The following is a 56,536-nucleotide window of genomic DNA, read 5'->3' as shown; positions in this document are numbered from 1 at the left end:
TTTGCCGGGCCGCGGCTGCGCGCTGCGGCTGATTTGTTCGGGCTGGCGCTGCTGACCGGGTTTACCGCTCTTGTTGCGATGATGGCCTGGGATCTGGTGGCCGATACGCTTGAATACAATTCGCGGTCGATCACGCCGCTCAAGGTGCCGCTGGCAATCCCGCAGATCCCCTGGCTGATCGGCTGGCTGTTCGCCGTCTTCAGCGGTGTTCTGCTGCTGATTGGCGCCATTGCCCGGCTCCGGCGTGACGGGAGCGAGGCCAGCAGCCGTCTGATCGGTATCAAGTCGACCAGGGAAACAATCGAAGATGAAGCGGGGATCCGGACATGATGGGTGTCATCGGCGCGCTGCTGCTGCTTCTGGTTCTGTTGTCCGTTCCGGTCGCTGCGGCGTTGGGGATCCTGGGACTGTCGGCAAACTGGTTCTATTCACCCATGCCGCTGCACCGGGCGCTGGGCGACATGGTCTGGCAGAATGGTTCGGACTTTCTGCTCGTTGCCATTCCGCTGTTTGTCCTGCTGGGCGAAATCCTGCTGCGCGCGGGCATTGCCACACAGATGTATGACGGCATGGCGAAATGGCTCAACCGGCTCCCCGGCGGGTTGATGCATGCCAATATCGGTTCCTCGGCGCTGTTTGCGGCGACCTCCGGCTCCAGTGTGGCCACATCGGCGACCATCGGCACCGTTGCACTGCCACAGATCGAAAAGCGCGCCTACAATGAACGGCTGTTCCTGGGCTCGATCGCGGCTGGCGGAACGCTTGGTATTCTCATTCCGCCGTCGATCAACCTGATCCTCTACGGGCTGTTGACCGACACCAGCGTGCCCGAGCTCTATCTGGCGGGTTTCATCCCGGGCGTGGTGCTGGCGCTGGTCTTCATGGTGACGATCGCGCTGTTCTGCCTGGCGCGCCCGGCCTGGGGTGGTGAGACCATTCACTATTCCTGGCGTGAGCGGGTGGCGGCATTGCCGGGTCTGCTGCCGCCGATGCTGATCTTCCTGGTGGTGGTCGGCTCGATCTATGCCGGACTGGCAACCCCCACGGAAGCTGCAGCCCTTGGCGTGGTTGCCTCGATCGGGCTTGCGGCCTGGTACGGCAAATTGTCGATCGCCATGCTGCGCGATGCGGTGGAGGGAACCATGCGGACCACGGCGATGATCATGCTGATCATCCTGGCGGCGGTGTTTCTCAACTTCGTGCTGTCGACGTTGGGGATCACCCAGGCGCTGGTCGAGGCGATCACCGGCATGGGGCTCACACCCTTGTCAACGCTGCTGCTGATCATCTGCTTCTATGTGATCCTCGGATGTTTCATGGAAACGCTGTCGATGCTGCTGACCACAGCGCCGCTGGTGACGCCGATCGTGGTGGCGCTCGGCTATGATCCGGTGTGGTTCGGGGTGCTGCTGATGGTGCTGCTCGAAACCGCCCTGATCACACCGCCGGTGGGTCTCAACCTCTATGTGGTGCAGGGCATCCGCGAGCGGGGGTCGATGAATGACGTCATGGTCGGGGCGATGCCCTTTGTGGTGGCGATGTTTGCCATGGTGGCGATCCTGATCGCGTTTCCGCAGCTGGCGCTCTGGCTCCCGAGCCTGTTCTACTGAGCCGAGAGCCGCGGCGGCAGGGATTCCATGCCGCCGCGGTGTTGCATCAGGAGGGGTCTTGCGCCTGTGCCGCCAGCACTTCGGCAATCAGCGGGTTGGGGAACTTGCGCTTGATGGTGACGGCGGAGAACACCTCGAGGATCTCGTCGAGCCGCGCCAGCTCGATCAGCCTGCCTGATGCGAGTTCGTCCTGCACGACAATCGGCGGGATCACCGCGACGCCGGCGTCGGCGCGCACCAGCAGGCGCAACATCGCCATGTCATCTGCTTCCGCCGCAATTCGGGGCAAAATTCCCAGCCGTTCGACCAGAGCATCGAAGCTGGCGCGCACCGCCGATTCAGGTGTCGGCAGGATCAGCGGGTGGGCGCGAAGCAGGTCTTCGACGCTGCCGTCGGTCTGGCGCGCGGGCGAGCCGATCAGGCTGACGGGCTGTTCGGCCAGGCGCTGGACGAGATAGGGGCTGGCAGCATCGCGCGCGGGCACCAGGTTGGTCAGCACGATATCAAGCGAGAGAGCCTCAAGCCCGCGCAAAAGGTTCTCCTGCGAGCCCGAGCGCAGCACGATCTCGACATCGTCTCGGCCGATGATCGGGTCGAGAAAGGCGATCTGGAAATTGCGCGAGAGGGTTGCCAGCGCACCGATCCTGAGCGCCTGACGCTTGCCGCCCGCCATTTTCAACGTGGCCGAAAGGTCCTCGGCGGTCCGGAATATCTCTTCAGCATGATCAAGCGCAATTCGTCCCGCTTCGGTCAGCACCAGATTGCGTCCACTGCGCTCGAAAAGCTCGTGGCCGAGCGACATCTCCAAAGCCTTGATCTGTGTGGAAACGGCCGATTGCGAAATGTTGAGCGCACGCGCAGCCCCCGTCAGCGTTCCGTCACGGGCAACGGCACGGAAGAGGCGGAGATGGTGCAGGTTGAGAATGGACATGGTTCTGTTTTATAGAACGCATTTTGACAAAGCATCAATTGAATCTTTGCTGGGTCAGCCTCTGTGCGCTGATCGAGATTGTTGCGGTGGGCTTGGTGTTCTGGGGTTGGCTGAAGGACTCTGCCGAGCTTTCCGGTCTACTCCCAGGTGCCTGCACTCATGGGAGATTTAGGGGCCCCGTCCGGATTTGTGGAACGATACTCCCGCGGAGATACGCCGAACCTCTCCCTGAAAATGCGTGAGAAATGCTGCAGATTGTTCAGGCCCCAGCGCATGGCGATGGCGCTTATGGTCCAGCCGGCGAATTGCGGATTGCGCAGATCCGAGGCGATGCCGGCCAGGCGCAATTGCCGGATCTTGGAGGCGACCGACGTGCCTTCTGCCTGGAACACTTCACTCAGGCGGCGCACGGAAACCGACAGGGCCGCTGCAATCTCGGCCCGATCCAGATACGGATCGCCAATGCGCTGTGCAATGATGGTGTCGGCCTGGTGGATCAGTCGGTGCTCCGTTGCGGTTCGAACCGCCTCTGCGCCATGCAATGTCGTAAGCCCCGTGGCGCAAAGATCGATGATGCTGTCTTCAAGGCAATGGCGGGTGGCAGGATTGACTGCCGACTGGGCCTGAACCAGGCGAAACACGCTGTCACGAACCAGACCGCCGATCTCCGATTTCCCGCGAACGGTCATGCCGGTGAGAAGGTCGGCATTGGGCAGCCGTTGCAACAGGTCGTGGCGCGGGATCTGCACCACCAATTGCCTGAAGCCGTCGGGCAGCGAAAGATCATAGGGGTCGATGGAGCTGTAAAGCGCGAAGTCTCCAAGGCCGAGTTCGGCGATCCGCCCGCATTGCTGAATAAGGCCGTGCCGTTCAAGCTGGATGCTGAGCAGGAACCATTCGTCGGTCGCCTTTGCGATGTCGCGCCGCCGGCGGCGAACCAATTGCTGGCTGCCAGAGACAATGGACGTCGATACGCGCGGCATGCGGTTGAGCTGGATCTCTCCGGTAAAGTCGGTGCTGTTGTCGGACATGCATTCGAGCTGAACATAGGTGTCACAGACAGCTTCGCGCCAGTACGCAAACCTGTCGCGTTGATGCACGCTCGCCGTGCTCAGGTGGATGCCGGCTTCGATCAGTGCAGCCTCCATTGTCTTGTCTTTAGGATTGACCATTCCGGGCGAAAATCAAGCGGTTTTTCGGAGCTGCCCGGAATCGCAAGTTCATGCGCCCAATCTGCAAAGCATCCCGATCCCGTCAGTGGCAGGGTGATCCGAACATCATTCACAACAAGGGAACACACACATGTCAGGATCATTCAAGGTGGCCGCTGTGCAGGCCGCTCCGGCCTTTCTCAATCTGGATGCGGGCATCGACAAGGCGGTTGGGCTGATCGAACAGGCCGCGGCTGCGGGCGCGAAGCTGATTGCTTTTCCGGAAACCTGGCTGCCCGGTTATCCGTGGTGGATCTGGCTCGACGCGCCGGCGGTGACCATGCCCTATGTCATCCCTTACAATCGCAACTCGGTCGTGCGCGGCAGCGCTGAGGACAAGCGCCTTGCCAAGGCCGCTCGCGACAACAACATCCAGGTGGTCATGGGCCTGTCCGAGAAGCACGACGGCACGCTCTATCTCGCCCAGTGGCACTACGGCGCCGATGGCGAGATCATCTCGCGGCGGCGCAAGCTCAAGCCGACCCATGTCGAGCGCACGGTGTTCGGCGAAGGCGACGGCTCCGACATGGTGGTCAAGCAGACCGATCTCGGCCGGGTCGGGGCGCTGTGTTGCTGGGAGCATCTGCAGCCGCTCAACAAATACGCCATGTATTCGCAGAACGAGCAGATCCATATCGGCTCCTGGCCGAGCTTCAGCCTCTACCGCGGTGGCGCCTACGCGCTCGGGCCGGAACTCAACACCTCCGCCAGCCAGATGTACGCGGCAGAAGGTCAATGCTTCGTTCTCGCGGCTTGCGCGACGGTGAGCCAGGAGATGGTCGACATGCTCTGCGACAACCCGATGAAGCAGCAGTTCCTGACCACCGGCGGCGGCTTTGCGCGCATCTTCGGTCCTGACGGCGCGCCGATGGGCAATGTGCTCGACGAGCATGAGGAAGGGCTGGTGATCGCCGAGATCGATCTCGACATGATCTCGGTTGCCAAGGCGGCGGGCGATCCATGTGGTCATTATTCGCGCCCCGACGTGTTCAGGCTGATGTTCAACCAGAAACCGAGTCCCGTGGTGATGGCGTTCGACAATGAGGCGGCGCGTGACATCGCCGAGGCCGCCGAGGGCCAGCTCGGCGTGGTTCAGCAGGCCGTTGCCGAGTGAGCATCAACCCCTGTCTGCCTTGGCCGCGCCATGTGGCCCGTTCATGCGGGCAGGGGCCGTGTCCCCGTCAGAAGGATTGTTTCAAATGCTGACAAGTGACGAATTCTACACAGATGCACAGCGCGCATTGCAGTTCAGGCATGACAGCGTCAGGCTTGCAGATGTCGTGGTCAAGTCGATCGTCCGCGACGAGATCGAGCCGCCGCACGTCCCCTTCATCGAGAGCCGGGATTTCTTCTTTCTTTCCACCGTCAGTGCCAGCGGCGAACCCACGGTCAGCTACAAGGGCGGTGCGCCGGGGCTGGTCAAGGTGCTCGATTCCCGGACGCTTGTCTTTCCCAATTATGACGGCAACAGCATGTTCAAGTCGATGGGCAACATTTCAGAATCCGCCAAGGTGGGGCTCTTGTTCATCGACATGGAAACGCCGAACCGGGTGCGGGTGCAGGGCAATGCCACGCTGTCGACGGACGATCCGGACCTTGCCTCTTATCCCGGTGCCAACATGCTGGTGCGGGTGGATGTGACCGCCTGTTTTCTCAATTGCGCGCGCTACATTCACAAGCACAAGCGGGTGGCGCCGAGCCCCTATGTTCCGGACGAGAGGGGCGAACAGCCGTTCCCGAGCTGGAAACGGATCGATCTGGTGCAGGATGCCTTGCCCGCCAGGGATGCGGGAAGGGCCGAGGCGGAAGGCGGGATCATCACGTTCGAAGGCTATGTCGAGAAACTGATGGACGGCTCATCCTGAAGCGCGAGCCGCAACGGCAAGGCCATTCTGCCAATTCTGTGCCGGACGCCAACGAATTGACCGCGATTGGCGGCCTTGGGTATGCCTCACTGCAGGTGCTTGGCCGGCACACCCGGTTGCTCACCCTTGGGGATCTTGGGACCTTGCGGGATCATCAGACTTGCAACGGCACGGAAGAGGCGGAGTTGGTGCAGGTTGAGGATGAATATTGTTCCATAATATAGAACGAATTTTCCTAAAATATCAATTTTTCTTTTGATTTGCCGGTCTCTAGAAACGCTCCGAACCCAACCTGTCGGAGAAGAGCCATGGTTTCTGCCCTTTCACTGTCCTTTCTTGCGCCGATCGTCCTTTTGGCGGCTGCAGCATTTGCAGTGGCCAATCCGGGCCGTCGTCCTGGCGGTCTGCCCAGATTGTCGGAGGCCGCAGCGCTTGCCGCGCTCGCGCTGACCGGCGGCGGAATGCTGCAGTTCATCCTGGCAGGTCCGGCGCAGCTCTCTCTCCTTTATGGTCCGGCGGTGCTTTCGCTCAAGACCGATCTGGTCAGCGCAACCATGGCGCTGCTGGTCGGCTTCATCGCCTGGATCGTGATGCGCTACAGCCGCAGCTACCTTGATGGCGAAGCGCAGGAAGGGGCCTTTCACGGGCTGATGCTGGCAACGCTCGCCGCCGTGCTGATCTTCGTTCAGTCAGCAAGCCTGTGGACCCTGCTGATTGCGACCGTTTGCATCGGGCTGGGGCTCAAGCAATTGCTGCTGTTCTATCCGGAGCGACCGGAAGCACAGCGGGCGGCGACCAAATTCGCGCTGGTCTGGCACATGGGCGACATCCTGCTGGTCGCGGCCGCCGGGCTTCTGGTGACGAGCTTCGGCACGGCGGATATCGCGGGTCTTGCGGCGCTGGCGGGCGAAACCGGGCTTGGCACCGCCGGGCACGTGGCCATCGCACTGGTGGTGCTCGCGGCTGCGCTGAAGACAGCAACATTCCCGGTTCATGGCTGGCTCACCGAGGTGATGGAAGCGCCCACGCCGGTTTCCGCGCTGCTTCATGCCGGCATCATCAATTCCGGCGGTGTGCTGCTGATCACGCTCTCAGGCCTGGTTCAATACAGCCCCGGTGCGATGGCGGCGCTGGTCATGCTGGGCGGGTTTACCGCACTGTTCGGGGCCGCAGTGATGCTGACCCAAAGTGCGGTCAAGACTGCACTCGCCTGGTCGACGGTTTCGCAGATGGGCTTCATGCTGCTCCAATGCGGGCTGGGGCTGTGGGCGCTGGCGCTGCTGCACATTCTGGCACACTCGCTCTACAAGGCGCACGCCTTTCTGTCCTCGGGCGGCGCGGTGCGGGCGGTAGCTGGCCTGCGGCGGCCCGGGCCGGTCGCGGTGCCGAGCCTTGGCGCGGTGCTCAAATCCTTTGCGGTGGCGATTGTGCTCTATGTTCTGATCGCGGTGTTGTTCGCAGCCGTGCTGGGGCCAAAGACTGCGCAGACCCTGGCGCTTGGCGCGATCCTGATCTTCGGCGTCGCCTATCTGGTGGCGCAGGGGCTGGCCGACATGGCGCCCTGGGAGCTGACCAAGCGCACGGTTCTGACCTCGGTTGCCACAGCGATTGCCTATTTCGCCTTCCAGGCCGTGGCACAGCATGTGTGGGGCGGCGCGCTGCCCGCGGCTCCGGTGCCCGGGCAACTGGAATGGGCGCTGATCGTGCTGGCGGTCGCCTCCTTCGGCCTGGTTGCCTTCGCGCAGGCGCTGTTTCCGCTCTGGGCGCATCATCCCGCCACCTCCGGCTTGCGGGTTCATCTCGCCAATGGCCTTTACCTCAACGCCCTTCTGGACCGCGCAATCGGCGGCTTCAGCACGGCAAGATCCAACTGACATGATGGAGACCGAGATGTTTCACACACAGTCCCAGATTGGTCCGGCGCGGCTGATGGAAATCCTCAAATCAGCTGAAGGCGCAGCGCGGGCCATTCCACCGGCCTTTCCGCTGGAAGCCACGGTCGCGGTCAATCCGTTCCTTGGCCAGACCGGCGAGGATCTGGCCACCGCTGCGGCGCGGCTTGAGCGCGTCGCCGGTGTCAGCATTCTTCAGAAGCGGTCTGACTATGCTGGCAAAATCCGCGATGGCCGGATCAGCGACGAGGATCTGGCAGACGCGCTCTCCGCCTCTGCCTACCGGCAGAAACCCGCAACCATCGAAGCCTTGAAGGCATTCGCAGCGGCGTCGGATACGGAGCATGAGAGCCTGCCATTGCCGACGGTGGCGGACCTTGCGGCAAAGGTCACCGGCATCGATTGGCCTTCGGTGATTGAAAAGACCTTCGGGCTTTGGGCTGCGGGGCAGTTCGACCGGGGGCAGGCGCTGTGGTCACCGGCTCCCGGGGCGGAGGCCTTTGCAGCCTGGCGGGCTTGGGCGATGCATGATCTGACGCCTGAAATCGCGGGGCTTTCGGGCTTCTGTGCCCATGTCGCCCAGGCCCCCGACACCACCGAGCGGGCCATCCTGCGCGCGGCCGATGCGCTTGGCCTGAGTGACGCGGCAGCAGAAACGGTGTTTCACCGGCTCTACATGGATCTTGGTGGCTGGTCGCAGCATGCACGCTGGTTGCTCTGGCAGGCTGAGCTTGCGGGCAAGAGTGACCAGACACTTGCCGACATGCTGGCTATCCGGCTGACCTGGGAGGAGGCGCTGCTCGCCCATGTTCCCGGCATTGCCGACATATGGCAGGAAACCGTTGCCGCTCATGCTGCCCCCGTTGCCCCATCGCAAAACCAGATTGCCCTTGCCATCCTGCAGGATGCGGCCGATCGCGGCCATCAGCGTCGCCTGATTGCCGATCTCGATGGAGCCTCCGAGATCAAACCCCGGCCGGCTCTTCAGGCGGCGTTCTGCATCGACGTCCGCTCCGAGGTGTTCCGGCGGGCGCTGGAGAGCGTCGACGCCCGCATCGAAACCATCGGTTTCGCCGGGTTCTTCGGTCTGCCGATCGCCCACAAGGCGCATGGATCGGATGTGGTCGAAGCGCATCTTCCGGTGCTCTTGAACCCGGAAATGGAAACAACCGGCTATGCGGGCGCCGCGGCGGAAGAGAAGGTGCGGATTGCGGCGCGGACCATGCGGGCATGGGGCCGGTTCCGGCAGGCCGCCGTCTCGTCCTTTGCCTTTGTCGAGGCTGCCGGTCCGCTCTATGGCTGGAAGCTGGTGCGCGATGCGCTGGGGAAGGGCGGAAATCCAACGAAACCTGACCCGCTTCCGCAGGTCGTGGGCGGGATGACCGCCGAGGCCAAGGCCGATACCGCTGCGGCGGTGCTCAAGGCCATGAGCCTGACCGAAGATCACGGCCGGATCGTGCTTCTGCTCGGCCATGGCGGGCAGGCCGCCAACAATCCGCATGACAGCGCCTATCATTGCGGCGCCTGCGGCGGCTACACCGGTGAAGTGTCGGCACGGGTGCTCGCCGTTCTGCTCAACGATCCCGAAACCCGCGCTGGGCTTTCCGGTCGCGGCGTGAATGTGCCTGAGGACACGCTGTTTGTCGCAGGCCTTCACAACACCACCACCGACGCCATCACCATCTATGATGACGGCCTGCCGCAGCAACGCGCGGGCGAACTCCGGACAGTGCGCGATTGGTTGGGGGCGGCGGCCGGGATCGCGCGGGCCGAGCGGGCGGTGAAGCTGCCCGGTTCAAAGCCCGAAACCGTCGCTGCCCGGGCACTCAACTGGGCCGAAGTGCGGCCTGAATGGGGTCTGGCCGGCTGCGCTGCCTTCATCGCTGCACCGCGCACTGCGACCGCAGGCAAGGATCTCGGCGGGCGAGCCTTCCTGCACAGCTATGACTGGCGCGCGGATGATGGTTTCGGCACGCTTGAGCTGATCATCACTGCGCCGGTGGTGGTGGCGAGCTGGATCAGCCTGCAATATTACGGCTCTTCGGTGGCGCCCGAGGTATTCGGCGGCGGCAACAAGCTCATTCACAATGTGGTCGGCGGCATCGGCGTGATCGAGGGCAACAGCGGGCGGCTCAGGCCGGGGCTGCCCTGGCAGACCTTGCATGACGGTGAAAAGCTGATGCACGAGCCGCTGCGGCTTTCGGTGATGATCGAGGCCCCACGCGAAGCCATTCTCGACGTGCTCGAGCGGCACCCCGGTGTCCGGGCGTTGTTTGACAATGGCTGGCTGCATCTGTTTGCGCTCAAGGACGGCAAGGTCGACGGGCGCTATCTGCCGGGCCTCGCATGGACTGCAGAAGGGCCCGCGGACCTGGCTGCGTGAGGTTTGCCTGAAACGCCTCTCCCAAATGCAACATCGCCCCCGGCAGGCAGGAGCATGCCGGAGGCGATCATGGTGCTGAAACACCTTAGCTGCAATTTTCAGTGGGTGAGGGCGGTCAGGCGGCCTGCATCGGCTCGACTTCTTCGCCCTTGACCGATTTGTCGACGGCCTCGAATGCCCATTTCTTGATCTGTTCCTCAAGCTCGATATTGCGCTGGCGCAAGGCTTCGATTTCGCCGTCAACCTTCTCGCGCTCGGCCTGGTGGATGGCGTCGAGCTGGGCTTCAAGTTCCTCGTTTCGGGCTTTGAGCGACTCGAGGTCCTGGCCTGAGAAGGAATCCAACCGGTTCTGCAACGCCAGGATCTGGGACGTAGCCTTGGACCGAAACTCCTGAAGCGCTGCGATCTCGGCGATGTCGACTGAGCCTTCGGCCGATGTCTTCGGGCTGAGAAACAGAGCGGCTATCGAAAGAAGGGCGAACACTGGAACGATTGCAACGGCAAATCCCTTGATGGTGTGATGCAGGCCCATCTGGCCAACATCATACATCGATGCGAAAAACACCGCCGCGAGAAGGATTGCGAACACGGCGAGGAGCTTCGAGACCAGGCCCATGATGCCCGGGCTTTTCTTGGGTGCGTCGTCCTTGTCCTTGTCTTTTTTCTTTGCAGCCACAGCCAAACTCCTTACGCGAACTCTCAACAGTGCCCGTCGTCCGATCAGCGCTGCAAATCCCGTTATCAAGATCGATGCACGGTTTTTCGGCTGATGCCGTCTGGGTTGTTTTATGAGACATGCCGGGACCAGATCTGATCAAACCAGCCGTTGTGGGCACGCGTCATGCTCTCCCCGGAAGGAAGCCCACACCCGAATGTTGCACATTCAGCCTTAAGGAATGGTGAAATCGGAGATCAAATTTCTGCTGCAACAGGTGTTCAAAGGCAAAAGCCCGGAGTCTGTTCGACAAGATAAAGATCAACAGAAAAATGGTGGGCGCGACAGGGATTGAACCTGTGACCCCTGCCGTGTGAAGGCAGTGCTCTCCCGCTGAGCTACGCGCCCGATGCTGCACCCGGAAAAGGCCGGGGCGAACGGTGTCGGCGGTATAAGCGGTGCGGCGGGCTGGCGTCAAGCGGCAGTTTCGGACTAGTCGCGGTTTTTGCGGCGAGGTGCCTTGAAGCTCACCCGACCGGGCGTGCATCCTCGACAAGCTGCTTGATGAGCGCCGGTTCAAGCTTGTCAAAGTGGCTGATCACAACGTCGGGGTTGAAGGTTTCGACCGGTTTGTCGGAATAGCCGAACGGCACGCCGATGGCGGGAATCCGGGCATTTTGCGCCGCCAGAATGTCGTTGATGCTGTCGCCGATCATGACAGCATTTCCAACGCTGCCGCCGGCCTTCTCGATGGTGCCCAGGATATGGTCGCCATGCGGTTTCTTCACGGCAAAGGTGTCGCCGCCGGTGATCGCGGCAAAGCGCGAAGTCAGATCCAGACGGTCGAGCAGACGCCGCGCCAGGGCTTCAGTCTTGTTGGTGCAGACGGCAAGCTGCATCCCCGCGGCCTCGAGGCGGTCAAGCGCTGCAACCAGGCCGGGATAGGGCTGCGATTGGCCCGGCATGTTGTTGGCGTAATGCACAAGAAAGGCGTCAAAGGCGGTGTGGAGCTGTTCGGGCGAGGCGGGATGCCCATGCAGGGACCAGGCCCGCTCGATCATGGCGAGAGCCCCCTGACCGACGAGCCAGGTGATGTCCTCGAACGCGACATGGGCGTGGCCGCTCAAATCCATCACATGATTAAGGCTTGCAATGAGGTCCGGTGCGGTGTCGATCAGCGTTCCGTCGAGATCGAAAATGACAAGCGTTTCGGTCATGCAAGGTCCTGCTGGGGTTGTGGCCGGGTGGAATCGGGCGCAAGCCATACCAGCCAGCAGGTGCAGGGGCAATTCGAGCTTCACGCAGCCGCCTCCGCCGCCACGGGCGCTGCAGGTGCGGATTTACCGTGGAACAGGCGCATTCAAGCGGCCGGCGCGGGCTTTGCCTGCCGCGCCTTACATGCTAACAGGCGGTCCGGTATCAACAACGATGGCAGGCAGGCATGGATGCCCGGCAACTCAAGATTCAGGCGGCAAAGGCGGCTCTCGACCATGTCGAGGACGGAATGCGGCTTGGAATCGGCACTGGTTCAACCGCGGACGAGTTCGTCCGGTTGCTGGCGGAAAAGGTGGCCGACGGCTTCAAGGTCCATGGCGTGCCGACATCGGAGCGGACCGCGCGGCTGTGTGTCGAGCTTGGCGTGCCGCTCTATTCGCTCGACGACATGCCCGAACTGGATCTCACCATCGACGGCGCTGACGAGATTGACGGGGCGCTGACGCTGGTCAAAGGCGGCGGCGGGGCGTTGTTGCGCGAAAAGATCGTTGCGTCTGCCTCGGCCAGAATGATCGTCATTGCCGACGAATCCAAGCTGGTCGATACGCTTGGGCAGTTTCCGCTGCCCATCGAAGTGGCCAAGTTCGGCATGGTGGCGACCCACTATGCCGTGGAACGGCTGGCGTCACGGCTGGGCCTGAGCGGTACGATCGAGCAGCGCGCCGACAAGGATGGGCCCTATCTCACCGATGGTGACCATTTTATCCTCGACGCATCTTTTGGCCGCATTCCGGATGCAGAAGCCATCGCAAACGGGCTCGCTGCAATTCCCGGCGTGGTCGAACACGGATTGTTTCTCAACATGGCAAGCGCCGCGATCATCGCCTCACCAGGCGGCGCGCGGACCTTGCTTGCAACAGACCCTTAACAGGAGTGAAATCGAACATGTCTATTCACACCGGCCTAAAGCGTTTCGGCGCCGGGTTGATCGTCGGATCAAGCCTGGTCTTTGCTGGCAGTCTGGCTCAGGCGCAGGAGATCAGCGAGTCGCATCTGGCCGCTGCGCGCGCCGCAATCACTGCCATTCAGTCGACCGACCAGTTTGATGCCATCATTCCCACCGCGGCGGAACGGCTCAAGGTCTCGCTCATTCGCGCCAATGGCGACCTTCAGGAGATCATCAGCGCCACGGTTGACGAAGAGGCGCTGAAGATTGTCCCCAGGCGTGGCGATCTGGAGCGGGAAGCTGCGCAGATCTACGCCAAGGCTTTTTCCGAAGAAGAGCTCACGGCAATTACCGACTTCTACACCTCGCCTGCCGGTCAGAAATTGATCGAGAATGGTCCGCTGGTGACCCGCGAGTTGATCAAATCTGCCGAAATCTGGTCGTCCGGTGTTTCCCGTGACCTGTCGCAGAACGTCAACAAGGCGTTGCAGGAAAAAATCGGTGCGCGGCCAAAGGTCGGCGTCGAAGAGTAAGCCTGTTCGCCGCCGCGCAATTTGCTTGCGCGGCTATCACAAATCCGTGCGAGACGGTGAAATTGAAGCCCGGGGTCGAACTCGGGCTTTTATTTTGGCCTTCATTGGCTAAAACCTCTTGCTGTCGGCCGCCGGATCGTGCGCGACACACCCGAATGGCGGTTTTCCCGCCGATAATGTTTTGAAGGATCGCCAGCCATGAGCAATTTTGACTATGACCTGTTTGTCATCGGTGGCGGTTCGGGTGGCGTGCGTGCGGCCAGGCTGGCGGCGGGGCTTGGAAAGAAGGTGGCGATTGCCGAGGAGTACCGTTTTGGCGGCACCTGCGTGATCCGCGGCTGCGTGCCCAAGAAACTGTTCGTCTATGCCTCGCAGTTTTCCGAGCATTTCGAAGACGCCTGCGGCTATGGTTGGCAGGTCGGCGAGAGCAGCTTCGACTGGAAAACGCTGATCGCCAACAAGGATCAGGAAATTGACCGGCTGGAGGGGCTTTACCGCCGCGGGCTTGAGACGGCCGGGGCGGAGATCATCAGCTCGCGCGCCGAGTTGACCGGCCCCAATTCGGTTCTGATCAAGGCGACCGGACAGGTGGTCAGCGCCGAGCGGATCCTGATTGCCGTGGGCGGCAGCGCCAACCCGCATGTTGCACTTCCGGGCCACGAGCTTTGCATCACTTCCAACGAGGCGTTTCACCTTGAGGAGCTGCCCAAGGCCATCGTGATTGCCGGCGGTGGCTACATCGCGGCCGAATTCGCCAATATCTTTCACGGTCTGGGCGTTGAGACCACGCTGATCTATCGCGGCCAGGAGATCCTTTCGCGCTTTGACCAAGACATGCGCCGCGGTCTGCACAAGGCGATGGAGGAAAAGGGCATCCGAATCCTTCTGCACGAGGTTTTCGAAAAGATCGAGCGCGGGCCCGATGGCCGTCTCATCGCCCATACCTCGGCCGGCAAGGCCCTGGCCGTCGATCAGGTGATGCTGGCGCTTGGCCGCGATCCCAATACCCGGGGCCTCGGACTTGAAGCCGCCGGCGTCAAGACAGGCCACAAGGGCGAGGTCCTGATTGACGAATTCTCCCGCACCAATGTTGAAAGCATCTATGCGGTCGGCGATGTTACCGACCGCGTGCAGCTCACGCCGGTGGCAATTCACGAGGCGATGTGCCTGATCGACACGATCTACCGTGACCGCCCAACCTCTCCGGACCATGACATGATCGCCACTTCGGTGTTCTCGCAGCCCGAAATCGGCACTGTGGGCCTGTCGGAAGAGGCAGCGGCCAAGGAATATGACGAACTGGAAATCTACCGCGCCGAATTTCGTCCGATGAAGGCGACGCTTTCGGGGAGGCCGGAAAAGACCATCATGAAGCTGGTGGTCAATGCGAGCGACCGCAAGGTGGTGGGTGCGCATATTCTTGGTCATGATGCGGGCGAGCTGGCGCAGATCCTCGGTATCGTGCTCAAGGCCGGTTGCACCAAGGATGATTTCGATCGCACCATGGCTGTTCACCCCACCGCATCCGAAGAGCTGGTGACGATGTATCAGCCAACCTATCGGGTAAAGGGCGGCGAGCGGGTGTGAGCCACACTTCACGAATGTGACTGTTGGTCAGACATCAAACCCGCAAGCGCCAGTTCCGCTGTCCGTCAGTTCATCCCATCTGCTGATATTTTATGCTTAAAAGAAGATGGTGATAGTCATTTGACCACTAATTGTGCGTCGGACCCGGGCCGTCGGCTCGGGACCATTTTTGTTTCCGGGCGCGCAGATGATGATGTTCACACATCACCACGCAGGGAAATCGGGCCCTGAGCGCATATGAGCGCACCCTAAACCACAAGCAATGGCATGCCGCCGGGCCTTGGCAGCGAAGGATTTCGTCAGGCCGGGGCGGATTGCGCCGCTTGTGAAACGGGCGGCGCATTCATGCTTCGCGGTGGGCGCAATGAGACTGGCACGCATCTTGTATGACATTTCATGGTTCTACAGACGTGGCTGCTTCAGATGTGGCCGGTGGGTCGAACCGGGTTGGAGGAGAATTTCACCAGGTGCCGGCATCCGTGCACCGCTTCAGAAGTGACCTCCGAACACTGAGGTCGGCTTTGTGAAGGCTTCACAGAAAGGAACTCACAATGAAAAAAGCACTGCTTGCGATAACCGCCATCGCGGCGATTGGCTTTGCCTCCAGCGCGCTTGCCGAAACCAAGCTGACGATTGCCAATTGGCTTCCGCCCACCCATCCCCTGTTTTCGGAAGTCATTGTGAAAATGGCCGAGAACATCACCGCGGCGACCGGGGGGGAAGTCACAACATCCATTCTGCCGGCGCCGCTCGGGCCGCCGCCAGCGCAGTTCGACATCGCCGCCAATGGCGTGGCCGATATCACGTTCGGGGTTCAGGGCTACAATGCGGGACGCTTCAAGACGACCAATCTTGCCGAGCTGCCGTTTCTGGGTGACAGCGCCGAAGCGATCTCGGTTGCCTACTGGAACACCTACGACAAGATGCTCAAGGTTGCCGGGGAATATGACAACGTCAAGGTCCTGGCCGTGTTCACCCACGGCCCGGGCCAGATCTTCCTGAAACAGGGCGACGTTGCATCCCCCGACGTGCTCAAGGGGCAGAAGCTTCGCGTCGGCGGTGGCTTCGTTCACAAGGTTGCGACCATTCTCGGGGCTGTTCCCGTCGAAGGGCCTTCGTCCAAGGCTTATGAGCTTCTGAGCCAGGGTGTTGCCGACGGCATTCTGTTTCCCTTCGAATCGGTCAATGCCTTCAAGCTCGTTCCCGAACTCAGCGAAGCCGTCACGGTTCCGGGAGGACTTTACAACACATCCTTCTTCATCGTCATGAACAAGGCCAAGTGGGAAAGCCTGACACCTGAACAGCAGGGCGAAATCGACAGTGTGACAGGCGAGGCGCTTGCACGCCTGGCAGGCCAGATGTGGGACCGCGCCGATGCCAAGGGGCGCGAGGCCGTGGAGGGCAAGATTGCTGTTTCGGCTGCAACCGAAGAGCAGCTTGCGGCATGGCGTGAAGCCTTGCAGCCAGCCGTGGACGCACAGATTGCCGAAGTGTCCACTTCAGGCATTGACGGCAAGGCGGCGCAGGCGCTGTTCCTGTCGGAACTGGCGGCAGCTTCAAAATGAAGCTGCCCACCGATACCAGCGCAAAAACCTCTTCGTCGCCGCTTCAACACGGCTTCGGGTTGAAGTGGGCGCGAAGGGGCATCGTTTTCCTCGGCGGCATCATGCTGTTGGTGATGATGGCCATGACGATCATTGATGTCATTGGCCGCTATGTCTTCAACAGCCCTCTGGGCGGCGCAGGTGAACTGACGGAATTGCTTCTGGTCTCGGTGATTTTCATGGGCCTTCCGGCGGTGACGCTGGAAAGGGAACATGTAACCGTTGACCTGCTCACCGCTCGGATGCCGTCATGGCTCGAGCGGTGGCGGGTTCTTGCAATCGGTATTGTGAGCGCCGTGACTCTGGTGGTCATCGGATGGCAACTGGGGATTCATGCGGGCCGGATCGGGGCATACGGGGATGTGACGACGACGCTTCGCATTCCGATTTCTCCGATCGCTTATTTTTGCTCCGTCTGCACATTCGTCAGCGCGATCGCCGCACTGTTTGTTTCGGTAGAGCCGCTGTTCCAGCGCTCGAGCAAGGGGTAGGCCCATGGAACACTGGCCTGTCGGCATAGCCTTTCTGCTTGTCCTGCTCTTTTCCGGCCTTCCGATCGCATTCGCCATGACGATAACCGGTTTGCTTGGTGTGGCGTCGATCATCGGCATCGGGCCGGCGATGTCCTTGCTCGGCACCGTGTTCTTTGACTATGGGCGGGACTATTCCCTGTCCGTCCTGCCGCTTTTCCTGATCATGGGATATTTCGTCGTCCAGTCGGGCATCGCTGCAGAGCTGTACAATGCAGCCTATGCCTGGCTCAGACACCGCAAGGGCGGGCTGGCGACGGCGACGGTGATTGCCTGTGGTGCGTTTTCTTCCGTGTGCGGCTCGTCGATGGCCACGGCCGCGACCATGGCGCGGATCTCGCTGCCTTCCATGCGCCGCTTCGGATATCCCGATCATCTGGCGATGGCATCGATCGCGGCAGGCGGGACGCTGGGAATTCTCATCCCGCCTTCCGTCATCCTGGTGTTTTACGGAATCATGACCCAGCAGGACATCGGCAAGCTCTTTCTTGCCGGCATTATCCCCGGCATTGTCGGTGTCATCGGCTATGCACTCGCCGTGCGGATTTCCCTCATCTGGTTCAAGGGAGAACTGCCGACCGAAGACAAGCTCCCGCTGATCGACAGGATACGGGCGCTGAAAGGCTCGGCGGGCGCCCTGTTTCTCTTCGCATTTGTCATGGGGGGAATCTATCTGGGTGTCTTCACCCCGACGGAAAGCGCAGGCATGGGAGCCGGCGGCGCTCTTCTGCTCACAGTCATGCTGGGCAAATTCAGCCTGAAGGGTCTTTTCGAGGTGCTTTTCGATACAATGAAAACATCGGCGATGATGTTCTTCATCCTGTTTGGCGCGCTGACATTCACCAATTACGTCAACATGTCCGGCATGACGCAGGACATCCAGACCTTCATGGGCTTTTTTGGCGACAGCCGCCTGAGCCTGATCCTGGTCATCCTGGTGATCTATCTGTTGCTGGGCTGCATTCTCGAAAGCCTGTCGATGATCATGCTCACGGTGCCGGTGTTTTACCCGATAGCCGCAGCCCACGGCATCGACCTGATATGGTTCGGCATCTTCATCGTGATGGTGACCGAAGTGAGCCTGATCACACCCCCGGTCGGCATGAACGCCTTCGTGCTCAAATCCGTGGTGCCCGATGTGCCCTTGAACACGATATTCAAGGGGCTTTGGCCTTTCATCTTCATGGACATGCTCAGGATCGGACTGTTGATCATGGTGCCGGGCATGGCTTTGTTGCTGACCTAATGCATGTCGCACTCAATTGGATTCAATTGAGTGATAACGTACATGCATCAAATCAAAGTGTTAGAGCGACCTTTATGCGTCCAATTGGACGCACGGCGCTCTAGCGTGCAGCAACCGGCGCCGCTGGCAAGGCAATGACAGCATGGTTGCCGCATTGACGAAACCGCCAAATACCGGTTGTCTCAGGGACCGCGCAATCAGGGAAACCCAATGACAACCCGGCAATTCACGATTGGCCTGGAGCGCCCGGCACGGGGCGTGCAACTGGTTGGCTATTTTGGCTATGGTTCGCTGGTCAACCGCGCAACGCTGCGTCCGGGCATTGTCGGTGCGCACCGGGCGCGGCTCACGGGCTGGCGGCGCACCTGGCGGCCCAGGCCTGACATGGGGCCGACGCCCGGAGTGAGTCTTCCGGACGGGGTGATGCCGGCACTCTTGACCGCTGAGCCGGCGGCAGGCCAGGCGATCGACGGGTTGCTGGTCATCGATCTGGCGGAAAATCTGGGTCACGTTGATGAACGCGAGTTCCGCTATCACCGCCGCGACATCTCGCTTGCCGATCTCGAACTGCCCGATCCTGCGGTGATGGAGCTGCGTGAGCCGCAGATTGCCCTTCATGTCTATGAAGCGCGCAGCGAACCGCCTCCGGTCGAGGCCCCGTCGCATATCCTGCGGTCTTATCTCGACGCGGTGATGCAGGGGTTTTTCAACGAGTTCGGGCTGGAAGGGCTGCACCGGTTCGTCGCTGAAACCGACGCATTTCACACCCCCATTCACGAGGATCGGCATGCGCCGGTCTATCCACGGGCGGTCAGTCTGTCGCATGCGGAAGCCGAATTGTTCGACACGGTGCTCAAATCCGGCACCCGCGCCTGATCCCGGGGTTTGGGGCAGGCGGCAACTGATTCGCGTTGCCGGGTTTGCAGCCGGTCAATCTAGCGCTATAAGCCCCGTGAAATTGAGCAATCCGCGGGCATGTTGCCTGCAAGAACCGCCGGGCATGAGAGTCCGGCCAACACGGTGAACGACAATGGCACAGAACTGGACCCCTTCAAGCTGGCGCAACAAACCGATCCAGCAGGTCCCGGATTATCCGGATGCAGCGGCGCTTGATGCGACCGAGGCTCGGCTTGCCAAGTTTCCGCCGCTTGTTTTTGCGGGTGAGGCCCGCCGGTTGACCTCGGCGCTTGCCGACGTCGCCGAAGGCAGGGGCTTTCTGCTTCAGGGTGGGGATTGTGCCGAGGCTTTCGCCGAACACGAGGCCGACAACATCCGCGATTTCTTCCGCGTGTTCCTGCAGATGGCCGTGGTGCTGACCTTTGGCGCCCAGCAGCCGGTGGTCAAGATCGGCCGCATCGCCGGCCAGTTCGCCAAGCCGCGCTCGTCCAACATCGAGAAGAAGGACGGCATCGAGCTGCCGAGCTACCGTGGCGACATCATCAACGGCATCGAGTTCAACGAAGAGGCGCGGATCCCCAATCCGGAGCGGCAGATCATGGCCTACCGGCAGTCGGCGGCGACGCTCAACCTGCTGCGCGCCTTCGCCCAGGGCGGTTATGCCAATCTCGACAATGTGCATCAGTGGATGCTCGGCTTCGTCAAGGACAGCCCGCAGGCCGAGCGCTATCGGGCGCTGGCCGACCGGATCTCCGAGACCATGGATTTCATGAAGGCCATCGGCATCACCGCCGACAATCACTCCAATTTGCGCGAAACCGATTTCTTCACCAGCCATGAAGCGCTGCTGCTTGGCTACGAGCAGGCGATGACGCGCAATGATTCGACCTCGGGCGATTATTACGCCACGTCCGGTCACATGATCTGGATTGGTGACCGCACCCGTCAGACCGATCATGCCCATGTCGAGTTCTGCCGCGGCATCAAGAACCCGATCGGCCTGAAATGCGGCCCGTCGCTTGATCCCGACGAGCTGCTGACGCTGATCGACATTCTCAACCCTGCCAACGAGGCGGGCCGGTTGACGCTGATTGCCCGCTTCGGACATGACAAGGTGGCCGATCACCTGCCCAAGCTGATCCGCGCCGTCGAGCGCGAGGGCCGCAAGGTGGTGTGGTCATGCGATCCGATGCATGGCAACACGATCACGCTCAACAGCTACAAGACGCGTCCGTTCGAGCGCATCCTGTCGGAGGTGGACAGCTTCTTCCAGATCCACCGCGCCGAGGGCACCCATCCCGGCGGCATCCACATCGAGATGACCGGCAAGAACGTCACCGAATGCACCGGCGGCGCCCGCGCACTGTCGGGCGAGGACCTGCAGGACCGCTACCACACCCATTGCGACCCGCGTCTCAACGCCGACCAGGCGCTCGAACTCGCCTTCCTCGTGGCCGAACGCATGAAGGGCGGCCGCGACGAGCAGAAGCAGGTTGTGAACGGGTAATTGCGATGAATTCGGCCAATCCTACGAACCAAGAAAGATTGGCCGAACTCCGCCACGCAATCGACGCGGGCCTCGTGTCGGGGGACACCGGTCCTCTGGATATGGACGCGTTTCTTGCGGAGCTGCGGCAAGCTCAGGGTAGAGTGCCAACCCCACCACCGTCATCCCGGACCTGATCCGGGATCCAGCCACCGCGCGTCGGCGCGGTGAGGGACTCCTGACAGAGCAACAATTTCCCGAAGTTAAACGGTCTTCCGGCTCGCGGACGCTTGCCCGCTGGATACCGGATCGGGTATGATGGTGTGCGAAGGGGAAGCCGATCCCATTTCCTCCCATTGAATGCCGTTCTGACTTGTCGTGACCAGCCTGCGAAAGGTAACAAACGGTGCGCTTCCGGGAGGAGAGGTGAGCAACGCGAACTTTAGTTGTCTGCGTTAGCTATCAAAATCCTTAGCCCCGATTTCCATCATCCTCTCGACAAGAGCGTTATAGCGGTCTGCTGGCAGGCCTAGCGTATTGTTTCCGTTGTGTAATTTGATGATAATGTACGGGTTCCAAAGCTGGACGTAGTGGAGACTTCCGGAAACGCCCGGCTTAGTAATGAGGAAATTAAGTTCTTCGAGTTTACGAACACGCTCCTTCCATGTGGAAACACCGCGCAAACCGGAAAACCCTGACGCAAAGGCGATATCTGCCTGTTTGCTTAGAATGACGAACCCATCATCATTGCTTCTGCACCAAAGCTCCAAGTACGTGGTGGAGACCGGTTTGCCCTTACCGGAGAGGCTATCCATTATTGCGCCCAGCAACGGCATGGTTCGTGGGATTGTGGTGAATCCTTTAGCCGTCTTGCGGTCCCAAGTGTGAGCTTTCTGTAACTCACCAAAGACCTGCTTTCTAATCTCAGCCTGTTTTTCTTCGATCTTTTTGCTGATAGTCTTCGGTGAAGCAGCCATGTTATTATCCTTTTTTAAATGGAGGCACTACGGGTTTGGACCCCGTAGCAATGGTTCGGCAGTTTGCCAGCTACGAGTTTGGACCCCGTAGCTGGCGTGTCGCGGTTTGGACGCGCGACCGACTATGTGGACTACGGGGTTTGGACCCGCCGTAGCTCATTCCGCAAGAAGGGTGGAGGTTCTAGCGGCAGTTATGCGGCGACGACTTTGGACGTTGTCGCTTGTGTTTTTCAATATAGAAACAAAATTCAATAAAATCAATAACTTAGTTATCGTCTCATGGGATTTGAATCGGCGTATATCGGCAATTTGATCCAGTATCGTTGCACATATAACGTCAAGTCAATCTCTCATGAACGTTGCGGTCGGGCAAATATATTAGGATTTTGAGTAGTTTATTTCGATTTATTGGTGCTCGTGGGTGCTCCGGTTATCCAATGTGCTCCGATGTGCTCATCGGTGCTCAATAGGAGAGTCTGAGAGGATACCAGCATCAAACCTATCAGTGTACAGCTGGTACCCGCGTATGACGCCCGTCAGGGGTAGCATTTGTCAGTAGCACAGCAACCCCCGCCCGTGCTTTGATCGTGTCCAACCGGAATCACCCCCCTCGGAGCCCCCATGTCAGACGACCAAATCCGCACCGGCCACTGCAATTGCGGCGCCGTCCGTTTCCGCACCACCGGACCGCTTCGGGAGGTCGTCGCCTGCCATTGCTCGCAGTGCCGGCGGCAGTCGGGGCTTTATTTCGCCGCCACCAATGTGGGTGACGAGAACATCGAGATCGAGGGGGCGGACAACATCACCTGGTATCAGGCGTCGGATTTCGCCCGGCGCGGATTCTGTTCGACCTGCGGTTCGGCGCTGTTCTGGAAGCACCAGTCCGATCCGTTCATCTCGGTGCTGGCGGGCAGTTTTGACGAACCGTCGGGGCTGAAAATGACCAAGCACATCTTCTGCGCCGACAAGGGCGATTTTTACGAGATCTCCGACGGATTGCCGCAATATGAGAAGGGCTCGGCGGGGTTGCTGGTGGCGGAATGAGTGTCTTTTTCCTCTACCCTTGTGGGAGAGGAAGAAAAATCATGGTCTTGGTGCGAAGCGCCAAGTCATAGATTTTTCAGGTGAGGGGGAAGTTTCCGGTGTCGAACCAGCCCCCCTCTCTTGGAATTTCTAGCACTTAGCTGTTGCTAAGCTGCTGAAATTCGCATTCTCCCCCACCAAGGGGGAGAGGGTGTGTGCCGCGCCATCGCACAGAAAACGCTCCCGTTTTATCCCCACCCTCCGCCGCCATGCCATCATCTTCGCACTCCCGCTGCCGGATGGATCGCGAACGTGTCGGACCAGGCGGGAGGAAGGCCTTTTGCGGATCTGGCGTAACGTGCGGCAGTTTGCGAAAGGAGGCGGACACCATCGGAGCTCCGCTGGCGGGCGGTCCTTGATTGAGGAGCGTGCAAAGCCAGCCACCGGGCCGGGTTTCGCGTCATGCCAGCCTCACGGCTGGATATGGGCAGAAACACCGGTGCGGGCCTGTGGCGGACATGAGCGGCTCAGTTTGGCCGGTCAGGGTCCGTGCCGGACTCCGAAAAAACCATTCCCGTGGCCTGTCCAGGCTGCGGCCGGAGCAATCCGGGCGGGGGTGAAATCCCGGGAATGCGAGGTTTCGCCTGTCGGATGCGGACATCATCCGGCGAGCTTCGGGCCGCGCGCGGGTTGCGCCACCCATTATCTTCACAGTTTCAGAAGGCAAAGCCCACGGGCGGCCCTCCGGACACTGACGGCCTCATTCTCCCGATTGGAGCGCATCCAAGCGGGTCTTTCGGCATGGCCAGAAGTTTTCGTTCGTAAATGATGAACGCTGAGTGGCGGAAACAGCGTCTTTCTTGAACGAAGGCCGGGGCCTATAGTCTCGGCAAGGAGATCGACGATGACCCAATCCACCGCACTTCCCGCCCTGTTCATCTCGCACGGGTCGCCTGACACGGTGATTGCCGACACAAAAGCGGCCAAATGGATGAAGCAGCTTGCCGACGGCTTGCCACGGCCGCGCGCCATTGTTGTTGCCAGTGCGCATTTTGAAGTCTCGGGTAAGGTTGCCGTTTCCGCCGACGTCGATCCTGAAACCATCCACGATTTTGGCGGCTTCGCGCCTGAACTCTATGCGATGCACTATCCCGCGCCGGGGGAGCCGGATCTTGCGCGCCGGATTGTCAGCGATCTCGCAGCGGCCGGCTTTGATGCCCGCGCTGTCGAGTCTCGCGGCTTTGACCATGGTGTCTGGGTGCCGCTCAAGCTTATCTATCCCGATGCCGATATTCCGGTGGTGTCGCTGTCGGTCGATCCGCGCCAAGGCCCGGAGCATCACTACCGGTTGGGCGCGGCGCTGGCAGGTCTTAGTGCTGAGGGCGTGCTGGTGATAGGGTCGGGATCTTTCACCCACAATCTTGGTGTGGCCTTGCCCGCATTGAGGGCAGGGCAGCGTGAACTCGATGTGCCCGATTGGGTCGAGGCCTTCACCAGTTGGATGAATGCCAGGCTTGCAGCCAATGATGTGGCGGCGCTGATCGATTACCGGGCGCAAGCGCCGTTTGCGGTTGAGAATCATCCCACCGACGAGCACTTGTTGCCGCTCTACGTCGCACTTGGTGCGGCAGGGCCCGGTGGCGAGGCCGGGCTGATCCATGACAGCTCGGATTTCGGTGTGCTGGCAATGACCATGTGGCGGTTCTCCCCCGCGCCGGCCATGGCCCCAGCGATGAGCGAGGCTTGACCGGCTTAACGCCGCCTTCAGGATTTAGCGGTTAGACGTCGCGAATGAACACTTCCTTTCGCCGTCTGGCCATGCTCTCAACCCTTGGTCTTGTTTCCCTGCCGCTTTCGGGCTGCGGGACCTATATGGTGGCAAAAACCGTCACCGGCGCGGGCTCCGTTGTGGTCGGCGGGGCTGTGGGCGCCGTCAAGCTGACCGGCAAGGCTGCCGGGGCTGTTGTCGGGGTCGGGCGTGACAATGATGATGACTGATGGTGGCTGACGCCAGCACTGGTCGCCGGATGAATTGCGCAAAGCCCCTGAGGCAAAATCGATGATTTCCATGCGCTTCAATCCGGGTTAAGACCGAAGCCATGACGATCACAGCTCCCACATCCGCCACTGATACTCTCCGTATTGCCGTTGCGCAGTTGAACCCCACCGTGGGCGATGTTGCCGGCAATCTTGCCAAGGCACGCGAAGCGCGGGCCGATGCGCATCGGCATGGCGCGGACATTGTGCTGTTTACCGAGTTGTTCATCGTGGGTTACCCGCCCGAGGATCTGGTTCTCAAGCCGGCCTTGATCCGCAGTTGCCTCAAGGCGGTCAACGAGCTTGCCGCCGACACCGCCGATGGCGGCCCCGCTGTGATCATCGGCTATCCGCGCTCGGACGATGGCAAGCGGCACAATTCGGTTGCCGTGCTGGATGGCGGCAAGCTGGTGACCAGCCGCGACAAGGTGGATCTGCCCAATTACGGCGAGTTCGACGAAAAGCGGGTGTTTGATGTGGGCGAGATGCCCGGGCCCGTTGCGATCCGCGGCGTGCGTCTGGGCATTCCCATCTGTGAGGACATCTGGGGCGATCTCGGCGTCTGCGAAACCTTGGCCGAAAGCGGTGCGGAGATCCTGCTGGTGCCCAATGGCTCGCCCTATTATCGCGGCAAGGTCGATGTCCGTCATCAGGTGGTGCTTCGCCAGGTCATCGAAAGCGGGCTGCCGATGGTCTTTGCCAACCAGGTCGGCGGACAGGACGAACTGGTGTTCGACGGCGCCAGCTTTGCCATGAATGCCGACAAGAGTCTCGGCTTCCAGATGAGCCAGTTTGAGGAAACGGTCTCGATCGTCACCTTCAAGCGCCAGGACGATGGAACATGGCGTTGCAAACCCGGGCCGATGTCGGTGGTCCCGGAGGGCGAGGAGGCCGATTACCGCGCCTGCATGCTGGGCCTGCGCGATTACGTCAACAAGAACGGCTTCCGCAATGTCGTGCTGGGACTGTCCGGCGGCATCGATTCCGCTCTTTGCGCCGCGCTTGCGGTTGATGCGCTGGGCGAGGAGCGCGTGCGCACCGTCATGCTGCCCTACCGCTATACGTCCGAAAGCTCGTTCACCGACGCCGAGGCCTGCGCCCGGGCGCTGGGCTGTCATTACGATACGGTGGCGATCGAGGAGCCGGTGCAGGGCTTCCTGTCAGCGCTTGGCGAGATGTTCGAGGGCACCGACGAGGGTATCACCGAGGAGAACCTGCAGAGCCGGGCGCGCGGCGTCATCCTGATGGCGATTTCCAACAAGTTCGGCTCGATGGTGGTGACCACCGGCAACAAGAGCGAAATGTCGGTCGGCTATGCCACGCTCTATGGCGACATGAATGGCGGCTTCAACCCGATCAAGGATCTCTACAAGCTGCAGGTCTATGCGCTGTCGCGCTGGCGCAACGCACACGTGCCGCCCGGTGCGCTCGGGCCTTCGGGCGAGGTGATCCCGGTCAACATCATCAACAAGGCGCCGTCCGCCGAGCTCCGGCCGGACCAGACCGATCAGGATTCCCTGCCGCCCTATGAGGTGCTTGACGACATTCTCGAATGCCTCGTCGAACATGAAATGGGCGTTGAGGAAATCGTCGCGCGCGGCCATGACATCGCCACCGTGCACCGGATCGAGCATTTGCTCTACATCGCCGAATACAAGCGCCGCCAGTCTGCCCCGGGCGTCAAGATCACCCGCAAGAACTTCGGCCGCGACCGGCGGTATCCAATCACCAACAGGTATCGGGATCGCTGATGCCCGTCCTCCATTTTCTGCGCGACAATGCCCGCTGGGTCGCCGGCGGGTTTTTGCTGACGTTCTTCTCGTCCTTCGGGCAGACCTTCTTCATCTCGCTGTCGGCGGGTGAGATCCGCGCGAATTATGGCCTCAGCCATGGTGATTTCGGTGCGATCTACATGCTGGCGACGCTCGCCAGCGCTGCCTCGCTGCCGCAGGTGGGCAAGATCATTGACAGGATCAGCGTTTCGGCGACGGTGCTTCTGTCGGCACCGATGCTGGCGCTTGCCTGCGTGATCATGGCCTGGTCGCGCTCGCTCGCCCTTCTGGTGCTGGCGATCTATCTGCTCAGGCTGTTCGGGCAGGGGATGTTCACCCACATCGCGATGACGGCCATGGGGCGCTGGTTCGCCGCCCAGCGCGGCCGAGCCGTGTCGCTGACCACCATCGGCGTCAATCTCGGCGAGGCGGTGTTTCCCGTCAGCTTCGTGACCATTGCGGCGCTTCTCGGCTGGCGCGGGTCCTGGCTGGTTGCAGCTCTGGTGCTGATGCTGGTTGCGCTGCCGCTTGTCTATCAGCTGATGAAGGTCGAGCGGGTGCCGCAATCGGTGGCGCACGATCCCGGATCACCGGTTGAGCGGGACTGGACGCGGGGCGAAGTGGTTCGGGACCCGCTGTTCTGGGCGGTGATGTCGGGTGTTCTTGCTCCGGCCTTTATCGGCACGACCATATTCTTCCACCAGGTCTATCTGTCGGAATTGCGCGGTTGGGCGCCGACCGTATTCGCCACATCATTCGCGGTGATGTCGGGCATGACGATCGTGTTTGCACTGGTGAGCGGACAACTGGTCGACCGGTTCTCGGCCATCAAGCTGCTGCCGACATTTCTGGTGCCGCTGTCGCTGTCATGCTTCGTGCTGGCGTTCACCGATGCGGCCTGGGGCGCCTATGCGTTCATGGCGCTGATGGGCGTGTCCTACGGCTTTGCATCGACATTGTTCGGGGCGCTCTGGCCCGAGCTCTACGGGACCAGAAATCTCGGCGGAATCCGTTCGCTGATCGTTGCCTTCATGGTGTTTGGGACCGCGATGGGGCCGGGGCTTACCGGAACGCTGATCGACCACGGAGTGTCCTATCCCGGGCAGATCGCGGCCATGGGCGTGTACTGCGGTGTCATCAGTCTCGTCATGGCGCTGGTCAGCCGCAAGGCACTGCAGCGGCGCGCATCCGCAGCATTGGCCTGATACCGTGTCAGGCCGTGAGCCGCACAGGGATCACCGGAACAGCTGCTGCCCGCCGGTTTTGAGATCCAGGCCGCCATCCTGCTCGGGCAGAAATGCGGGGCCGACCATGCGCACTTGCTGGCGTTCCTGCGTGAGTGGACGCTCGATCTGCGAGGCTGCGAGCACGGCTGCGACATCTTCCGTGGTCAGCCGCAACTCGGCATTGAGCGCCGTTTCCGGATCTTCGCCGGGGTCGGGCCGGTTGAATGGGCGCACCCATGTTGTCACCGGCGCGTCGGGTCTCGCGGTGCCGTTCACAATGGCTTCACGGCGGATCATTTCCTGATGGAAGGCGCGCATGTTGCAGCTGCAGGCCTTGCTCATTGGCGCGTCGGTGTTGCGGTAGGCGAAGGCGTTCGGCATATCGGTGTAAGGCGTACGGGTTCGAACGGAAACCATGTCCTCGCTTTCCTCACTGCGCGCAAAGTGGGCATAAAGCGCAGTTTCGGTGCCCGGGCACATCATCTGGCAGGTGCGTTCGTCGCGGGCAAAGTCCGAAGGTGAGGCAGCCGATGAAACCGGAAAGAAGAAACCGTCGCAACTGCGCACGCACAGGGTGCGGTAGTTCCCGCCGCGCGCAGCGGGCGGCTCCACGACAATACGCGCGCCCTGCGTGCCCACCTTGACGGAACGACGTGCGCGGACTGGCGCGCTCTGGGTTGCATCCGTGCCGCTCAGAACAGCAACGATGCTTGATTTGCCTTGCTGCCCGCGGCGTTTTGCGTCCTTCTGCCCCTTGAGGGCAGCAGCATGAACAGCGGCGCGGCGACCGTCGCAATCATTGGCCTTCAAAGCTGCCTGAATGCGGCGCTTGGCAGCCCTGTTGTCACGTTCGGAATAGGAATCCCGCTTGCGCTCGAGAGCGGAAAGATTGGCCCGCATCTTGGTCTGTGTTGCGGTGAGCTTGGCGCACGCCTTGGCGTTTCTGCCGCTCAGAACGATGAAGCTGCCGGTGGTGCAGCCATAGCGGCCCAGGTCGGCGCGAAGCTTTCTCATCTCCTGTGCCTGCTTCTCCACTGCATCGGCATAGCGGCGGTACTTGGACGAGAAGCCGGACTGCGATGAGGTGCTTGCCATTTGAGCCTTGAGCCGTGTGCAGACATCGGAAGCTTCAGCCACCGCTGTGCCCGCAAGGGTCAAGGCCAGGCCGACAAGGGCGCTGTGGAACCAGATCCGGCGCATGGAGAACTCCAGACAATTACGCGGTTACGCGCGCGCCGGCTGGCAAACACCATCTGGCGCGACAAGCTCCATATTAGCCGTCAATCATGATCGCGCCAATCTCTACCGTTTGTTTACCTTAACCGGGGCGCGGAGCCGGGTGATAGCGCCGTAGCTCCTAAGAGGACCGGCTCGAAGGGGTAAGGAAGCCCGGGCACACTGTATTCGGCTTGTCGTTCAATCGAAGCCCTGTGAACGGCACATGCGTTACTCCGGGAAGGAGGCCTCGACGACCGACAGTGTCGCCATGTTGACCACGCCACGCGAGGTCACCGATGGCGACAGGATGTGGGCAGGCATGGCCGAACCCAGCAGGATCGGGCCCACATGCAGCGCCTCAGTCATGGTCTTGACCACGCCGAGTGCGATGTTGGCCGCATCGAGATTTGGAAACACCAGAAGATTGGCTTCGCCGCTCAGACTGCTGTCGGGCATCACGCGCTTGCGCAGGGCTTCGGAAATGGCGGAATCGCCATGCATTTCGCCATCCGCTTCCAGCTCCGGGGCAAGCGCGTGAATGATCTGCATCGCCTTGCGCATCTTGCTGGCGCTGTCGGAATCGCGCGAACCGAAATTCGAATGCGAGACCAGCGCCGCCTTTGGTGTGATCCCGAAACGGCGGATCTCATGCGCGGCCATGATCGTGGTTTCGGCGATCTCCTCGGCACATGGGTTCAGCGACACATAGGTGTCGGTGAAGAAGGTCGCGCCACGCTGAGAGATGAGCAGGCTCAATGCGGAGTAATCGGCGACGCCGTCGCGCTTGCCGATAATTTGCGAGATATCGCGCAGATGCCGTGCATAGCGTCCTTCCAGGCCGCAGATCAAGGCGTCAGCCTCGCCGCGCCTGATGCCAAGAGCGCCAATGACGGTGGCGTTGGTGCGTACGATTGTTCGCGCAGCCTCCGGGATCACGCCAAGCCGGCCGACGATCGAAAAATACTCGTCGACATAATCGCGGAACCGCGGATCGTCTTCGGGATTGGTGACCTGGAAGTCGACATCGGGGCGAATTCTCAGCCCGAAGCGCTGCAAGCGGTTCTCAATGATGCCGGGACGGCCGATCAGGATCGGCTCGGCAATGCCTTCCTCAAGCAGAACCTGGGCTGCGCGCAGCACGCGTTCGTCCTCGCCCTCGGCAAAGACAACCCGCTTCTTCGTCGCGGCCTTGGCGGCGGTGAACAGCGGCTTCATGATCAGGCCGGAGCGGAACACGAACCGGTTGAGCTGATCGACATAGGCTTCCATGTCGGAAATCGGTCGCCGCGCCACACCGGAGTCGGCGGCGGCCTTGGCGACAGCCGGCGCGATCCTGAGGATCAGACGCTGGTCGAAAGGCGAGGGGATCAGATATTCGGGTCCGAACACCGGGGTCTCGCCGGAATAGGCGCGTGCGGCGATGTCGGAGGGTTCCTCGCGCGCAAGTTCGGCAATGGCGCGCACTGCGGCCATCTTCATTTCTTCGTTGATGGTGCGTGCGCCGCAATCAAGTGCACCGCGGAAAATATAGGGGAAGCACAGGACGTTGTTGACCTGGTTGGGGAAGTCCGAGCGCCCGGTGCAGATCATCGCGTCGGGCCGGGCCTCGCGGGCCTCATCGGGCATGATCTCCGGTGAAGGATTGGCGAGCGCCATGATCAATGGCTTTTCCGCCATGGTCGCAAGCATTTCAGGCTTGAGAACGCCCGCGGCGGACAGGCCGAGAAACACGTCGGCACCTTCGATCGATTGGCTCAACACGCGGTTGTCGCTGGGTTGCGCGTAGATCGATTTCCACTCGTCCATGAGCACTTCGCGGCCTTCATAGACAAGGCCCTCGATGTCATGGACCCAGATGTTCTCACGTTTCGCGCCAAGGGCGACCAGCAGGTTGAGGCAGGCGAGTGCTGCGGCTCCCGCACCCGAGGTGACGATCTTGGCGTCGGTGAGCGATTTTCCGGCCAGTTCCAGGCCGTTGAGAATGCCCGCGGCAACGATGATTGCGGTGCCGTGCTGGTCATCGTGGAAAACCGGGATCTCCATGATCGCGCGCAACTGCCGCTCGACCTCGAAACATTCGGGCGCCTTGATGTCCTCGAGATTGATGCCGCCGAAGGTCGGTTCCAGAGCGGAAATGACGCTGACCATTCGATCGACTTCGGGGGCATCGATCTCGATGTCGAAAACATCGATGCCCGCGAATTTCTTGAACAGCACCGCCTTGCCTTCCATCACCGGTTTGGAGGCGAGTGGACCGATATTGCCCAGGCCAAGCACGGCGGTGCCGTTGGAGACCACGGCAACCAGATTGGCGCGCGAGGTGTAGGCAGCTGCGGCGTCGGGGTTGTCACGAATGGCCAGACAGGGAGCCGCCACGCCCGGCGAATAGGCCAGCGCCAGATCCCGCTGGTTGCCCAGCGGCTTGGTGGCCTGGATCTCGAGTTTTCCCGGCCGCGGATAGCGGTGGTAGAACAACGCGTTCTCGTCGAGATCGCCACTCGAGGGTTTGGGATCGCTGCCGCGCTTGGCGTCTTTGGAGGTCATTTTCGGATGGTATCCTGTCGGAGCAATTTGGTGGTGATCTGGCTGCGATGTCCGGCCCTTGTCAGGCCTTGCGCCGCACCACCTTCTGGTTCTGCTCGCCCAGCCCCGCAATCCCCAGGCGCATGGTGTCGCCTTCCTTGAGGAAGGTCTGCGGCTTCATCCCCATGCCCACACCGGGAGGAGTGCCGGTGGTGATGATGTCACCTGGCATCAGCACCATGTGGCGCGAGAGATAGGAGATTATCTCGTCGATGGCGAAAATCATGGTCGTTGTGTTGCCGGTCTGGCATCGCTTGCCGTTGACATCGAGAAACATGTCCAGCGTCTGCGGATTGCCGACCTCGTCGGCGGTGACCAGCCAGGGGCCGACAGGGCCGAAGGTCGGTGCGCTCTTGCCCTTGATCCATTGGCCGGTGCCTTCGATCTGCCAGGCGCGTTCGGAAACGTCGTTGCAGACCATGTAGCCGAAGACGTGATCGAGCGCGTCAGCACGGCTGACATGATCGGCTTCACGGCCGATCACAACGGCCAGCTCGACTTCCCAGTCGGCCTTTTCGACGCCTTGCGGGAGAACCACATCGTCATCGGGACCGGAAAGGCAGCTCGGGGCCTTGGAAAACACCACCGGTTCAGCCGGGATCGGCATTCCGCTTTCAGCCGCGTGGTCGGCGTAGTTGAGGCCGATGGCGATGAAATGCCCGGTGCGCGAAATCGGCGAACCGAACCGGCCCGGTTCAATGGCAGGCAGGCTGGAAAGGTCGACGCCCTTGAGCGCAGAAGGCAGGTCCGCAAGCGTTTCCGGTGTGATGTCGGAGATCACCGACGACAGATCGGCAAAGCCGGATTCGGTCGCGATTGCAGGTTTTTCAGCGCCTTTCGGCCCAATACGAACGAGTTTCATGCTGGTATTCCCCCTCGGCAAGATCGATTTCGATGTCCCTTCTATCCCAAGCAGGGGCGTGTGGGAAATCCTGTAACGTGCAAATTTACCACAAGCTGTCGTTTGGCCTCGCAGACAATCGATGTGGCTTCAAATCCGGCGGGTTTTGCGCCGTCAGCCCCAAAGCTCGGGCGAGGGGGGCGAGACCAGAGAGCCGGAATAGGACAGGCCGGGCGAACGGTCCTTGGCAAGAAGCAGCGGGCCGTCGAGATCGACCCAATCGGCATCCTGCCCAAGAAGCACCGCCGGGGCCATGGCCAGCGAGGTGCCGACCATGCAGCCGACCATCACGCCAAAGCCCAGTTCCCGGGCGCGGTCGCGCATTTGCAGCGCTTCGGTCAGGCCGCCGGTCTTGTCGAGCTTGATGTTGATTGCGTCATAAAGACTGACGAGCTTGTCGAGATCGGCAATGGTGTGAACGCTTTCGTCCGCGCACAGCGGTACCGGATGCGGGATATGGGCAAGAATCTCGTCCTTGCCGGCGGGCAAGGGCTGCTCGATCAGCGAGATATGCAGCTCGGCCGCCAGCAGCAGATGCTCGCGGATGTTGCTCTCATCCCAGCCTTCATTGGCGTCGAGAATGATCTCCGCACCGCGTGCCGCGCTCGCCACCGCTTGCATTCGGGCGCGATCATCGGAGGTGCCGACCTTGACCTTGAGCAGCTTCTGGGAGGAATGGGCCCGGGCCTCGTCGGCCATGTCCGCCGGATCGCCCAGCGATACCGTCACCGCCGTTGGGAGGGGCCGGGGCAGGATTTTGCAGGCATGGACGGCGGCGCGCTGGCCGCTGAGCTTGGCTTCGAGATCCCACAGCGCGCAGTCGATCGCGTTGCGTGCAGCTCCTGGTTTCATGGCTGTCTGCAGATCCTGACGGCTTGCGCCGCCGGCAATCGCTCCGGCATAGGCTTCAATCGCCTCAAGCACGCCTTCAACGGTTTCGCCATAGCGCTTGTAAGGCACGCATTCGCCGCGTCCCTGTTTGCCGTTTTCGCTGATTGTGCAAGTGACCACATCGGCAGCGGTTTTGGCGCCGCGGGAAATGTTGAACGCCTTGGCGAGCGGGAAACTGTCGATTCGGGCGTGGAGCTGTCTTGGCATTGCAACTGTGTCCGTAAAACATGGCATTTGGCGGGCTTGGCGGCTGCATATCAAGAAGCTGTGCGGTGACAGTTCCGGTGCGAGCCGCTATGTGTGGAACATGTTGACCGAACCGCAAAAAGATACAAGGGCAGATGCTGCTCCGAAGGTTGACGGCGCTTACGCGTCGCCGCGGGTTTCGCTCGAGGTTTCCGGCGGGCGCCAGCGGCTGGCGTTGTGGGGGGACTGGCGGCATGCTGCAATTGCCGGGGTCTATGGGGAACTTCTCAGTGTTCAGAAGAAGATTTCCGGCGCGGACTTGGTCATTGATTTGTCGGATCTGAGCAATTTCGACACCGCAGGCGCATGGCTGGTCCGCAAGACGATGGTTGTGGCAAAAGGCCAGGGCGCATCGGTTGAAATCGAGGGAGCCTCAAAGCCCGTCTCCGGGCTGCTTTCGGCGATTCCCGATCCCGCCGACCGGGCTGAGGTTGCGGCAACCGAGCGGGCGCCGCTGTTCCAGCGGATTTTTGCTCCTGTGGGGCGCGCCCTCTACGAGCTGTTCGACGATCTGATTGCGTCAATGTACATCCTCGGGTCGGCGGTCCGCGGCGCGCAATTGAAACTCGACCGCTCTGCGGGCATTTCTCCCGCCGCGATTGTAACCCAGATCGATCACATGGGTGTTCGAGCCGTGCCGATCATCATGCTGATGAGCTTTCTGATCGGCGCGATCATCGCCCAGCAGGGCGCATTTCAGCTGCGCTATTTCGGGGCGGAGGTGTTCGTCGTCGATCTGGTTGGAATTCTGCAATTGCGTGAAATCGGGGTGCTGTTGACCGCAATCATGATCGCAGGCCGCTCCGGCAGTGCCATCACGGCCGAAATCGGGTCGATGAAAATGCGTGAGGAGGTCGACGCGCTCAAGGTGATCGGGCTCAACCCCGTTGGCGTTCTGGTTTTTCCGCGGCTGGTGGCGCTCACGGTGGCGCTGCCATTGCTCACGGTGGTGGCGAATTTCGCGGCGCTGGCGGGAGCTGCGGCGGTTGCATGGAGTTATTCGGGCATTACCCCTGATGTCTTCACATCCAGATTGCGTGAAGCGATCGACATGACCACAGTTGCATCGGGCATGATCAAGGCTCCCTTCATGGCCCTGATCATCGGCATTGTCGCGTCGGTGGAAGGCATGAAGGTGGGCGGGAGCGCCGAATCGCTCGGCCGGCGGGTGACCGCCTCGGTGGTCAAATCGATCTTCGTTGTGATCCTGGTCGACGGGCTCTTCGCGATCTTCTACGCTGCAATTGATTTTTGAGGCTGGACAAGATGCGCGCACCCCAAAAGCACACCGAGGCCGACCGCGAAGTCATCCTGTCCGTGCGTGACATCTGTGTGGCCTTTGGCCGGAACGTGGTGCTCGATCATCTCGATCTGGATGTGTATCGCGGTGAAATTCTCGGTTTTGTCGGAGGGTCGGGCACCGGCAAGTCGGTGCTGATGCGTTCGATCCTGCGGCTCATTCCAAGACAAAAGGGTGTGATCCGCATTCTTGGCGAGAATTACGACACCGTTGATGAAGCAACCCGGATCGGCCTCGACATGCGTCTGGGTGTGCTGTTTCAGCATGGTGCCCTGTTTTCGGCACTGACGGTGCGCGAGAACATTCAGGTTCCGATGCGCGAATATCTGGATCTGCCGGTGAAACTGATGGATGAACTGGCAGAGTTGAAAATCGATATGGTTGGCCTGGCGCCGGACGCAGCGGACAAGTACCCCTCCGAGCTCTCGGGCGGCATGATCAAGCGCGCGGCCCTGGCGCGGGCACTGGCGCTGGATCCCGATCTGGTCTTCCTCGATGAGCCGACATCGGGCCTTGATCCGATTGGCGCAGCGGAATTTGATGAGCTGATCGCCCAGTTGCGCGACACGCTGGGCCTGACCGTCTATATGGTGACCCACGACCTCGACAGCCTGTTTTCGGTTTGTGACCGGATCGCCGTTCTGGGGCAGAAACGGGTTTTGGTGGATGGGACCATCGACGACATGCTTTCATTTGACGATCCCTGGGTACAGTCCTATTTCCAAGGAAAGCGTGCGCGGCGGATTCCCGAGCGGAAGACGCGTGGCAATTCCGGTGCTCAGGGCACTGGGCAGCAGCAGACCGAAGGCGCCCGGCAAGAAAGCGAAGCAACCTGATGGAAACACGCGCAAACTACGCCATTGTCGGATTTTTCACGGTGCTTGTGATGGTGTCCGCGTTCGGATTCGTCTACTGGATGGCGCGCTATGGCGGCACCGGCGACACAACGCAGCTGGTGGTGCGGATCCCGGGCTCTGCCAACGGGCTCTCGGTCGGATCTCCCGTTCACTTCAACGGTATCCCCTACGGCGTCGTGCGGCGACTCAACATCGATCCGAACAGCCCGAATTTTGTGATTGCCGACACGGTGGTGCGCTCTGACGCGCCGATCTACACCGACACGCGCGCCGCCCTTGAAATTCAGGGCCTGACCGGATCCGCCTATATCGAGCTGCAGGGGGGAACGCCGAGCAACCCGAACATCCTTGATCAGGCAATTTCCGACAGCGGTGTGGCGGTGATCGAGGCTGACCCGTCCGGCGTGACCAATCTGCTGGCGACAGCCGATGAGATTCTCACCCGGGTCAATCGTGTGATTGGCGAGGTGGAGGGGTTCGTCGAGGAGGCACGCTCGCCGCTGACCGGGACGCTGAGGAACGCCGAGAGCTTTTCCGCAGCACTCAGCGACAATGCCGATGGCATTGACGAGTTTCTCAAGAGCGTGTCGGCCCTTTCCGGTACGGTGCAGTCCCTGTCTGTCAAGCTTGAGGGGACGCTTGGGTCCGCGGAGCGGTTGATCAATGCTGTTGACCCGGACCAGGTGCGCAACATCGTTAGCTCCGTGGACAAGGTCACCGGCGATCTCGCGGCTTCTTCCGGCGATATCATCAAGACGCTCGAATCCCTGCGCGGCACGGCGCAATCTCTTGAGCAATTCGTCACGGACGCGGGAGCCTCGCTCGACAAGGTCGATGCGGTGATTGCGAGCGTGGACCCGGCCAAAGTGGGCGAGGTGATGGACAATATCACCGTTGCCAGTGCCGATGCCCGCCAGACGCTTGCCGACGCCCGCGGCGTGGCTGAGACCTTTGGCGCGCGCAAAGAGGATTTTGATCTGATCATCACCGATGTGAAGGAAATGTCCGGGCGGCTCAATGCAGCGTCGGAACGGGTTGATGGCGTGCTGGCCAAGCTGGACGGCTTCCTGGGCGAGGGCGATGCCTCGTCACTGATTGCGGATGCCGAAGAGACGCTCAAATCGTTCCGTGAGGTGGCGAATTCGCTCAATGCCCGCATCGGCCCGATCGCTGACAACCTGCAGAGGTTTTCGGGATCCGGGCTGCGTGACGTCGAGGCACTCGTCAATGATGCCCGTCGCTCGATCCAGCGCATCGAGCAGTCGATCACAAGCATCGAGCGTGACCCGCAGCGGCTCCTCTTCGGGGGCGAGACGGTCAAACAGTATGACGGGCGGACACGGCGTTGACTCTTTGGGGCGTGCTACGCAAGACTGCGCTAATATGTTTGCAGCGCGGCATGAGGCCGGGCGGGGAAGTGGAATGCGTTTGAAACCGGCTCGGCTGATTGTTGCCATCACATTGCTCTTGGTGCTGGCCGGCTGCGGCGGTGGCCTCGGAGGCTCCACGCCGCCCGACACCTATGGCTTGTCTCCGGCTCCTGCCGTCACGGGAGACAGCGCACGCAACCGCCAGATCCTGATCAGCGAGCCAACTGCTCTGAAAGCGCTCGACAGCGAGCAGATCGTCATTCGGCCATCCCCCTCGGCAATCCAGTATCTGGCGGATTCACAATGGTCGGACCGGTTGCCGAAAATCGTTCAGGACAAGCTGGTTCAGGCGTTCGAGAATTCCGGTCGCGTCGGTGGTGTCGGCCGTCCGGGCGAGGGGCTGGCGATCGACTTCAAGATCATTACTGCAATCCGGTCGTTCGAAATCAGGGCCGATGCAGGCGAGCAGGCGGTGGTGGAAATTTCCGCCAAGGTGCTCAATGACCGCAATGGTGTGGTGGCTGCGACCAGAGTTTTCCGCGGGAACTCCTCTGTTACGGGCACCGGAAACGCCGCCTATGTCCGCGCGCTTGACCGGGCCTTCGAGACAGTTGTTGCCGATCTTGTGACCTGGACGCTCTCACGCATCTGATCCGGATTGAGCAACCGCGGCAACGCCTTGGCAGCGTGCATGTGCCTTGTCGCCCGGTTGAGTGGGGCATGTATCAAAGGTCGGTGTCCTGACGAGCATCTGCGCGCCGGGTTGCTGCCACAGGCACCTTCAGGTCCGACGAAGTCAAAATCACCAGAAACAGCAAGTAGCTCGCAGCGGCCAAAACGGCGGGGCCGATCAAAGCCGGATAGCCAAAGAGCCAGATCGCGCTGATCCACAGCAAGGCCAGATTGACGACAAACATGAGCTTCTCGGTTTCGCCACCGCGCCATGCGCACCAGCCGAGAAAGCCGATGATTGCCAGATATGCAGGAATTGCCAGTGCCATGTGTTTCACTTTCCGAAGCGGTTTCAGGGTCAATGCATGATCTCTCGCAGGCGCCGGAATGTCCGGGCCCACGCGACCCCGACGTAAGAACCTTTCTCACCAATTGAAGTCCGAAACAGTGATTGCGGTCAGGGCAAAATGACGCAATCTGCAAGCTGTGACGATGAGCGGGTCTACCCGTTCGAACGGACCGGCTAGCCAGCGGCGGTCGGCGTGCAGGTCAATCAGATCAAGGTCAAATGCAACCGGAATCCGGTTGCAAGATTAAGTTTAAATTTTTGTCGTCTTGCGGCCTTGCACACGCATTATGTCATCACGAAATATATTTATTATTAATAAAGAATGCCTCATATTTACGAGAATAGTAATATTCCGTGAAAATGTATTTGAGTCATGTTTCAGCTTTTCATAAGATTTTACCGTCTGCCTGTCTTTTGCATTTTTTGGACATTTAATGGCCGAATTGAAGCCTTCATTGGCGCCCTACTGTTGTTTGCGGGTCATCAGTCCGGAACAAGGATTGGACCCGGAAACAAGGACTGGCATTCCGCCAGCAAACAGGAGAGACACAATGAAACGCATTCTTGTAACACTCGCCATCCTCGGCTTTTCGGCTCCCGCTTTCGCACAGGCCGCGGATTTTTCAGCCGTTGACTCCGATCAGAACGGGGCCTTGAGCTGGGAGGAAGTTGCGGTTGCAATGCCTGAAACATCGGAAGACGCTTTCAGGTCTGCGGATGTCGACGGAAGCGGTGATCTGTCCGCAGAAGAATATGCCGCAGTTAGCGGACAGTAGGCGCTGATGGTATGGAAAACCATCCAATGGCCGGGCTCGTCAAGGCTTCCGTTCTTGCCGTTGCGCTGACCGGTCTCGCCGCTTGCGATAATTCTTCGGCTGACGGCAGCGGCGCGGAGGCGGAGCAAACTGACATCTTACAAGGGTCGCAGAGCAACGCACCAGTTGCAGAAGAACCTTCTTCCGGCACGCCTCCCGTGAACTGACTCCCACCACCTACATTGCGGGGACCAGTGCGCTGGTCCCCGGAACGGTGTTTGGAGGCCAGCCTGCCTGCCGGATTTGCGAATTTCGGCCCACTCTCAAGAGATAATGCCGGTCATCCACAGGGCCGGCCGAACAGGCAGGTCTCCTTCGTGGTGCCGGTATGAACCTCAGCCGGTCCAGGTCCTCAAATGACCGGTCCACCAGCCGACATCGATCGAGAATTGGATTGCAAACACTGCGATCCCCGATATCAATGCAGGCTAAAACAGGAATGGGATGATCCTCCGTTTTGGATCGGCGCCTAGCAACATCCTTGCGAGTGAAGCGTAAAGCCCGGCAGCGGCCATGATGAACAAAAGATCAAAGCCCTTTGAAATGTAGTGGCAGGGAGGCAGGGGCCACTCGCCCACCCGGACCAGCACGCGATGGTACTACACAGCCCGACTCACCGAAACTGTGGTGTGGGGATGCCAGTCGCAAAGGCCGCACACAGGCCAGATTCGAACCAATGCCCGGGCATTGCACCGTCAATTCACACCCAGGCACCCAGTGCCACCTGTATGAAGGTTTACCTGTGCCGCTGGACTTGGCGGAGTTTGCTCCCGCAGTTGCAATGCAGTTATCCCGGCCCACAGAAACATTGCGTCTTGTTCGTCCAGGTACAAAAAACCCCGCTCGGAAGCGGGGCTTTCAGATGTGCTTACAGTGGCAGGCCTGATCAGCTGCGGCCGAAGCGGCCGCTGGCATGGGCCAGCATGGTGTAGACCTTGCCGGTGTCAGAGGTCAGGTAGGTCTGGGTCATCATGTTGTCGCGGTCATTGCGCGCAACATCGCTGAGCAGCTTTTCGAAATCGGCAATGTAGCGATCGACAGCCGAGCGGAACTCGGGCTCGCGGCCGTACTTGTCCTTGATCTCGTCAAAGGTCTGCTGGCCCTTGAGCGTGTAGAGCCGGCGGGTGAAGACATCACGCTCGCCGCGCTGATAGCGCCGCCACAGATCGACCGATGCGTCATGGTCGATGGCGCGGGCGATGTCGACCGACAGCGAGTTGAGCGATTCGACCACATGGCGCGGGTTGCGCTCAGGCGCGCGGGCAGGCGCTGCCTGGCGCGCCGGGGCTTCCTCTTCACGGGATGCGGCACGCAACAGATCGCTGACCCAGCCCTGGCTCTTGGAGGGCGCGGCTGATGCAGCGGCAGGCTCGAGGCTGCCGCGCAGAGGCGCGCGCTGGGCAGGAGCAGGGGCTTCCGCCCGTGGTGCCGGTGCAGGATCCCGGCGTACCGGCGCCGGTGCCGCCTGACGTTGCGGAGCGGATGCCGCGCGTGCCACCTGGCGGGGCTCGCGAACCTCGACCTGCTGGCTCGATTGGCCGACGATCTGCGAGAGTTCCTGCAGAGCCTTGATCTGGTCGGACACCGCCCGGCGCATGGCCGCAGCGCTTTCGCGGGTTTCCTCGGGCAGATCGAATGCACCGCGCTTGAGTTCGCTGCGGGTGTCTTCGAGCTCACGACGGATGCTCGAGGCCGACTGGCGGATCTCATCGGTCGCTCCGGCGAAGCGGCCGATCGCGTCCTCAATCGCCTCGCGAACGCTCTCACGCATGGAGCCGGCAGCCGAATTGGCCCGGTTTTCCGTGTCGGTCAGCAATTGGCTGGCGTTTTCGGCCGCCGAGCGCAATCCACCCTCTAGCCGGCTTGCAGCGCGTTGCGACAGCTGGTCGGCATCGGAGAAGGCCTTTTCGACGATGCCCTCGAGCGAACGCATGGTTTCCTCGATCTGCTCCGAGCGGCTGACCAAGCCGAGCGACAGCGACTGCAGCGCTTCGCGGCGCTCCTCAAGCGTGGAGGCGAGATTGGACTGTGCCGCGCCGAGCAGATCGGAGGCAGAGGCGAGGACCTTGGAATGGTCGTCGAAGCGGCCGGCGATGGCGCCGACCTGATTGAGTGTACGGCTCGAGATATCGGTGAGCTTTTCGACCTTGCCGTCAAGCAGACGGGCGGAGCCCGAAAGCAATTCGGCCGCCTTCTCTGTCGATGACGAGAACTCGCCGGTGGTTTCCTCAAGCCGGGCATTGGCCGCACCGAGCGTCAAGGTGGCGGTCTCGATGACCTTCGAGATTTCCTGATTGCTGACGCCAAGACGATTCAGCAGTTCGCCGACACTGCCGGTCAGGCTCTGATTGACGGTCTCCAATGCGGAGAGCGTCTCGCTGGTGCGGTTGGTGATGGCGTTGATCAGAGCTGCGTTCTCTGCGCGCAGGCGATCTGTTGACGTCTGCGTGACTTCGGTGATCCGGTTGGAGAACTCCTCGCCGCTTGACACATATTGCTCCACCAGCGGGCGGGCCTTCTCATCAATGACGCGCGAGAGTTCGGCCGAACGGCTGGCGAGCATCGAATTGAGTTCGCGGGTGCGCTCGTCCAGTGTGGAATGGACACGCGTTGCGCGCACATCCATGGCCTGTTCGGCCTCGACAAGATGCTGCACGATGGCAGCCGCCTTCTGTTCGAGCGCCTCGCCCACCGAGCCGGTGCGCGACACCAGGTTTTCGCCGGTTTCCGCGAGCCTGCTGGAAATGGCATCGGCCTTGGTATCAAGCGCGGAGACCAGCGCATCGGTGGTCTGGCCAATGCGTCCAGCGATATCCTGGGTCTTGCTGTCCAGGGTGGTGACCAGCGTTTCGGCGGTCTCTCCCAAACGGTTGGAGATCGCGCCGGTCTCGGTCTCGAGACGGGCTGCCAATGCTTCGGCCTGCTTGGCAAAGCGTGCTTCGCTGGCATCGAGCGTGGTGGCGATGCGATCGGCTTGGCCGCCCACGGTTTCGCCAACCCGTTCGACAAGATCGCCAATACGGCTTGCCTCGGCGCTCAGTTCGGTGGCGCCGGTGGAAATCCGGTTTGCGATTGTTTCGGCATGCACGCTGAGATCTGCGGTCCGCTCGTCGACATGGGCATCCAGCTTGCGCGCGAATTCGCGGGCCTGCTCGTCCATCCGTCCGGCAAATCCAGCGCCGACCGTTCCCAGCGTTTCTCCAGCCTTGAGGGCTTCCGCATCGAGTTCCACCGCGGCATTGGCAACAGCCTCGCGCAGTTTCGCCGCAAGTCCGGAGGCTTTGCCTTCGATGGTTTTTGAGACCGAGTCCAGCCCAGCGCCGAGCATGTTGTTCATGGTTGTGAGACGTTCGTCGACGCGTTCGGTTCCCTTGATGAAGGTCTCGTCAACCCGCTCGACGGCGGCCTTTGTGATCTCGTTGAAGCGGCTGCCTTCCACGTCGAGTGTCGCGGAAAGACGTTCGGAGGCTTCCGACAGACCTGTTTGCAAAGTGCTGGTGCGCTCTTCAAGGCCGCCAAACAGGGCCTGCGAGCGCTCGTTGAGGCTCGAGTCGATGCGGTCTGCGCTTGCCGAGATTGCGGTTTCGAGATCGGTGACGCGGCCGGCAATGCCTGCGACCAGGGCAGAGGATCTCTCGGCCAGATTGGAATCGATCCGCTCGGCACCCATCGCCAGTGCCTTGTCGATGGCGTCGGTGCGATCAGCAAGTGTGGTGGCGATCTTGTCGGCGGCCTGACCTGTCGCGGTCTCGATGCGGCCTGTGCCCGATGCCAGGCTGGCTTCCAGTTCCTGGCTGCGGTCGGCGAGCGTTGCGCCGATGCGTTCGAGGCTGGCGGCAAGGATGCCGTCAATTGCGCTGGTCGAGCCGGTCAGCGTCTCGTTGATCCGAGCAAGGCTCTCGCCGAGCTTGCCGTCGAGGCTGCCCGCGCGGCTGTCGAACGCAGAGGTGAAATCTGCAACGCGTTCGTCGAAGGCGGCGGTGAGGCTGCCGATCGAGGACTGAAGCTTTTCTTCAAAGAAGCCTGAACGCAGATCAAGATCCATGATGGCATCGTCCGCGCTGGTCTTGAGGGCCTGACGGAAGGAGGCGCCCTTTTCGTCAAGTGACGCGTTGAGGGTGGCAAGCGTTTCCTCAAGTCCCGAGGAGATCGCCTGCTGGCCGACACCGAGGCTTTCTGAGATCTCGCGGGTGCGGGCGATAAGTGTTTCGTTGAGCTGCTTGGCGCGCTCGCCAAGAGCTGCGTTGAGCTTTTCTGTGCTTGAATCGAGTGTCGAGGCGCGGGTTTCAAATTCGGACAACAGCGCCTTGCCGCGCTGGTTGAGCTGGACGTTGAGCATTTCCAGGCGCGTGTCGAACTCGTCTGTGAGCTCGCCCCCGGATGTCTTGAGCGCCGTGACAAGTGCCTCGGTGCGGCCGGAAAGAACCTGTTCGATGTCCCGGCTGGTTGCTTCCGTTCGTTCCTGCAGATTGGCCGCACGTGTGTCCATCAATTGGGCCAGGGCTTCGCCAGATGTCGAGATCCGGTTGGCGATTTCCTCGCTTGCGGTGGTCAGTTCCTGCTTGAGTTCCTCATGCGCGCCGGCAATGGAAGCCCGGATGCGTTCGGAATGGCTGACGATGGCGTCACGTTCGGAACCGAGTTCCTGAACAAGCCCGCGAACCCGAATCTCGTTGTCGGAATAGCTGCGCTCGAGCGCGTTGACCTCGGAATGAACCAGCGTCTCGAGCTCGGAGGCGCGGGCAATGGTGCGCTCGATGCCCTCATTCATCGCCGACACTTCGCGGCGCACGGCCTGGCCAACGGACAGAATGCGGTCTCCGGCAATGTTTTCGGGTTCCGCGAGGCGCAGTGCCACTTCTGCCATCGAGCGTGCGACCGAGCGCATTTCGCGGGCCCGCGCCATCATGATGGAAAATGCAAAGAACATCAGAACAGGCACGATGATCGCGACGGCAAAGCCGATCGCGGCAGGCATCGCCAGAACATCCTGGACCGAACGGATCTGCCAAATTTCAGGGCCATAGAGCAGGTTGGCAAGACCCAGTACGCCGACCGCCCAAAGCACCGACAGGATGGAGGCATTGCGAAGCGCGCCGCGGCTGGAGCGGATTTCCAGCGCACGCAGCAGTCCGGCTGTGGTCTTGCGGCTGTCGTCATTGGCGGGTGCCAGGGATGCGGCCGGGGTAAAGGCAGGCGCAGCCGTGTGCGGCGCGGTGCTGCTGCCCGGCGTTTGGGCAGGCGCATCCGATTGCGCGCTCTTGAGCTCCTTGGCCGCGTTGGACACCTTGGTTTCCAACTCATCAAGCGAGATTTCGTCGAGAGCAACACCCGTGCCTTCGTCGTCGAGGTCGATTTTCAGCGCGTCTTCGAGCGCTTCGAACGTCTGTTCGTCGATGCTTCTGTCCGCTGGTTTCTTACTCATGCCACTCAAGCCTCGTTACTCAATGGAGGTGGAAATCCGCGGCCCGCCAGCGCCGTATTGCCAATGTTCAATATGGCGTTTTTTGCACATGTGTCGTGCCCGCAAGCCGACCTTGGCCTTTTTCCTTGCCTCAAACCCTAAACTTAGTGGCACAGAAGGCTGAATTTCACAATTAAAAGCAGAGACGGGGTGGCTGAATCCACGGAAAACTGGGGCGGCGCTGTGCCGAATTGATCCAGAAGCGCCAATCAAAAGCCACATTTACGCGCCGTTAACCATGCCGCCAAGTTTTTGCGTTAACCGCTCTCACATCTTTACGGATTTGTGACGATTTCGGAGCCAGTCTTGGAATTGATCATGTTCTAAAAAAGGAAATCCGCCATGGCGGCGCTCAACATCGCCTTCGAGACACCGGACACAACCCCTCAGCCGCGCCCTTCGGGAGGCCGGCCGATCGATCTGGTTCACCTTGCCAGACAAACCGGTGGCGACAAGGCTTTGGAGGCCGAGGTCCTGGCATTGTTTGCGCGCCAGGCGCGTGAGTCGGTGACACAGCTGGCCACGCTCAAAACCGCCAGCCGCGCCGAACTGGCACACAAGCTCGCCGGCGCTGCCAAGGGTGTGGGGGCCTTCGAAGTGGCGCGGTGCGCCGAGGCCATCGAAGCCACGCCCGCAAATGCTGCGGCCGTTGCGGCCTTTGCAAAAGCCGTTATCGATGCGGACAATTTCATTGTCGGCCTGACGCGCTGATTTTCTCGTTCTGAAGATCAGAATTCGGTTTTTTTGGAATGCCATGCTGCGTAGTGCCGTCGCAGCGTGGTTTTCATCCTTGCCTCATGCAGTTCAGCGTGTATGAAGTTCTCACCAGACAAGTGTTATGAGCAGAGGCCGTGATGACCAAGATTTCCATTGTTGCATTCGACGGAACGCGTTTCGATGTGGACGCCGAAAACGGCTCTACAGTGATGGAAAACGCGATCCGCAACTCGGTGCCAGGCATCGAGGCCGAATGTGGCGGTGCCTGTGCTTGTGCCACATGTCATGTCTATATCGACGATTCCTGGACCGGGAAGGTGGGCACGCCCGAGCCGATGGAAGAAGACATGCTCGATTTTGCCTTTGATGTCCGGCCAAATTCGCGGCTGTCTTGCCAGATCAAGGTTCGCGACGAGCTAGAGGGCCTGGTCGTGCATGTGCCCGAGCGGCAGGCCTGATTTTCCTCTATTTTGCGGATTGAGTGTATGTCTTCCCCGATTGAAACCGATGTCGTGATCGTGGGTGCTGGCCCGGTTGGGCTGTTCGCCGTCTTTGAGCTTGGCCTTTATGACCTCAAATGCCACCTGATCGACATTCTCGATCGGCCTGGCGGTCAATGCGCGGAATTGTATCCCGAGAAACCGATCTACGACATTCCGGCATGGCCGGAGATTTCCGGGCAGGCGCTGGTCGACCGGCTTATGGAGCAAATCGCGCCATTTTCGCCGGAGTTCCATTTCAACCGCATGGTTTCGGGTTTCCGCAAGCTCGACAATGGGCGGTTCGAAGTCGAGACCGACGAGGGCGAGCTGCTGCATTGCCATGCGGTGGTGATAGCTGCCGGTGGCGGCTCGTTCCAGCCCAAGCGCCCGCCTGTGCCGGGTATCGAGGCCTATGAGGGCAAGAGCGTCTACTACTCGGTGCGCCGCATGGAAGAGTTCCGCGATCGCGATCTGCTGATCGTCGGTGGCGGCGATTCCGCGCTCGACTGGACGCTGAACCTGCAGCCTGTCGCCAAATCGGTGACGCTGGTGCACCGGCGTCCTGATTTCCGCGCAGCGCCCGACAGCGTCAACAAGATGTTTGCGCTGCGCGATGAAGGAAAGATCACCTTCCAGGTCGGCCAGGTGACCGGTCTGAAAGGCGACGACGGGCAATTGAGCGCCGCGACGATCAAGGGGCCGGATGGCGAGGTCGACATTGCCTGCGACCGGTTGCTGCCGTTCTTCGGTCTGACCATGAAGCTTGGCCCGATCGCCGATTGGGGGCTCAACCAGCACGAAAACCTGATCACCGTCGATACCGAGAAGTTCGAGACCAGCATTCCCGGTGTTTTCGCCATTGGCGATATCAACTGGTATCCGGGCAAGCTCAAGCTGATCCTGTCCGGCTTCCATGAGGCGGCGCTGATGACGCAAGCGGTCAAGCGGATCGCGCATCCCGATCAGAAGCTGGTGTTTCAGTACACCACCTCCTCGACCAGCCTTCAGAAGAAGCTTGGCGTCCAGTAGATCCCGACGTCATTCCGGGTAGCGTTCAAAAAGTACCCCGCCGTCCCGGAGAGGGAGGGCGGGGCAGAGTGGGCGCACCAGATCTCAAGCCCGATGAGGGAGGAGCATCGGGCGGCTTCCATGCGCCGGGAAACATGGTCGAATCACTATGAGTATGTCTTGAGCCACAGGTAACCACAGTATGCTTGTGCGAATATTGTGAAGAGTGCCCAGTGCAAAATTGGGTTAAGCAAGATCAAAGTACCAGGAAATTCAATATTTCCTGGCCCCAATGTAAACACTGATCGGTTGTTTCAGTGCGTACTTTTCAGGCGGCCCGTTTGCTGTTTGAAATCAACGGGAATATTGATTTTCCGGATCAGCCGTCTGTGCGCATCTGGCTCGCCTTGTAGCGCAGGATCCGTTTGATACGGCGCTCGAAGCTGGCGGCTTCAACGCGGTCAAAGCGGTCTTGATCGGCGGAATGTTTTTCGAGGATGGTCTTCGACACCGCTTCGACCTTTGCCTGCATTCTCGGGCAGTCCTGCATCGGCTTGAGGCCCTTGAGGGCGTTCTCAAGCTTGCGGGACCACTGGCGGGCAATCTCGGCATGGCGCTCCTCGTGGCGCTTGATGTCGGAGGACAGGGTGAGCCAGACCAGTTTGGCCTTTCGGTCAGCTTTTGCCTGATCGGTCCAGCGGGGAAGTGTGAGGTTGGTTTCGAGCCGGATGGAGACGTTGCTGACCCGGCAGCGGTCCGGTGTTTCCTCGAAGCTGATTGTTCTGCTCATCTTGATCCGGGTCGCGCCGGGATGGCGGGTTCCGGTTTCGGCGAGTTCAGGCCCGCTGCGCCAGAGTTCACGCTCCAGCTCGGTACTGGTCTGGCCGCTGACGGAGTAATAGGAATAGGATTTGGAGATCAGAGGTTCTGTGCTCACCGCTTGAGTGCCAAGACACGTCACGAGTACCGTCAGGGCAAGGCGAATGGCGAGCATTGACAACTCCAAAAGGGCTGGCTGACGGATGCTTCGCGCCTGCGATCAGGCAATTGCGTAAGACATGCGGCAACCTACACAGTGACGGCCCGGTCTGTTCGATCCGTTTGAAAGAGCCAGTTACATGAACGAGCTTGCGCCATGCGGCAGGCTCATGCAACAGGAAGCCGTCGCTATAATGCCGCAATAGCAGGGAAAGAACAGACCATGCAGGCACCACCCAACGCGGTGTTTAACCCAACAACGCTGCGGCTTGGCCGCGGGGCGCAGATCGAGCTGGGTCCGACCTCCCGGATCATGGCCATTCTCAATGTGACACCGGATTCGTTTTCGGATGGCGGCCTGCATGCTGCCGCCGATGCGGCGGTTGCTGCGGCGCGCGTGATGGTGGCTGAGGGCGCCGATATCATCGATATTGGCGGAGAATCGACCCGACCGGGCGCCGAACCGGTGAGCGCGGTTGAGGAGCAGCGGCGGATCATTCCGGTGATCGAGGCATTGTCTGCGGATGCGGGGATGGTGATATCCGTGGATACCTGGCGGGCTGAAACCGCCCGGCTGGCGCTTTCGGCGGGCGCACACATGATCAATGATGTCTGGGGTCTGCAACGCGAACCGGAAATCGCGCGGATTGCGGCCGGGCAGGGCGCCGCGGTGGCGATCATGCATACCGGCCGTGACCGTGAGGTGCTGGCTGATCCCATCGCTGATCAGTTTGCCTGGTTCGCGCCATCGCTCGAGATCGCCCGGCGGGCGGGCATTGCCGATGACCAGATCCTGCTCGATCCGGGCTTCGGCTTCGCAAAGGATGCCGGGATGAACCTTGAGCTGATGGCGCGGTTTGGCGAATTGCACCGGCTCGGCTACCCGCTGCTGGCGGGCACCTCGCGCAAGCGCTTCATCGGCACGCTCACGGGCCGTGATGCCGCGGACCGGGATGTCGGCACCACGGCAACCAGCGTCGCCTTGCGGCTTCTGGGCGCGGCGGTATTCAGGGTGCACAATGTCGCTTTCAACAGGGACGGGCTTGCGGTCGCGGATGCTATGGTTCAAAGCAGCCGCAAAAGGGAGCCAGTCGATGGCTGAAACATACACCATACGCCTCGCAAACTGCGCGTTCTTTGCCCGTCATGGTGTCCATGACGAGGAGGAGTTCCTCGGCCAGCGTTTTTTCGTGGATGCCGAACTGGAGGTCGAGGCAGGCCAGGCGCTGGCGACCGATTCCATCGAGGGCACGGTTGACTACGGCGTTGCGTTCAAGGTGATCGAGGAGATCATCACCGGCAAGCGGCGATACCTCATCGAGGCGCTGGCGCTTGAAGTGGCCAAGGCGCTGACCGCAAGGTTTGCGCAGATCAGGCTTGCCCGAATTACGGTGCGCAAGCCCAATGCGCCGGTTCCGGGCGTGCTCGATCATGTCGAAGTGGTGGTCGAGCACCGTGCCTGAGGTCAGCCCCGCACAGCGCAAATCCACTGACCCTGCTACCGTTATCGCGGCGATCGGGCTTGGCGGCAATATCGGCAATCCGCGCAGGACCATGGCGCGGGCGCTTGATCTGCTGGACGCCCGTGATGATATCCACATCCGGACCGTGTCCCGGCTTTACCGGACGCCGCCCTGGGGCAAGACCGATCAGGAGTGGTTCCACAATGCCTGCGCGCTGGTGGAGACGAGCCTTGATCCGCATGAATTGCTCAAGGTGTGCCTCGATGTCGAACTGCAGCTCGACCGGGTGCGCAAGGACAGATGGGGTCCTCGCACGATCGATCTCGATGTGCTGCTGCATGGTGATTTCATGTCCGACCACGCCGATCTGACGGTGCCGCATCCGCGCATGACCGAGCGCGCCTTCGTGATGGTGCCGCTGGCCGATATTGCGCCACAGGCGGTCGTCAATCTGCAGAGCATTGCGGATTGGGCCAGCGATGTGGATTCGGAAGGCATCGAGGCGTTGAGCAAGTCCGGCGACTGGTGGCGGGACGAAAGCTAGAGCGCCGTCGCGAGCCGGTTTGGTGCTGGCAGGAGGACGGCAGGCAGGGCGTTAACGCAGCGAGCCGGTCTTGATTTTCCTGGCGTCGCGTTTGAGCGTCATGCCGATGACCGGCACCATTTGCTCGCCGACCTTGACCGAGATGGTCACGTTCATGGTTTCCTCGTCGTGCAGCCGCGCAATCATGGCGCCATTGAGCGTCTTGCGGTTGATGCCCATGATGGCGCGATCGCCGCTGATCTTGCCCGACACGATATCAAGGCCGGCACCGGCGGCCCCGTCGAGGAAGCGGCCGGTGTAGCTCTTGCCCTTGCGGGTGATGACGGCAGACATTTTCTGGTTGAAGACACCGACGCGGCAGGTTCCGTCCAGGGAGATACCCTTTTGCTTTGTGGCATTGTGGTCGCCGATCAGATTGCAGACGAACTTGGTGCCCTTGTACTTGCCTGCAACGATTTCGCCGGGGCCTTTCCAACCGCCAGCGACGGATTCGAAGAAGACCGTGTCGGCGTCGCGTGCGCTGGAGGGCGCTGCGCTGAGAAGGAAGGCGGCCGCAAGACAAAGCGGGAGGATGCGATACTTCGAGAACATGGTCACACCTGTTGCTGCGGGCCAAATGAGGCTGGAGATCACCCCCAGATTTGACTGAGAATGGTTAATGGAGGGTAATCGATTGCGGAATTTTGGTCAAAAGAGCTTGCCGGGCCGCCGCAATCAGGAGCCGTCGGAGGTTTTTTCCGGCTTGGTGTCGGCTCCTGCGAAATTTGCAATATCACGCATGAAATCGCCGATTCCGGGGCGTTTGAGTGCCTTGAAGGGCATTGGCCGGCACAGATCCATGGCGGAAATGCCAATGCGCGCGGTCATCAACCCGTTGATCACACCTTCGCCGAGCCTGGCCGACAGTTTTGCAGCCAGGCCGTGGCCAACCACCTGCTGGATCAGGCTGTCGCCCGCTGCCACGGCGCCGGTGACAGCGAGATGGGCGATCACATCGCGGAACAGCCGGATCATGCCGATGGTGCCCGGGCGTCCGCCATAGAGTTCGGCCATGGCGCGGATCAAGCGAATCGCCTCGAAGCCGACATAGGCAAGATCGACAAAGGCGCGCGGGCTGACCGCGGTCACCACGGAGACCCGCCGCGCGGCGTTGAGCGTGAGCTGACGGGCCTGCCGGTCAAGCTTTGCGAGCAGTTCGCGCTCGGCGAAGGCAAGGTAGTGCGGGCCGTCGATGATCTCGCCATCAAGCGATTTGAGGCTCTTGCGGCCCTGGGCTGAGAGCGGATTGGAGTCGATCATGGCGGAGACGCGGGCTGCGAATGCCCGGGCTTCCCTTGCCGTGGCCGTTGCGGCCTTGGCGTCAATCTCGGCGCGCAGCCCGGCGACCTTCGCAAGGCGGCGCAAACCTGAAATCTCGCGGATCACCAGCATGATCAACGCCAGCACCGCAATTGCGACCGCTGCGCTCGCGGCCCAGCCGAGCCAGGGCAGACGGTCGAACAGGTCGCGGATCAGGGTGTCGGTCCAGACCCCGATGGCAAGGGCTGCAAGAAACGCCAGCGCCGCAAAGAGGATCTTGCCCACGGTGATGCGGCGGGTCCGGGCCTGCGCCGGCGGCGGTGTCAACGCCTCAATACTGGCCGCTGGCGCCAGAAAGGGATCGTCCTCCGCGCGGGTCATCTCCACGGTGACGGGAAGGCTTGCGGGCCTGCGGGCCTTGGTCGGTTTGGTCTTGGTTCCTGGCGGAGTTGTCAGGGCCGCGCGAGGCTGATCGCGCCGCGAAGGCGTGGCCTCATCATCAACGCTGAAAGCGCGGGGCTTGCGGCCTTCGCTGCCTGACTTCGGATCGCTCATGCCAGCCGGTCTCCCAGAAGATAATCAAGCGCGCGGTCGAGACGGATATGCGGCAGCGACAGCTTCACGCCGCTGTCGGTTTCCTCGATCAGCGGGGGACGGAAACGAACGATGTTGATGTCATGCGGCATGGCTTGCGAGGTTGAATCAACCGCTTCAAAGAATGAATCCGGATTCTGTGGCAAGTCACCGGGAAATATGGCTGTTTTTCGTTTGCCATCGAAGGTTTCCCCGGCGATCCTCTCGCCTTCGAGCGGTGTGCCGACGATCACCGGCAGATCCTCGCCGTCCTGCCTCGCAATGGCCTCGCGGGTGGCCCGCACCGCCGCCATTGCCAGCACTTCGATGTTGGCGCCGGAGGAGCCGATGCGCGCCGATGCGCGCTCGACGACGCGCCGCGCAATGGCTTCGAGCCGGTCGTGGCTTTCATGATGCAGGTGGTCTGCCTTGGTGGCGGCAATCAGCACCTTGTCGATCCGGCGTGACACCAGATTGGTGATGAAGTTGCTCCGCCCCGGACGGAAACAGGACAGAACATCGGCGAGCGCGCGTTCGAGATCGATCACCGCTTCGCGGCCGGCATTCATCGCCTGCATCGCGTCGATCAGCACAATCTGGCGGTCGAGACGGGCCACATGTTCGCGGAAGAACGGTTTGACCACGACGGATTTGTAGCTTTCGAAACGACGCTCCATCATCGCCATCAGCGAACCTGCGGGAGCCGGTGTGTCGGGCAGGTTGGGCAATGGCGCAAAGGTTAGCGCCGGCGAACCGTCAAGATCTCCGGGCATCAGGAAGCGCCCCGGTGGCAGCGTTGAAAGCGCACGCTCATCGGCTTTGCAGGCGCGCAGGTAATCGGTGTAAAGCCGGGCCAGTTCGCGCGCCTGGGTCTCGTCCGCCGGTTTGTGTGGATCAATCGATCCGGCTTTCTCAAGCCAGGGGGTGGCCAGGTCGGTGCGGGCCGAAGAGCGGGCGAGGGAGGTGGCGTTGAGCGAGAAGGCGGCAAAATCCTGACCCAGGAGCGGCAGATCCAAGAGCCATTCGCCTGGATAGTCGACGATATCGAGGCACAGCCTGCCGCCGGAAAAGAAACGGTTCCAGCCGCTGGCTGATTCATATTCGATGACCAGGCGAAGCTCGGAGATGGCGCGGGTCGAATCCGGCCAAAGCCGCTCACTGATCAGTTTGGCGGCGTGATCCTCATATTGAAACCTGGGGACTGCATCGTCCGGCTGGGGCTCGAGCGCGGCGCGGGCGAGCCTGCCGGAATGCGCGGCTTCGAACATGGGCAATCTGCCGCCATGCATCAGATTGTGCACAAGCGCGGTGATGAACACGGTCTTTCCCGCCCGCGACAGACCGGTGACACCGAGCCTGAGCGTGGGCTGCACCAGATTGCTGGCCCGGTCGGTCAGCGTGTCGAAGGCGATCAGCGCCTCGTCAGTAAGACTGGTGATGGATGAAGACACGAAGGGCTTTCACGAATTGATTGTTGTTGCCGATATAGGAAAGCAGTTGGCCGATTAAAAGCGCAAGCGTGTGGTGCGGACGTATGCAGCCTGCCGGATCAGGCGTCGATCGGCGACAGCAGGGCGATGAAGCTGGTTTGTCCCGGCGCGGTCGAATCCTTGCCGGGGGTGCAGTCGGCAACAAACAGCCCGGCCGTCGGGAACCCGGTTCCCAGCGCTTCCTCGAGAGCTGTCGGATCGTGCTGCAGCAGCGTTATCGCGGTGTCCTCCAGCATCGGATTGTGACCGACGATCATGATCGAGCTGGCCTTGCTCGCGGGATCTGATCCAATAAGATCGAGATAGACCTGGTGGCTGTTCGAATAGAGCGTGTCGCTGCGCTCGATCAGGGGGTTCATTGCCATCCTGGAAAGCAGAATGTCCAGGGTCTCGATGCAGCGGCGCGCCGTCGAGCAATGCACCAGATCCGGCACAAAACCGTTGACCGACATGGTCGTGGCCAGACGCTCAACCTCTTCACGCCCGCGTTGGTCGAGCGGGCGGTCGAAGTCGCGCATGCCCGGTTGCGCCCAGGCCGCATGGCCATGGCGCACCAGGAAAACACGTAGAGACGGCTGTGCCGGTTCGATTGTCATTTTACGAATTTAAGTGTTTTCCGGGCGGCTGCAATGCGCCCAAAGGTCAATGTGCGATGCAACATGGGCGCCGGGCTTGCGCGCTGGTTTGAGCCGGCGGGTTTCGATCTGGCGGGCCTGGACGTGGTTTGCGAAATGGTTTTCCGGGGGGGCGGCTTTGGTGGTTTGCAAAGCGAATCCATCTGATTTCAGGTGTTTGTGCCAAACATGACACCTCCATGAAATTTGCGTGAGGCGTTGACTTTACCGCTTGTACCTCGGCATCGCTGTGGTTATACAGCCCCCGGAATGGCTTAGCCGGGAGAATCGTCATGAGTGAAGACTTCGATTTTTCCTCTTATGTGCCCTCCGATGAGGAGGATTTCATGAATGCCAAGCAGCGCGCCTACTTCCGGGCGAAGCTGACAGCGTGGCGTAATGATATTCTCAAGGAGGCTCGCGAGACGCTTGACCATCTCGCGGAGGAAAGCGCCAACCACCCTGATATCGCCGACCGCGCGTCGTCGGAGACCGATCGTGCGATTGAACTGCGTGCACGGGATCGTCAGCGCAAACTGATCGGCAAAATTGATGCTGCCTTGTCGCGGATTGATGAGGGAACCTATGGTTATTGCGAAGAGACCGGTGAGCCGATCAGCCTGAAACGGCTTGATGCCCGTCCAATCGCAACGCTGTCGATTGAGGCGCAGGAACGTCACGAGCGCCGAGAGAAGGTCTACCGCGACGAATAGGGTATCCCTAACCCTCGAGATTGCTCGGCGATTGTTGCTCGTGTTCAAAACCGGCTGAAAGGCCGGTTTTTTGTTGGCCGCGGACTGGCGAAAGGCCTTTTGTTCGGCGGGCGTGTGAAGGCCTAAGCGGGTGTTTATGAGCTTGTGCGATCAGGTTCCAGGCTTGCGTGCCATATCGCTGAGCAGGCGCTCCATTTCGGCTTCCAGGGAATCACGGGACGGTTTGGCCTCGGACTGCACCTCAGGCGCTTCGATGGGCTGGGCTGTTGCTGTTTGGTCGATGGTGTCGTCGATCAGCCCGCCATCAAAGGGATCGAGCGACAGATCTTCTGACAATTCCGCAGCCAGCACTGATTCGAAATCGAGCCCGGGCTCCGCGGCGGCTGCCGGTTGTGGCTCGGGGCTTGGCTGAGGAGCGGGTTCAACGGTTTCAACCGGGTCAGGCCAGGAGGTACTTGGAAGGTCCTGGTCGGCCAGGTTTTCCTCATAGGCTGCGGGGGTCGCTGTTGCCATCGATTGGGGCGTTGCAGCTGGTGCGCTGGCCGGTTCCATTGCGGGGGCTTCGCTGTTGAAGTCCGGTTCATCGAACACCCTTGCCCGCGCCGATTCGAGGATATCGGCAGCTTCGTTCTCAAGTGATCCGGCCACAGATGCTGCGCCTGACGCAGTTGCGGCGGCAGCGGCTGCTGCTGCGCCGACCGTTACGGAGCGTGCCACAGGCGGTTCCGGAGCCCTTGCAGGGGCGGGTTCGGGGTGCGGCTTCCGCACCGGCTCTTGAGCTGAGCGAACTATTGATTTGGCCGTCGCCATGAGATCTGCCGGCAGAGGGTCAGCGGCCGTGGAAGGCTTTTCTGATTCAGGTGCGGTGCTGTGTGCCGGATTGCCTGCAGCGGCATCCGAAGCGACGATCCGGCTTTCAATGACCACATCGGTCGGTCCGCCGATCATCACCAGGTGCTCGACATCGTCGCGCCGGATCAGAACGATCCTGCGCCTGGTATCGACCGCTGCCGCATCGAGAACCGCCAGGCGGGGCTGGCGGGCACGGCCTCCGCGAATGAAGGTTGATGACGAGCGCGCCTTGATCAGCCAGAAGGCGACCGCCAGCGCCAGAAGCGCGACGGCCACAATCGCGATCGCCGTCAGAAGCGTCGTGCCCTGGCCGCCCAGAATATCGTCCGGCATCGGCTGTTCTCCCCTGTTCCCGGCGCAAACCGCTGAACTGCCCCATTGCGTGCAATGCCCGGCACCTGCCGGTCGAACGACAAGAAGCAGCATTCCATGTCTCGCAGCGCCTGTGCTTTCGGTGCGCTTCGACCGCGACGAGGCAAGCCAATTCGCCCGCCTGTCCATGTTTCCCGGTCTATTTGACGTTTTTTCGCGTGTATTAACAAGCCTTGCGCGGAGTTATCCAAAATCGTGTCGCCAATCGTACCCTCTGAGGAGGCGTTGAGCGGGGGTGGCCGGTGTTGTTGAAGCGTTTTTCTCCGGTAAAGCGGGGCAATGCTGCAAGAAGACCGGGTTTGGGCTTTCCATAGACAGCGGAATGTGATTCAAACCGTGCGATCCGTGGCGGGACGAAAGAGCGATTCATGACTGAGACGACGCCTGCGGCCGGACACCCGGCACCGCTTGTGGACCGAAGCGCAAAACCGCGATCGGTATCAAGGCTGATTTTCCTTGCGCTGGTGATGATCGGCGCCTCGGTTACCTTTTTCCTGTTCAAGGACAAGCTGAACAATGACCTGATGCTTGGCGTTCTGGGCGTGCTGGCGGTTGTCGGGATCTTCTTCCTGGTGTCGACGGTGATCGGTTTCGTCACCATCATGCCGAAAACCACGACCGATCCGCTGGCGCGAGCGTTCATCGATACCCATCCCGAAGGCACCCTGGTCACCGACGAGAAGGGCAGGGTGATCTACGCCAACCAGGCCTATGGACGGATCACCGGAACGACCAGCGCCTCGGACGTGCAGTCGATCGAGGCGATTCTGTCCCGGCACCGCGATTCCGCGGAAGCCGTTTACCGGCTGACCAATGCGATGCGCGACGGGGAGGCGGGACAAGAAGAGTTCCGCATGACCCATGCGCTCAACGACAGCCAGGACACCGGCAGCGGTGCCTATTGGTACCGTCTGCGCGGCCGGCCGGTGAGCGATGGCGATGGTGAGGGGGCATCCAGGCTGATGGCCTGGCAGCTCGCCGACATCAGCCAGGAGCGCACTGAACAGGAAATGGTGTTCAAGGAACTGCAGAACGCCATCAACTATCTCGATCACGCGCCGGTCGGCTTTTTCTCCGCCGGGCGCGATGGCGGCATTGTCTATCTCAATGCGACGCTTGCCGATTGGCTCGGGATCGAT

Annotated in this window: 49 protein-coding genes, 1 tRNA gene and 1 pseudogene (2 of these 51 cut by a window edge); 33 read left to right on the top strand and 18 right to left on the bottom strand. The window is 61.0% G+C overall.

Features of this window, described 5'->3' with window-relative positions:
• Together HPDFL43_RS12730 and HPDFL43_RS12725 are read left to right on the top strand one after the other, a co-directional pair.
• Window positions 1-330, top strand: partial view of a TRAP transporter small permease subunit gene (locus HPDFL43_RS12730; protein WP_007197757.1) — the 3' portion only. Its footprint begins 243 nt before the window's first position; only the last 330 of its 573 coding nucleotides appear in the window; the start codon falls outside the window, past its left edge; its stop codon occupies window positions 328-330.
• Window positions 327-1,610 (top strand): TRAP transporter large permease, encoded by a 1,284-nt coding sequence (locus tag HPDFL43_RS12725; protein ID WP_007197756.1) that lies wholly within the window; start codon window positions 327-329, stop codon window positions 1,608-1,610. The genes HPDFL43_RS12730 and HPDFL43_RS12725 overlap by 4 nt, the downstream gene beginning before the upstream one ends.
• A gap of 46 nt (window positions 1,611-1,656) precedes the next feature.
• On the opposite strand, the gene HPDFL43_RS12720 is transcribed toward HPDFL43_RS12725, so the two are convergent.
• On the bottom strand, window positions 1,657-2,541 hold the full coding sequence (locus tag HPDFL43_RS12720; RefSeq protein WP_007197755.1) for a LysR family transcriptional regulator: 885 nt from the start codon (window positions 2,539-2,541) through the stop codon (window positions 1,657-1,659).
• 137 nt (window positions 2,542-2,678) lie between these two features.
• A complete protein-coding gene (locus HPDFL43_RS12715) occupies window positions 2,679-3,689 on the bottom strand; it encodes an AraC-like ligand-binding domain-containing protein (RefSeq protein ID WP_007197754.1) in 1,011 nt (336 codons plus the stop codon).
• A gap of 154 nt (window positions 3,690-3,843) precedes the next feature.
• Between HPDFL43_RS12715 and HPDFL43_RS12710 the strand changes: the two genes are divergently transcribed.
• From HPDFL43_RS12710 to HPDFL43_RS12690, 4 genes are all read left to right on the top strand, one after another.
• Window positions 3,844-4,866, top strand: coding sequence for a carbon-nitrogen hydrolase family protein (locus HPDFL43_RS12710; protein WP_007197753.1), 1,023 nt, complete (start codon window positions 3,844-3,846; stop codon window positions 4,864-4,866).
• Between the two features lie 85 nt (window positions 4,867-4,951).
• On the top strand, window positions 4,952-5,617 hold the full coding sequence (locus HPDFL43_RS12705) for a pyridoxamine 5'-phosphate oxidase family protein (RefSeq protein WP_007197752.1): 666 nt from the start codon (window positions 4,952-4,954) through the stop codon (window positions 5,615-5,617).
• Between the two features lie 308 nt (window positions 5,618-5,925).
• Window positions 5,926-7,491, top strand: a complete 1,566-nt coding sequence (locus HPDFL43_RS12695; protein WP_007197751.1) for a proton-conducting transporter transmembrane domain-containing protein — start codon at window positions 5,926-5,928, stop codon at window positions 7,489-7,491.
• 16 nt (window positions 7,492-7,507) lie between these two features.
• Window positions 7,508-9,892 (top strand): YbcC family protein, encoded by a 2,385-nt coding sequence (locus HPDFL43_RS12690; protein ID WP_040450165.1) that lies wholly within the window; start codon window positions 7,508-7,510, stop codon window positions 9,890-9,892.
• A gap of 115 nt (window positions 9,893-10,007) precedes the next feature.
• On the opposite strand, the gene HPDFL43_RS12685 is transcribed toward HPDFL43_RS12690, so the two are convergent.
• From HPDFL43_RS12685 to HPDFL43_RS12675, 3 genes are all read right to left on the bottom strand, one after another.
• A complete protein-coding gene (locus tag HPDFL43_RS12685) occupies window positions 10,008-10,568 on the bottom strand; it encodes a hypothetical protein (RefSeq protein WP_040449220.1) in 561 nt (186 codons plus the stop codon).
• A 312-nt stretch (window positions 10,569-10,880) separates the two neighbouring features.
• Window positions 10,881-10,955: transfer RNA gene (locus HPDFL43_RS12680), tRNA-Val, on the bottom strand.
• 119 nt (window positions 10,956-11,074) lie between these two features.
• Window positions 11,075-11,764: an HAD family hydrolase gene (locus HPDFL43_RS12675; RefSeq protein WP_007197748.1), complete on the bottom strand. Its 690-nt coding sequence runs from the start codon at window positions 11,762-11,764 to the stop codon at window positions 11,075-11,077.
• Between the two features lie 224 nt (window positions 11,765-11,988).
• On the opposite strand from HPDFL43_RS12675, the gene rpiA reads away from it, so the two are divergent.
• The 8 genes from rpiA to HPDFL43_RS12635 all read left to right on the top strand — a co-directional run bounded on the left by rpiA (window position 11,989) and on the right by HPDFL43_RS12635 (window position 20,612).
• Window positions 11,989-12,690 carry a ribose-5-phosphate isomerase RpiA gene (rpiA, locus tag HPDFL43_RS12670; RefSeq protein ID WP_007197747.1) on the top strand — a complete coding sequence of 234 codons (702 nt, stop codon included), beginning with the start codon at window positions 11,989-11,991 and terminating at the stop codon, window positions 12,688-12,690.
• Between the two features lie 17 nt (window positions 12,691-12,707).
• Window positions 12,708-13,241 (top strand): DUF2059 domain-containing protein, encoded by a 534-nt coding sequence (locus HPDFL43_RS12665; protein WP_007197746.1) that lies wholly within the window; start codon window positions 12,708-12,710, stop codon window positions 13,239-13,241.
• A gap of 198 nt (window positions 13,242-13,439) precedes the next feature.
• Window positions 13,440-14,828, top strand: a complete 1,389-nt coding sequence (gor, locus tag HPDFL43_RS12660) for a glutathione-disulfide reductase (RefSeq protein WP_007197745.1) — start codon at window positions 13,440-13,442, stop codon at window positions 14,826-14,828.
• Window positions 14,829-15,379: 551 nt separating this feature from the next.
• Window positions 15,380-16,393: a TRAP transporter substrate-binding protein gene (locus HPDFL43_RS12655; RefSeq protein ID WP_007197744.1), complete on the top strand. Its 1,014-nt coding sequence runs from the start codon at window positions 15,380-15,382 to the stop codon at window positions 16,391-16,393.
• The gene (locus HPDFL43_RS12650; protein WP_007197743.1) at window positions 16,390-16,923 is read left to right on the top strand and encodes a TRAP transporter small permease; all 534 of its coding nucleotides are present in this window, start codon (window positions 16,390-16,392) and stop codon (window positions 16,921-16,923) included. Before HPDFL43_RS12655 ends, HPDFL43_RS12650 begins: the two co-directional genes overlap by 4 nt.
• Before the next feature lie 4 nt (window positions 16,924-16,927).
• Window positions 16,928-18,208 carry a TRAP transporter large permease gene (locus HPDFL43_RS12645; RefSeq protein WP_007197742.1) on the top strand — a complete coding sequence of 427 codons (1,281 nt, stop codon included), beginning with the start codon at window positions 16,928-16,930 and terminating at the stop codon, window positions 18,206-18,208.
• A gap of 210 nt (window positions 18,209-18,418) precedes the next feature.
• Window positions 18,419-19,084 carry a gamma-glutamylcyclotransferase family protein gene (locus tag HPDFL43_RS12640; protein ID WP_007197741.1) on the top strand — a complete coding sequence of 222 codons (666 nt, stop codon included), beginning with the start codon at window positions 18,419-18,421 and terminating at the stop codon, window positions 19,082-19,084.
• 154 nt (window positions 19,085-19,238) lie between these two features.
• Window positions 19,239-20,612 (top strand): class II 3-deoxy-7-phosphoheptulonate synthase, encoded by a 1,374-nt coding sequence (locus HPDFL43_RS12635; protein ID WP_007197740.1) that lies wholly within the window; start codon window positions 19,239-19,241, stop codon window positions 20,610-20,612.
• A gap of 434 nt (window positions 20,613-21,046) precedes the next feature.
• On the opposite strand, the gene HPDFL43_RS12630 is transcribed toward HPDFL43_RS12635, so the two are convergent.
• Entirely contained in the window at window positions 21,047-21,568 is a 522-nt protein-coding gene (locus tag HPDFL43_RS12630; RefSeq protein ID WP_007197739.1) for a hypothetical protein, read from the bottom strand.
• Window positions 21,569-22,189: 621 nt separating this feature from the next.
• Here HPDFL43_RS12630 and HPDFL43_RS12625 point away from each other — a divergent pair.
• From HPDFL43_RS12625 to HPDFL43_RS12605, 5 genes and pseudogenes are all read left to right on the top strand, one after another.
• Window positions 22,190-22,612, top strand: a complete 423-nt coding sequence (locus HPDFL43_RS12625) for a GFA family protein (protein WP_007197738.1) — start codon at window positions 22,190-22,192, stop codon at window positions 22,610-22,612.
• Window positions 22,613-23,633: 1,021 nt separating this feature from the next.
• Window positions 23,634-24,338 (top strand): annotated as a pseudogene (locus HPDFL43_RS12620) (DODA-type extradiol aromatic ring-opening family dioxygenase); the annotation flags it as partial.
• A gap of 44 nt (window positions 24,339-24,382) precedes the next feature.
• Window positions 24,383-24,589 (top strand): hypothetical protein, encoded by a 207-nt coding sequence (locus tag HPDFL43_RS12615; protein WP_007197736.1) that lies wholly within the window; start codon window positions 24,383-24,385, stop codon window positions 24,587-24,589.
• Window positions 24,590-24,690: 101 nt separating this feature from the next.
• Window positions 24,691-26,379, top strand: coding sequence for an NAD+ synthase (locus HPDFL43_RS12610; protein ID WP_007197735.1), 1,689 nt, complete (start codon window positions 24,691-24,693; stop codon window positions 26,377-26,379).
• Entirely contained in the window at window positions 26,379-27,605 is a 1,227-nt protein-coding gene (locus HPDFL43_RS12605) for an MFS transporter (protein ID WP_007197734.1), read from the top strand. Before HPDFL43_RS12610 ends, HPDFL43_RS12605 begins: the two co-directional genes overlap by 1 nt.
• Before the next feature lie 30 nt (window positions 27,606-27,635).
• Here the strand turns inward: HPDFL43_RS12605 and HPDFL43_RS12600 are convergent, their stop codons facing one another.
• From HPDFL43_RS12600 to dgcA, 4 genes are all read right to left on the bottom strand, one after another.
• Window positions 27,636-28,826 (bottom strand): DUF2865 domain-containing protein, encoded by a 1,191-nt coding sequence (locus tag HPDFL43_RS12600; protein ID WP_007197733.1) that lies wholly within the window; start codon window positions 28,824-28,826, stop codon window positions 27,636-27,638.
• A gap of 246 nt (window positions 28,827-29,072) precedes the next feature.
• Complete coding sequence (locus HPDFL43_RS12595; protein ID WP_007197732.1) at window positions 29,073-31,388, bottom strand: NADP-dependent malic enzyme; 2,316 nt, start codon at window positions 31,386-31,388, stop codon at window positions 29,073-29,075.
• 61 nt (window positions 31,389-31,449) lie between these two features.
• The gene (locus tag HPDFL43_RS12590) at window positions 31,450-32,289 is read right to left on the bottom strand and encodes a fumarylacetoacetate hydrolase family protein (RefSeq protein WP_007197731.1); all 840 of its coding nucleotides are present in this window, start codon (window positions 32,287-32,289) and stop codon (window positions 31,450-31,452) included.
• Between the two features lie 153 nt (window positions 32,290-32,442).
• Window positions 32,443-33,426 (bottom strand): N-acetyl-D-Glu racemase DgcA, encoded by a 984-nt coding sequence (gene dgcA / locus HPDFL43_RS12585; protein ID WP_007197729.1) that lies wholly within the window; start codon window positions 33,424-33,426, stop codon window positions 32,443-32,445.
• Window positions 33,427-33,529: 103 nt separating this feature from the next.
• Here dgcA and HPDFL43_RS12580 point away from each other — a divergent pair, with 103 nt between their 5' ends.
• From HPDFL43_RS12580 to HPDFL43_RS12565, 4 genes are all read left to right on the top strand, one after another.
• On the top strand, window positions 33,530-34,720 hold the full coding sequence (locus HPDFL43_RS12580) for an ABC transporter permease (RefSeq protein WP_040450163.1): 1,191 nt from the start codon (window positions 33,530-33,532) through the stop codon (window positions 34,718-34,720).
• 11 nt (window positions 34,721-34,731) lie between these two features.
• A complete protein-coding gene (locus tag HPDFL43_RS12575) occupies window positions 34,732-35,601 on the top strand; it encodes an ABC transporter ATP-binding protein (protein ID WP_007197727.1) in 870 nt (289 codons plus the stop codon).
• Entirely contained in the window at window positions 35,601-36,971 is a 1,371-nt protein-coding gene (locus HPDFL43_RS12570; protein ID WP_007197726.1) for an MlaD family protein, read from the top strand. The genes HPDFL43_RS12575 and HPDFL43_RS12570 overlap by 1 nt, the downstream gene beginning before the upstream one ends.
• Before the next feature lie 73 nt (window positions 36,972-37,044).
• A complete protein-coding gene (locus tag HPDFL43_RS12565) occupies window positions 37,045-37,644 on the top strand; it encodes an ABC-type transport auxiliary lipoprotein family protein (protein WP_007197725.1) in 600 nt (199 codons plus the stop codon).
• Window positions 37,645-37,717: 73 nt separating this feature from the next.
• Here the strand turns inward: HPDFL43_RS12565 and HPDFL43_RS12560 are convergent, their stop codons facing one another.
• Window positions 37,718-37,993: a hypothetical protein gene (locus HPDFL43_RS12560; protein ID WP_007197724.1), complete on the bottom strand. Its 276-nt coding sequence runs from the start codon at window positions 37,991-37,993 to the stop codon at window positions 37,718-37,720.
• Window positions 37,994-38,564: 571 nt separating this feature from the next.
• On the opposite strand from HPDFL43_RS12560, the gene HPDFL43_RS12555 reads away from it, so the two are divergent.
• Together HPDFL43_RS12555 and HPDFL43_RS12550 are read left to right on the top strand one after the other, a co-directional pair.
• Window positions 38,565-38,789, top strand: a complete 225-nt coding sequence (locus HPDFL43_RS12555) for an EF-hand domain-containing protein (protein ID WP_007197723.1) — start codon at window positions 38,565-38,567, stop codon at window positions 38,787-38,789.
• An 11-nt stretch (window positions 38,790-38,800) separates the two neighbouring features.
• Complete coding sequence (locus tag HPDFL43_RS12550; RefSeq protein ID WP_040449218.1) at window positions 38,801-38,995, top strand: hypothetical protein; 195 nt, start codon at window positions 38,801-38,803, stop codon at window positions 38,993-38,995.
• A 719-nt stretch (window positions 38,996-39,714) separates the two neighbouring features.
• Here the strand turns inward: HPDFL43_RS12550 and HPDFL43_RS12545 are convergent.
• Window positions 39,715-44,253, bottom strand: coding sequence for an apolipoprotein A-IV repeat region-like domain-containing protein (locus HPDFL43_RS12545; protein ID WP_007197722.1), 4,539 nt, complete (start codon window positions 44,251-44,253; stop codon window positions 39,715-39,717).
• A 381-nt stretch (window positions 44,254-44,634) separates the two neighbouring features.
• Here HPDFL43_RS12545 and HPDFL43_RS12540 point away from each other — a divergent pair, with 381 nt between their 5' ends.
• From HPDFL43_RS12540 to HPDFL43_RS12530, 3 genes are all read left to right on the top strand, one after another.
• Entirely contained in the window at window positions 44,635-45,003 is a 369-nt protein-coding gene (locus HPDFL43_RS12540; RefSeq protein WP_007197721.1) for an Hpt domain-containing protein, read from the top strand.
• Window positions 45,004-45,146: 143 nt separating this feature from the next.
• Window positions 45,147-45,467 carry a 2Fe-2S iron-sulfur cluster-binding protein gene (locus HPDFL43_RS12535; RefSeq protein WP_007197720.1) on the top strand — a complete coding sequence of 107 codons (321 nt, stop codon included), beginning with the start codon at window positions 45,147-45,149 and terminating at the stop codon, window positions 45,465-45,467.
• Window positions 45,468-45,494: 27 nt separating this feature from the next.
• A complete protein-coding gene (locus tag HPDFL43_RS12530; RefSeq protein WP_007197719.1) occupies window positions 45,495-46,520 on the top strand; it encodes an NAD(P)/FAD-dependent oxidoreductase in 1,026 nt (341 codons plus the stop codon).
• A 358-nt stretch (window positions 46,521-46,878) separates the two neighbouring features.
• Here the strand turns inward: HPDFL43_RS12530 and HPDFL43_RS12525 are convergent, their stop codons facing one another.
• Window positions 46,879-47,493 (bottom strand): DUF922 domain-containing Zn-dependent protease, encoded by a 615-nt coding sequence (locus tag HPDFL43_RS12525; RefSeq protein ID WP_007197718.1) that lies wholly within the window; start codon window positions 47,491-47,493, stop codon window positions 46,879-46,881.
• Between the two features lie 207 nt (window positions 47,494-47,700).
• Here HPDFL43_RS12525 and folP point away from each other — a divergent pair, with 207 nt between their 5' ends.
• Genes folP through folK form a run of 3 tightly spaced genes read left to right on the top strand, consistent with a single transcriptional unit; the run spans window position 47,701 to window position 49,484 of the window.
• Window positions 47,701-48,579, top strand: coding sequence for a dihydropteroate synthase (gene folP / locus HPDFL43_RS12520; protein WP_156970271.1), 879 nt, complete (start codon window positions 47,701-47,703; stop codon window positions 48,577-48,579).
• Window positions 48,572-48,940, top strand: a complete 369-nt coding sequence (folB, locus tag HPDFL43_RS12515; RefSeq protein WP_007197716.1) for a dihydroneopterin aldolase — start codon at window positions 48,572-48,574, stop codon at window positions 48,938-48,940. Before folP ends, folB begins: the two co-directional genes overlap by 8 nt.
• Complete coding sequence (gene folK / locus HPDFL43_RS12510) at window positions 48,909-49,484, top strand: 2-amino-4-hydroxy-6-hydroxymethyldihydropteridine diphosphokinase (protein WP_084594653.1); 576 nt, start codon at window positions 48,909-48,911, stop codon at window positions 49,482-49,484. Before folB ends, folK begins: the two co-directional genes overlap by 32 nt.
• 51 nt (window positions 49,485-49,535) lie before the next feature.
• Here the strand turns inward: folK and HPDFL43_RS12505 are convergent, their stop codons facing one another.
• The 4 genes from HPDFL43_RS12505 to HPDFL43_RS12490 form a co-directional block, all read right to left on the bottom strand.
• The gene (locus HPDFL43_RS12505) at window positions 49,536-50,075 is read right to left on the bottom strand and encodes a hypothetical protein (protein ID WP_007197714.1); all 540 of its coding nucleotides are present in this window, start codon (window positions 50,073-50,075) and stop codon (window positions 49,536-49,538) included.
• Between the two features lie 123 nt (window positions 50,076-50,198).
• Window positions 50,199-51,338: a YcjF family protein gene (locus HPDFL43_RS12500; protein ID WP_007197713.1), complete on the bottom strand. Its 1,140-nt coding sequence runs from the start codon at window positions 51,336-51,338 to the stop codon at window positions 50,199-50,201.
• Complete coding sequence (locus HPDFL43_RS12495) at window positions 51,335-52,807, bottom strand: YcjX family GTP-binding protein (RefSeq protein ID WP_007197712.1); 1,473 nt, start codon at window positions 52,805-52,807, stop codon at window positions 51,335-51,337. The genes HPDFL43_RS12500 and HPDFL43_RS12495 overlap by 4 nt, the downstream gene beginning before the upstream one ends.
• A gap of 98 nt (window positions 52,808-52,905) precedes the next feature.
• Window positions 52,906-53,442, bottom strand: coding sequence for a SixA phosphatase family protein (locus HPDFL43_RS12490; RefSeq protein WP_007197711.1), 537 nt, complete (start codon window positions 53,440-53,442; stop codon window positions 52,906-52,908).
• A gap of 311 nt (window positions 53,443-53,753) precedes the next feature.
• Here HPDFL43_RS12490 and dksA point away from each other — a divergent pair, with 311 nt between their 5' ends.
• Window positions 53,754-54,173, top strand: a complete 420-nt coding sequence (gene dksA / locus HPDFL43_RS12485) for an RNA polymerase-binding protein DksA (protein ID WP_007197709.1) — start codon at window positions 53,754-53,756, stop codon at window positions 54,171-54,173.
• 150 nt (window positions 54,174-54,323) lie between these two features.
• On the opposite strand, the gene HPDFL43_RS12480 is transcribed toward dksA, so the two are convergent.
• On the bottom strand, window positions 54,324-55,358 hold the full coding sequence (locus HPDFL43_RS12480) for a flagellar biosynthetic protein FliO (RefSeq protein WP_007197708.1): 1,035 nt from the start codon (window positions 55,356-55,358) through the stop codon (window positions 54,324-54,326).
• 407 nt (window positions 55,359-55,765) lie between these two features.
• On the opposite strand from HPDFL43_RS12480, the gene cckA reads away from it, so the two are divergent.
• Window positions 55,766-56,536, top strand: the start of a protein-coding gene (gene cckA, locus HPDFL43_RS12475) for a cell cycle histidine kinase CckA (RefSeq protein ID WP_007197707.1). The gene runs 1,857 nt beyond the window's last position; only the first 771 of its 2,628 coding nucleotides appear in the window; the start codon lies at window positions 55,766-55,768; its stop codon lies off the right edge, out of view.

Origin of the sequence: Hoeflea phototrophica DFL-43 (assembly GCF_000154705.2) — a bacterium.
Taxonomy (GTDB): domain Bacteria; phylum Pseudomonadota; class Alphaproteobacteria; order Rhizobiales; family Rhizobiaceae; genus Hoeflea; species Hoeflea phototrophica.
Note: the sequence above shows the minus strand (reverse complement) of the source record. Positions and strands in the feature narration are given on the sequence as shown.

Excerpts from the sequence above, each read along its gene's own strand:
- HPDFL43_RS12725 (WP_007197756.1), top strand. The coding sequence starts at position 327 with ATGATGGGTGTCATCGGCGCGCTGCTGCTGCTTCTGGTTCTGTTGTCC.
- HPDFL43_RS12720 (WP_007197755.1), bottom strand. The coding sequence starts at position 2,541 with ATGTCCATTCTCAACCTGCACCATCTCCGCCTCTTCCGTGCCGTTGCC.
- HPDFL43_RS12715 (WP_007197754.1), bottom strand. The coding sequence starts at position 3,689 with ATGGAGGCTGCACTGATCGAAGCCGGCATCCACCTGAGCACGGCGAGC.
- HPDFL43_RS12710 (WP_007197753.1), top strand. The coding sequence starts at position 3,844 with ATGTCAGGATCATTCAAGGTGGCCGCTGTGCAGGCCGCTCCGGCCTTT.
- HPDFL43_RS12705 (WP_007197752.1), top strand. The coding sequence starts at position 4,952 with ATGCTGACAAGTGACGAATTCTACACAGATGCACAGCGCGCATTGCAG.
- HPDFL43_RS12695 (WP_007197751.1), top strand. The coding sequence starts at position 5,926 with ATGGTTTCTGCCCTTTCACTGTCCTTTCTTGCGCCGATCGTCCTTTTG.
- HPDFL43_RS12690 (WP_040450165.1), top strand. The coding sequence starts at position 7,508 with ATGTTTCACACACAGTCCCAGATTGGTCCGGCGCGGCTGATGGAAATC.
- HPDFL43_RS12675 (WP_007197748.1), bottom strand. The coding sequence starts at position 11,764 with ATGACCGAAACGCTTGTCATTTTCGATCTCGACGGAACGCTGATCGAC.
- rpiA (WP_007197747.1), top strand. The coding sequence starts at position 11,989 with ATGGATGCCCGGCAACTCAAGATTCAGGCGGCAAAGGCGGCTCTCGAC.
- HPDFL43_RS12665 (WP_007197746.1), top strand. The coding sequence starts at position 12,708 with ATGTCTATTCACACCGGCCTAAAGCGTTTCGGCGCCGGGTTGATCGTC.
- gor (WP_007197745.1), top strand. The coding sequence starts at position 13,440 with ATGAGCAATTTTGACTATGACCTGTTTGTCATCGGTGGCGGTTCGGGT.
- HPDFL43_RS12655 (WP_007197744.1), top strand. The coding sequence starts at position 15,380 with ATGAAAAAAGCACTGCTTGCGATAACCGCCATCGCGGCGATTGGCTTT.
- HPDFL43_RS12650 (WP_007197743.1), top strand. The coding sequence starts at position 16,390 with ATGAAGCTGCCCACCGATACCAGCGCAAAAACCTCTTCGTCGCCGCTT.
- HPDFL43_RS12645 (WP_007197742.1), top strand. The coding sequence starts at position 16,928 with ATGGAACACTGGCCTGTCGGCATAGCCTTTCTGCTTGTCCTGCTCTTT.
- HPDFL43_RS12640 (WP_007197741.1), top strand. The coding sequence starts at position 18,419 with ATGACAACCCGGCAATTCACGATTGGCCTGGAGCGCCCGGCACGGGGC.
- HPDFL43_RS12635 (WP_007197740.1), top strand. The coding sequence starts at position 19,239 with ATGGCACAGAACTGGACCCCTTCAAGCTGGCGCAACAAACCGATCCAG.
- HPDFL43_RS12630 (WP_007197739.1), bottom strand. The coding sequence starts at position 21,568 with ATGGCTGCTTCACCGAAGACTATCAGCAAAAAGATCGAAGAAAAACAG.
- HPDFL43_RS12625 (WP_007197738.1), top strand. The coding sequence starts at position 22,190 with ATGTCAGACGACCAAATCCGCACCGGCCACTGCAATTGCGGCGCCGTC.
- HPDFL43_RS12615 (WP_007197736.1), top strand. The coding sequence starts at position 24,383 with ATGAACACTTCCTTTCGCCGTCTGGCCATGCTCTCAACCCTTGGTCTT.
- HPDFL43_RS12610 (WP_007197735.1), top strand. The coding sequence starts at position 24,691 with ATGACGATCACAGCTCCCACATCCGCCACTGATACTCTCCGTATTGCC.
- HPDFL43_RS12605 (WP_007197734.1), top strand. The coding sequence starts at position 26,379 with ATGCCCGTCCTCCATTTTCTGCGCGACAATGCCCGCTGGGTCGCCGGC.
- HPDFL43_RS12600 (WP_007197733.1), bottom strand. The coding sequence starts at position 28,826 with ATGCGCCGGATCTGGTTCCACAGCGCCCTTGTCGGCCTGGCCTTGACC.
- HPDFL43_RS12595 (WP_007197732.1), bottom strand. The coding sequence starts at position 31,388 with ATGACCTCCAAAGACGCCAAGCGCGGCAGCGATCCCAAACCCTCGAGT.
- HPDFL43_RS12590 (WP_007197731.1), bottom strand. The coding sequence starts at position 32,289 with ATGAAACTCGTTCGTATTGGGCCGAAAGGCGCTGAAAAACCTGCAATC.
- dgcA (WP_007197729.1), bottom strand. The coding sequence starts at position 33,426 with ATGCCAAGACAGCTCCACGCCCGAATCGACAGTTTCCCGCTCGCCAAG.
- HPDFL43_RS12575 (WP_007197727.1), top strand. The coding sequence starts at position 34,732 with ATGCGCGCACCCCAAAAGCACACCGAGGCCGACCGCGAAGTCATCCTG.
- HPDFL43_RS12570 (WP_007197726.1), top strand. The coding sequence starts at position 35,601 with ATGGAAACACGCGCAAACTACGCCATTGTCGGATTTTTCACGGTGCTT.
- HPDFL43_RS12565 (WP_007197725.1), top strand. The coding sequence starts at position 37,045 with ATGCGTTTGAAACCGGCTCGGCTGATTGTTGCCATCACATTGCTCTTG.
- HPDFL43_RS12560 (WP_007197724.1), bottom strand. The coding sequence starts at position 37,993 with ATGGCACTGGCAATTCCTGCATATCTGGCAATCATCGGCTTTCTCGGC.
- HPDFL43_RS12555 (WP_007197723.1), top strand. The coding sequence starts at position 38,565 with ATGAAACGCATTCTTGTAACACTCGCCATCCTCGGCTTTTCGGCTCCC.
- HPDFL43_RS12550 (WP_040449218.1), top strand. The coding sequence starts at position 38,801 with ATGGAAAACCATCCAATGGCCGGGCTCGTCAAGGCTTCCGTTCTTGCC.
- HPDFL43_RS12545 (WP_007197722.1), bottom strand. The coding sequence starts at position 44,253 with ATGAGTAAGAAACCAGCGGACAGAAGCATCGACGAACAGACGTTCGAA.
- HPDFL43_RS12540 (WP_007197721.1), top strand. The coding sequence starts at position 44,635 with ATGGCGGCGCTCAACATCGCCTTCGAGACACCGGACACAACCCCTCAG.
- HPDFL43_RS12535 (WP_007197720.1), top strand. The coding sequence starts at position 45,147 with ATGACCAAGATTTCCATTGTTGCATTCGACGGAACGCGTTTCGATGTG.
- HPDFL43_RS12530 (WP_007197719.1), top strand. The coding sequence starts at position 45,495 with ATGTCTTCCCCGATTGAAACCGATGTCGTGATCGTGGGTGCTGGCCCG.
- HPDFL43_RS12525 (WP_007197718.1), bottom strand. The coding sequence starts at position 47,493 with ATGCTCGCCATTCGCCTTGCCCTGACGGTACTCGTGACGTGTCTTGGC.
- folP (WP_156970271.1), top strand. The coding sequence starts at position 47,701 with ATGCAGGCACCACCCAACGCGGTGTTTAACCCAACAACGCTGCGGCTT.
- folB (WP_007197716.1), top strand. The coding sequence starts at position 48,572 with ATGGCTGAAACATACACCATACGCCTCGCAAACTGCGCGTTCTTTGCC.
- folK (WP_084594653.1), top strand. The coding sequence starts at position 48,909 with ATGTCGAAGTGGTGGTCGAGCACCGTGCCTGAGGTCAGCCCCGCACAG.
- HPDFL43_RS12505 (WP_007197714.1), bottom strand. The coding sequence starts at position 50,075 with ATGTTCTCGAAGTATCGCATCCTCCCGCTTTGTCTTGCGGCCGCCTTC.
- HPDFL43_RS12500 (WP_007197713.1), bottom strand. The coding sequence starts at position 51,338 with ATGAGCGATCCGAAGTCAGGCAGCGAAGGCCGCAAGCCCCGCGCTTTC.
- HPDFL43_RS12490 (WP_007197711.1), bottom strand. The coding sequence starts at position 53,442 with ATGACAATCGAACCGGCACAGCCGTCTCTACGTGTTTTCCTGGTGCGC.
- dksA (WP_007197709.1), top strand. The coding sequence starts at position 53,754 with ATGAGTGAAGACTTCGATTTTTCCTCTTATGTGCCCTCCGATGAGGAG.
- HPDFL43_RS12480 (WP_007197708.1), bottom strand. The coding sequence starts at position 55,358 with ATGCCGGACGATATTCTGGGCGGCCAGGGCACGACGCTTCTGACGGCG.